The sequence below is a fragment of the Amycolatopsis acididurans genome (assembly GCF_012328925.1).
GTDB lineage: Bacteria > Actinomycetota > Actinomycetes > Mycobacteriales > Pseudonocardiaceae > Amycolatopsis_E > Amycolatopsis_E acididurans.
Genome location: NZ_JAAXLS010000005.1, coordinates 224832 through 280351, shown reverse-complemented (window position 1 = coordinate 280351; position 55520 = coordinate 224832). Strand labels below are relative to the sequence as shown.

63 protein-coding genes (2 of these 63 cut by a window edge) are annotated in these 55520 nt (G+C 69.1%); 22 read left to right on the top strand and 41 right to left on the bottom strand.

Translation table 11 applies throughout. The features are described 5' to 3' along the window. Positions 1-212, bottom strand: partial view of a GtrA family protein gene (locus tag HFP15_RS11525; protein ID WP_210717124.1) — the 5' portion only. It extends 211 nt beyond the left edge of the window; the window shows 212 of its 423 coding nt (coding positions 1-212); its start codon is at positions 210-212; its stop codon lies beyond the left edge, outside the window. Positions 213-345: 133 nt separating this feature from the next. Between HFP15_RS11525 and dprE1 the strand changes: the two genes are divergently transcribed. Both dprE1 and dprE2 read left to right on the top strand, forming a co-directional pair. After that, positions 346-1728 (top strand): decaprenylphosphoryl-beta-D-ribose oxidase, encoded by a 1383-nt coding sequence (gene dprE1, locus HFP15_RS11520; protein ID WP_312871544.1) that lies wholly within the window; start codon positions 346-348, stop codon positions 1726-1728. Next, positions 1725-2480 (top strand): decaprenylphospho-beta-D-erythro-pentofuranosid-2-ulose 2-reductase, encoded by a 756-nt coding sequence (gene dprE2, locus HFP15_RS11515; RefSeq protein WP_168514465.1) that lies wholly within the window; start codon positions 1725-1727, stop codon positions 2478-2480. Before dprE1 ends, dprE2 begins: the two co-directional genes overlap by 4 nt. A 74-nt stretch (positions 2481-2554) precedes the next feature. Here dprE2 and HFP15_RS11510 read toward each other — a convergent pair whose 3' ends face one another. The 9 genes from HFP15_RS11510 to HFP15_RS11470 form a co-directional block, all read right to left on the bottom strand. Continuing rightward, on the bottom strand, positions 2555-3319 hold the full coding sequence (locus HFP15_RS11510; RefSeq protein WP_168514463.1) for a hypothetical protein: 765 nt from the start codon (positions 3317-3319) through the stop codon (positions 2555-2557). Positions 3320-3432: 113 nt separating this feature from the next. Then, a complete protein-coding gene (locus tag HFP15_RS11505) occupies positions 3433-3843 on the bottom strand; it encodes a GtrA family protein (protein ID WP_312871543.1) in 411 nt (136 codons plus the stop codon). Continuing rightward, positions 3840-4823 carry a glycosyltransferase family 2 protein gene (locus HFP15_RS11500; protein ID WP_168514461.1) on the bottom strand — a complete coding sequence of 328 codons (984 nt, stop codon included), beginning with the start codon at positions 4821-4823 and terminating at the stop codon, positions 3840-3842. Before HFP15_RS11500 ends, HFP15_RS11505 begins: the two co-directional genes overlap by 4 nt. Positions 4824-4925: 102 nt before the next feature. Next, positions 4926-7169, bottom strand: a complete 2244-nt coding sequence (locus HFP15_RS11495) for a putative glycosyltransferase family protein (protein ID WP_168514459.1) — start codon at positions 7167-7169, stop codon at positions 4926-4928. A gap of 47 nt (positions 7170-7216) precedes the next feature. After that, positions 7217-9154, bottom strand: coding sequence for an arabinofuranosyltransferase (locus tag HFP15_RS11490; protein WP_168514457.1), 1938 nt, complete (start codon positions 9152-9154; stop codon positions 7217-7219). Then, entirely contained in the window at positions 9151-10128 is a 978-nt protein-coding gene (locus HFP15_RS11485; protein ID WP_376768865.1) for a decaprenyl-phosphate phosphoribosyltransferase, read from the bottom strand. The genes HFP15_RS11490 and HFP15_RS11485 overlap by 4 nt, the downstream gene beginning before the upstream one ends. Before the next feature lie 12 nt (positions 10129-10140). Then, positions 10141-10662 (bottom strand): phosphatase PAP2 family protein, encoded by a 522-nt coding sequence (locus HFP15_RS11480; protein ID WP_168514455.1) that lies wholly within the window; start codon positions 10660-10662, stop codon positions 10141-10143. Continuing rightward, positions 10655-11878 carry a UDP-galactopyranose mutase gene (gene glf / locus HFP15_RS11475; protein WP_168514453.1) on the bottom strand — a complete coding sequence of 408 codons (1224 nt, stop codon included), beginning with the start codon at positions 11876-11878 and terminating at the stop codon, positions 10655-10657. Before glf ends, HFP15_RS11480 begins: the two co-directional genes overlap by 8 nt. 49 nt (positions 11879-11927) lie before the next feature. Then, a complete protein-coding gene (locus HFP15_RS11470; protein ID WP_168514451.1) occupies positions 11928-12830 on the bottom strand; it encodes an LLM class flavin-dependent oxidoreductase in 903 nt (300 codons plus the stop codon). 37 nt (positions 12831-12867) lie between these two features. Here HFP15_RS11470 and HFP15_RS11465 point away from each other — a divergent pair, with 37 nt between their 5' ends. Then, positions 12868-13692, top strand: a complete 825-nt coding sequence (locus HFP15_RS11465; protein WP_210717041.1) for a Cof-type HAD-IIB family hydrolase — start codon at positions 12868-12870, stop codon at positions 13690-13692. Here the strand turns inward: HFP15_RS11465 and HFP15_RS11460 are convergent. The 8 genes from HFP15_RS11460 to HFP15_RS11425 are packed head-to-tail and all read right to left on the bottom strand — an operon-like array spanning position 13689 to position 20420. Next, positions 13689-14369, bottom strand: coding sequence for a lysophospholipid acyltransferase family protein (locus HFP15_RS11460; RefSeq protein WP_168514447.1), 681 nt, complete (start codon positions 14367-14369; stop codon positions 13689-13691). The genes HFP15_RS11465 and HFP15_RS11460 overlap by 4 nt on opposite strands. A gap of 24 nt (positions 14370-14393) precedes the next feature. After that, a complete protein-coding gene (locus tag HFP15_RS11455) occupies positions 14394-15299 on the bottom strand; it encodes a lysylphosphatidylglycerol synthase domain-containing protein (protein ID WP_312871542.1) in 906 nt (301 codons plus the stop codon). A 5-nt stretch (positions 15300-15304) separates the two neighbouring features. Next, positions 15305-16420 (bottom strand): acyl-CoA reductase, encoded by a 1116-nt coding sequence (locus tag HFP15_RS11450; RefSeq protein ID WP_312871541.1) that lies wholly within the window; start codon positions 16418-16420, stop codon positions 15305-15307. After that, positions 16417-17409, bottom strand: a complete 993-nt coding sequence (locus HFP15_RS11445) for a LuxE/PaaK family acyltransferase (RefSeq protein WP_168514445.1) — start codon at positions 17407-17409, stop codon at positions 16417-16419. The genes HFP15_RS11450 and HFP15_RS11445 overlap by 4 nt, the downstream gene beginning before the upstream one ends. Then, a complete protein-coding gene (locus HFP15_RS11440; protein ID WP_168514443.1) occupies positions 17406-18803 on the bottom strand; it encodes an AMP-binding protein in 1398 nt (465 codons plus the stop codon). The genes HFP15_RS11445 and HFP15_RS11440 overlap by 4 nt, the downstream gene beginning before the upstream one ends. Next, positions 18800-19501, bottom strand: a complete 702-nt coding sequence (locus HFP15_RS11435; RefSeq protein ID WP_168514441.1) for an SDR family NAD(P)-dependent oxidoreductase — start codon at positions 19499-19501, stop codon at positions 18800-18802. Before HFP15_RS11435 ends, HFP15_RS11440 begins: the two co-directional genes overlap by 4 nt. Next, the gene (locus HFP15_RS11430) at positions 19498-19725 is read right to left on the bottom strand and encodes an acyl carrier protein (protein ID WP_210717040.1); all 228 of its coding nucleotides are present in this window, start codon (positions 19723-19725) and stop codon (positions 19498-19500) included. Before HFP15_RS11430 ends, HFP15_RS11435 begins: the two co-directional genes overlap by 4 nt. Then, entirely contained in the window at positions 19722-20420 is a 699-nt protein-coding gene (locus HFP15_RS11425) for an acyl-ACP--UDP-N-acetylglucosamine O-acyltransferase family protein (protein WP_168514437.1), read from the bottom strand. The genes HFP15_RS11430 and HFP15_RS11425 overlap by 4 nt, the downstream gene beginning before the upstream one ends. 41 nt (positions 20421-20461) lie before the next feature. Between HFP15_RS11425 and HFP15_RS11420 the strand changes: the two genes are divergently transcribed. Genes HFP15_RS11420 through HFP15_RS11410 form a run of 3 tightly spaced genes read left to right on the top strand, consistent with a single transcriptional unit; the run spans position 20462 to position 23280 of the window. Continuing rightward, on the top strand, positions 20462-21568 hold the full coding sequence (locus tag HFP15_RS11420) for a DegT/DnrJ/EryC1/StrS family aminotransferase (RefSeq protein ID WP_168514435.1): 1107 nt from the start codon (positions 20462-20464) through the stop codon (positions 21566-21568). Continuing rightward, entirely contained in the window at positions 21565-22551 is a 987-nt protein-coding gene (locus tag HFP15_RS11415) for a Gfo/Idh/MocA family protein (RefSeq protein ID WP_168514433.1), read from the top strand. The genes HFP15_RS11420 and HFP15_RS11415 overlap by 4 nt, the downstream gene beginning before the upstream one ends. A gap of 27 nt (positions 22552-22578) precedes the next feature. Further along, entirely contained in the window at positions 22579-23280 is a 702-nt protein-coding gene (locus HFP15_RS11410; RefSeq protein ID WP_168514431.1) for a helix-turn-helix domain-containing protein, read from the top strand. A 1-nt stretch (position 23281) separates the two neighbouring features. Here HFP15_RS11410 and HFP15_RS11405 read toward each other — a convergent pair whose 3' ends face one another. The 5 genes from HFP15_RS11405 to HFP15_RS11385 form a co-directional block, all read right to left on the bottom strand. Further along, positions 23282-23917 (bottom strand): cupredoxin domain-containing protein, encoded by a 636-nt coding sequence (locus HFP15_RS11405; protein WP_168514429.1) that lies wholly within the window; start codon positions 23915-23917, stop codon positions 23282-23284. Then, the gene (locus tag HFP15_RS11400) at positions 23914-24480 is read right to left on the bottom strand and encodes a YceI family protein (protein ID WP_168514427.1); all 567 of its coding nucleotides are present in this window, start codon (positions 24478-24480) and stop codon (positions 23914-23916) included. The genes HFP15_RS11405 and HFP15_RS11400 overlap by 4 nt, the downstream gene beginning before the upstream one ends. Positions 24481-24555: 75 nt before the next feature. Beyond that, positions 24556-25512, bottom strand: a complete 957-nt coding sequence (locus HFP15_RS11395) for a cupredoxin domain-containing protein (protein WP_168514425.1) — start codon at positions 25510-25512, stop codon at positions 24556-24558. A 135-nt stretch (positions 25513-25647) separates the two neighbouring features. Then, positions 25648-26562 carry a CopD family protein gene (locus tag HFP15_RS11390; protein ID WP_210717039.1) on the bottom strand — a complete coding sequence of 305 codons (915 nt, stop codon included), beginning with the start codon at positions 26560-26562 and terminating at the stop codon, positions 25648-25650. Then, positions 26562-27218 carry a hypothetical protein gene (locus HFP15_RS11385; RefSeq protein WP_168514423.1) on the bottom strand — a complete coding sequence of 219 codons (657 nt, stop codon included), beginning with the start codon at positions 27216-27218 and terminating at the stop codon, positions 26562-26564. The genes HFP15_RS11390 and HFP15_RS11385 overlap by 1 nt, the downstream gene beginning before the upstream one ends. Positions 27219-27594: 376 nt before the next feature. Between HFP15_RS11385 and HFP15_RS11380 the strand changes: the two genes are divergently transcribed. Beyond that, on the top strand, positions 27595-28131 hold the full coding sequence (locus HFP15_RS11380; protein ID WP_168514421.1) for a copper resistance CopC family protein: 537 nt from the start codon (positions 27595-27597) through the stop codon (positions 28129-28131). Here the strand turns inward: HFP15_RS11380 and HFP15_RS11375 are convergent. From HFP15_RS11375 to HFP15_RS11360, 4 genes are read right to left on the bottom strand one after another with little or no spacing between them, the layout of a single operon-like run. Beyond that, on the bottom strand, positions 28128-28685 hold the full coding sequence (locus tag HFP15_RS11375; RefSeq protein ID WP_168514419.1) for an acyltransferase: 558 nt from the start codon (positions 28683-28685) through the stop codon (positions 28128-28130). The genes HFP15_RS11380 and HFP15_RS11375 overlap by 4 nt on opposite strands. Beyond that, on the bottom strand, positions 28637-29854 hold the full coding sequence (locus tag HFP15_RS11370) for a glycosyltransferase family 4 protein (RefSeq protein ID WP_168514417.1): 1218 nt from the start codon (positions 29852-29854) through the stop codon (positions 28637-28639). Before HFP15_RS11370 ends, HFP15_RS11375 begins: the two co-directional genes overlap by 49 nt. A 3-nt stretch (positions 29855-29857) precedes the next feature. Then, entirely contained in the window at positions 29858-30787 is a 930-nt protein-coding gene (locus tag HFP15_RS11365; protein ID WP_168514415.1) for an NAD-dependent epimerase/dehydratase family protein, read from the bottom strand. Further along, positions 30780-31880, bottom strand: a complete 1101-nt coding sequence (locus tag HFP15_RS11360) for a DegT/DnrJ/EryC1/StrS family aminotransferase (RefSeq protein ID WP_168514413.1) — start codon at positions 31878-31880, stop codon at positions 30780-30782. Before HFP15_RS11360 ends, HFP15_RS11365 begins: the two co-directional genes overlap by 8 nt. A 94-nt stretch (positions 31881-31974) precedes the next feature. Here HFP15_RS11360 and lhgD point away from each other — a divergent pair, with 94 nt between their 5' ends. Further along, entirely contained in the window at positions 31975-33162 is a 1188-nt protein-coding gene (gene lhgD / locus HFP15_RS11355; protein ID WP_312871540.1) for an L-2-hydroxyglutarate dehydrogenase, read from the top strand. On the opposite strand, the gene HFP15_RS11350 is transcribed toward lhgD, so the two are convergent. Beyond that, on the bottom strand, positions 33143-33664 hold the full coding sequence (locus HFP15_RS11350; RefSeq protein WP_312871539.1) for a DUF3558 family protein: 522 nt from the start codon (positions 33662-33664) through the stop codon (positions 33143-33145). The two genes, lhgD and HFP15_RS11350, sit on opposite strands and share 20 nt — an antisense overlap. 107 nt (positions 33665-33771) lie before the next feature. Between HFP15_RS11350 and HFP15_RS11345 the strand changes: the two genes are divergently transcribed. The 5 genes from HFP15_RS11345 (at position 33772) to HFP15_RS11325 (ending at position 37646) form a co-directional block, all read left to right on the top strand. Continuing rightward, the gene (locus HFP15_RS11345) at positions 33772-34521 is read left to right on the top strand and encodes a maleate cis-trans isomerase family protein (RefSeq protein ID WP_168514409.1); all 750 of its coding nucleotides are present in this window, start codon (positions 33772-33774) and stop codon (positions 34519-34521) included. A 61-nt stretch (positions 34522-34582) separates the two neighbouring features. After that, positions 34583-35872, top strand: coding sequence for a serine--tRNA ligase (gene serS / locus HFP15_RS11340; protein ID WP_168514407.1), 1290 nt, complete (start codon positions 34583-34585; stop codon positions 35870-35872). Between the two features lie 87 nt (positions 35873-35959). Next, positions 35960-36709 carry a DUF2382 domain-containing protein gene (locus HFP15_RS11335; RefSeq protein WP_168514405.1) on the top strand — a complete coding sequence of 250 codons (750 nt, stop codon included), beginning with the start codon at positions 35960-35962 and terminating at the stop codon, positions 36707-36709. A 92-nt stretch (positions 36710-36801) separates the two neighbouring features. Next, positions 36802-37155 (top strand): ArsR/SmtB family transcription factor, encoded by a 354-nt coding sequence (locus tag HFP15_RS11330; RefSeq protein ID WP_168514403.1) that lies wholly within the window; start codon positions 36802-36804, stop codon positions 37153-37155. Beyond that, positions 37152-37646, top strand: coding sequence for an SRPBCC family protein (locus HFP15_RS11325; protein ID WP_168514401.1), 495 nt, complete (start codon positions 37152-37154; stop codon positions 37644-37646). The genes HFP15_RS11330 and HFP15_RS11325 overlap by 4 nt, the downstream gene beginning before the upstream one ends. Here the strand turns inward: HFP15_RS11325 and HFP15_RS11320 are convergent. The 4 genes from HFP15_RS11320 to HFP15_RS11305 are packed head-to-tail and all read right to left on the bottom strand — an operon-like array spanning position 37643 to position 40841. Continuing rightward, positions 37643-38551, bottom strand: a complete 909-nt coding sequence (locus HFP15_RS11320; protein WP_168514399.1) for a haloalkane dehalogenase — start codon at positions 38549-38551, stop codon at positions 37643-37645. The genes HFP15_RS11325 and HFP15_RS11320 overlap by 4 nt on opposite strands. Positions 38552-38561: 10 nt before the next feature. Next, positions 38562-39014: a DUF350 domain-containing protein gene (locus tag HFP15_RS11315; protein WP_168514397.1), complete on the bottom strand. Its 453-nt coding sequence runs from the start codon at positions 39012-39014 to the stop codon at positions 38562-38564. A gap of 43 nt (positions 39015-39057) precedes the next feature. Beyond that, complete coding sequence (locus HFP15_RS11310) at positions 39058-40224, bottom strand: glutathionylspermidine synthase family protein (RefSeq protein WP_168514395.1); 1167 nt, start codon at positions 40222-40224, stop codon at positions 39058-39060. Continuing rightward, positions 40224-40841, bottom strand: coding sequence for a hypothetical protein (locus HFP15_RS11305; protein WP_210717038.1), 618 nt, complete (start codon positions 40839-40841; stop codon positions 40224-40226). Before HFP15_RS11305 ends, HFP15_RS11310 begins: the two co-directional genes overlap by 1 nt. Positions 40842-40951: 110 nt before the next feature. On the opposite strand from HFP15_RS11305, the gene HFP15_RS11300 reads away from it, so the two are divergent. The 3 genes from HFP15_RS11300 to HFP15_RS11290 all read left to right on the top strand — a co-directional run bounded on the left by HFP15_RS11300 (position 40952) and on the right by HFP15_RS11290 (position 42725). After that, positions 40952-41860: a septum formation family protein gene (locus tag HFP15_RS11300; RefSeq protein ID WP_246271591.1), complete on the top strand. Its 909-nt coding sequence runs from the start codon at positions 40952-40954 to the stop codon at positions 41858-41860. Positions 41861-41863: 3 nt separating this feature from the next. Beyond that, entirely contained in the window at positions 41864-42214 is a 351-nt protein-coding gene (locus HFP15_RS11295; protein ID WP_168514391.1) for a metallopeptidase family protein, read from the top strand. Positions 42215-42284: 70 nt separating this feature from the next. Further along, positions 42285-42725 (top strand): hypothetical protein, encoded by a 441-nt coding sequence (locus tag HFP15_RS11290; protein ID WP_168514389.1) that lies wholly within the window; start codon positions 42285-42287, stop codon positions 42723-42725. A 3-nt stretch (positions 42726-42728) separates the two neighbouring features. On the opposite strand, the gene HFP15_RS11285 is transcribed toward HFP15_RS11290, so the two are convergent. From HFP15_RS11285 to pheA, 3 genes are all read right to left on the bottom strand, one after another. Next, positions 42729-43373 (bottom strand): DUF4232 domain-containing protein, encoded by a 645-nt coding sequence (locus tag HFP15_RS11285; protein WP_210717037.1) that lies wholly within the window; start codon positions 43371-43373, stop codon positions 42729-42731. Positions 43374-43511: 138 nt separating this feature from the next. Continuing rightward, positions 43512-44120, bottom strand: coding sequence for a histidine phosphatase family protein (locus HFP15_RS11280; protein ID WP_168514387.1), 609 nt, complete (start codon positions 44118-44120; stop codon positions 43512-43514). Next, positions 44117-45028, bottom strand: a complete 912-nt coding sequence (gene pheA / locus HFP15_RS11275) for a prephenate dehydratase (RefSeq protein WP_168514385.1) — start codon at positions 45026-45028, stop codon at positions 44117-44119. Before pheA ends, HFP15_RS11280 begins: the two co-directional genes overlap by 4 nt. Positions 45029-45125: 97 nt before the next feature. On the opposite strand from pheA, the gene HFP15_RS11270 reads away from it, so the two are divergent. The 3 genes from HFP15_RS11270 to HFP15_RS11260 all read left to right on the top strand — a co-directional run bounded on the left by HFP15_RS11270 (position 45126) and on the right by HFP15_RS11260 (position 47174). After that, entirely contained in the window at positions 45126-45740 is a 615-nt protein-coding gene (locus tag HFP15_RS11270) for a macro domain-containing protein (RefSeq protein WP_312871538.1), read from the top strand. A 130-nt stretch (positions 45741-45870) separates the two neighbouring features. After that, positions 45871-46803: a type I pantothenate kinase gene (coaA, locus tag HFP15_RS11265; RefSeq protein ID WP_168514381.1), complete on the top strand. Its 933-nt coding sequence runs from the start codon at positions 45871-45873 to the stop codon at positions 46801-46803. Positions 46804-47009: 206 nt separating this feature from the next. Next, positions 47010-47174 carry a hypothetical protein gene (locus HFP15_RS11260; protein WP_168514379.1) on the top strand — a complete coding sequence of 55 codons (165 nt, stop codon included), beginning with the start codon at positions 47010-47012 and terminating at the stop codon, positions 47172-47174. Here the strand turns inward: HFP15_RS11260 and HFP15_RS11255 are convergent. The 5 genes from HFP15_RS11255 to HFP15_RS11235 form a co-directional block, all read right to left on the bottom strand. Then, positions 47144-48667: a hypothetical protein gene (locus tag HFP15_RS11255; RefSeq protein WP_168514377.1), complete on the bottom strand. Its 1524-nt coding sequence runs from the start codon at positions 48665-48667 to the stop codon at positions 47144-47146. The genes HFP15_RS11260 and HFP15_RS11255 overlap by 31 nt on opposite strands. Positions 48668-48714: 47 nt before the next feature. Next, positions 48715-49596, bottom strand: a complete 882-nt coding sequence (locus HFP15_RS11250; RefSeq protein WP_168514375.1) for a hypothetical protein — start codon at positions 49594-49596, stop codon at positions 48715-48717. Positions 49597-49610: 14 nt separating this feature from the next. Continuing rightward, on the bottom strand, positions 49611-50675 hold the full coding sequence (locus HFP15_RS11245) for a hypothetical protein (protein ID WP_168514373.1): 1065 nt from the start codon (positions 50673-50675) through the stop codon (positions 49611-49613). An 87-nt stretch (positions 50676-50762) separates the two neighbouring features. Beyond that, the gene (locus HFP15_RS11240) at positions 50763-51125 is read right to left on the bottom strand and encodes a DUF3024 domain-containing protein (RefSeq protein ID WP_168514371.1); all 363 of its coding nucleotides are present in this window, start codon (positions 51123-51125) and stop codon (positions 50763-50765) included. A 55-nt stretch (positions 51126-51180) separates the two neighbouring features. After that, complete coding sequence (locus HFP15_RS11235; protein ID WP_168514369.1) at positions 51181-52593, bottom strand: 3'-5' exonuclease; 1413 nt, start codon at positions 52591-52593, stop codon at positions 51181-51183. A 94-nt stretch (positions 52594-52687) separates the two neighbouring features. Here HFP15_RS11235 and HFP15_RS11230 point away from each other — a divergent pair, with 94 nt between their 5' ends. From HFP15_RS11230 to HFP15_RS11220, 3 genes are read left to right on the top strand one after another with little or no spacing between them, the layout of a single operon-like run. Next, positions 52688-53470 carry an excalibur calcium-binding domain-containing protein gene (locus tag HFP15_RS11230; RefSeq protein ID WP_210717036.1) on the top strand — a complete coding sequence of 261 codons (783 nt, stop codon included), beginning with the start codon at positions 52688-52690 and terminating at the stop codon, positions 53468-53470. A gap of 36 nt (positions 53471-53506) precedes the next feature. After that, positions 53507-54874, top strand: a complete 1368-nt coding sequence (locus HFP15_RS11225; protein WP_168514367.1) for a carboxylesterase/lipase family protein — start codon at positions 53507-53509, stop codon at positions 54872-54874. 9 nt (positions 54875-54883) lie between these two features. Continuing rightward, positions 54884-55513 (top strand): response regulator, encoded by a 630-nt coding sequence (locus HFP15_RS11220; RefSeq protein WP_168514365.1) that lies wholly within the window; start codon positions 54884-54886, stop codon positions 55511-55513. 1 nt (position 55514) lies between these two features. Here HFP15_RS11220 and HFP15_RS11215 read toward each other — a convergent pair whose 3' ends face one another. Next, positions 55515-55520, bottom strand: partial view of an FUSC family protein gene (locus tag HFP15_RS11215; RefSeq protein WP_312871537.1) — the 3' portion only. 1059 nt of this gene lie beyond the right edge of the window; the window shows 6 of its 1065 coding nt (coding positions 1060-1065); its start codon lies off the right edge, out of view — the gene reads right to left on this strand; its stop codon occupies positions 55515-55517.

Genomic DNA, 55520 nt, shown 5'->3' with positions numbered 1-55520 from the left:
CGTCCGGCCGAGAACGTGAATTTCCGGTTAAGGAAATACGCCGTTGTGGTTCCCACGATAAAACTGACTGCCCTGGCGACGGTGTCCCAGGGCGCGAAATCCATCCCCAGGTGCCGCTCCAGGGTGTACGTGCCGAGATCGAGCAGGGCACAGAACCCGCCGATGAGGGCAAAACGCATCAGCTGGCCGATAAGACCGGGCGAGGCCTTCATCGGCGTCTCCACCTGCTCCTGCGGTTCCGTAGACACCACTGCACTACCTCGCCAGCATGGGATTTCAGGGACCCGTGAAGTGTAGAAGCGACGCGGCGCAAGCCTCCGATCGGGGATCGTTACCCTGGTCCGGGTGAACGCAGCGACTCCCGAGCCGCGGACCGAGCGGCGGACACTGACCGGGTGGGGCCGCACAGCGCCCACCACGGCAGACGTACTGAGCACCCCGGACCCGGAGGTCATCGCACGCGCGGTGACGCGGGCCGGTGAGCGCGGCGTTATCGCGCGCGGGCTGGGCCGCTCCTACGGCGACCCGGCCCAGAATGCCGGCGGTCTCGTCATCGACATGACCGCCCTGAACCGGATTCACTCGATCGACCCCGACAGCGGAGTGGTCGACGTCGACGGCGGCGTGAGCCTGGACCAGCTGATGAAGGCAGCGCTGCCGCACGGCCTGTGGGTGCCGGTGCTGCCGGGCACCCGCCAGGTCACCATCGGCGGGGCGATCGCCAACGACATCCACGGCAAGAACCACCACAGCGCGGGCAGCTTCGGCAACCACGTGCTGTCGATGGACCTGATCACGGCGGACGGCCAGGTGCGGACGCTGACTCCGGAGGGCCCGGAGTCGGAGCTGTTCTGGGCGACCGTCGCCGGGATCGGGCTGACCGGGATCATCGTGCGCGCCAAGGTCAAGATGAAAAAGACCGAGAGCGCCTACTTCTATGTCGACGCCGACCGCACGTCGAACCTCGACGAGACGCTGGAGCTGTTCACCAACGGTTCGGACCGGGGCTACGACTACTCGATGTCGGTGCCGGACCTGATCAACTCCGACTCCCGCCTCGGCCGCGCCACGTTCTCCCGCGGTTCGCTGGCGACGCTCGACCAGTTGCCGCCGAAGCTGCGGGCCGACCCGCTGAAGTTCGACGCACCGCAGTTGATGACGCTGCCGGACGTCTTCCCGAACGGGCTGGGCAACAAGCTCACCTTCGGCCTGGTCAACAACCTCTGGCAGCAGACGGTGCCGAAGAAGGGCGCACGCGGCAAGATCCAGAACCTGACGCAGTTCTATCACCCGCTGGACATGCTCAGCGAATGGAACCGCGCCTACGGTTCGAAGGGTTTCCTGCAGTACCAGTTCTCGGTGCCGTTCGGTCGCGAGGACGAACTCAAGCGGATGTGCCGCAAGATCGCGACCTCGGGGCACTACTCGTTCCTGAACGTGTTCAAGCGGATGGGCGAAGGCAACCAGGCGCCGCTGTCCTGGCCGTCGCCGGGCTGGATGCTCTCGGTCGACTTCCCGATCAAGAACGGGCTCGGCCGGTTCTGCAACGAGCTGGACGAAGACGTGCTCGCCGCGGGCGGTCGCCTTTACACCGCCAAGGATTCGCGCACTTCGGCGGAGACGTTCGCGAAGATGTACCCGCGCTTGGACGAATGGCGCAAGGTCCGTCATTCCGTTGACCCCGAAGGCGTTTTCGCCTCAGACATGAGCCGGAGGCTTGAGCTGTGATCGACGCGGTAGGCAATCCCCAGTCGCTGTTGTTGCTCGGCGGCACCTCGGACATCGCGCTCGCGATCGCCGGGAAGTACCTCGCCGAGCAGCCGCTGAAGGTGGTGCTCGCGGCGCGGGCTTCCGAGCGCCGCAAGCTGGCCGCCGAGAAGCTGCGTGGTCTCGGCGCCGAGGTGTCCGAAGTGGACTTCGACGCGAAGGACATGGCCTCGCACCCCGCGGTCATCGACCAGGCGTTCGCCGGTGGCGACATCGACGTGGCAGTCGTCGCGTTCGGACTTCTCGGCGACGCCGAGGAGGCCTGGCAGAACCACGCCGCGGCGGTCGACCTCGCCACGGTCAACTACACCGCGGCCGTCTCCGTCGGAGTCGCGCTGGCGGACAAGCTCAAGCAGCAGGGCCACGGTTCGGTCATCGCGCTGTCCTCGGTCGCCGGTGAGCGCGTACGCCGCTCGAACTTCGTCTACGGCTCCACCAAGGCCGGTTTCGACGGGTTCTACCTCGGTCTCGGCGAGGCGCTGCGCCCGCACGGCGTGACCGTCACGGTGGTGCGGCCGGGCCAGGTCAAGACGAAGATGACCGAGGGCATGGGCAAGGCTCCACTGGAGCAGACCGCCGAGCAGGTCGCCGAGATCGCGGTGGACGCGGCGCGCAAGGGCAAGGAACTGGTGTGGGCGCCGGCGCAGTTCCGCGCCGTGATGTCCGTGCTGCGGCACGTGCCGCGGCCCATTTTCCGCAAACTGCCGATCTGATCACGAAACGCCCGTTACTTGGGCCGGCCGCGAAAGCGGTCGGCCCAAGGACGATGTGGTGTCCTTTGTAGACGCTAGGTGCCCGGCGTGAGTTGCGAGGACTCGCGCCAGCGGTCGAACAGCAGATCCGCGTGGTGCTCGTGGTAGCGGGCCAAATCGTAGATATGTACGGTTTTCGCCCAATGACCGTCTCTCCTGGCGAAACCGTCGGCCTCGGCGCGTTCGGAGTCCCCGCCGAGAAAGCGCAATCCCACCGCCCCGTCCCCCGAGATTCCCATGACCTCACAAGGATGTCCGAGGTACTCGGCGCGCGTGGTCACCTTCGCGACCCGGCCGTCCTCGTTCTCCAGGATCCCCGAGCGCGGGCGACCCTGCACGATCGCGGGCTCGCCGTTGGCCCAACCGCCGATCACCGCGTGTCCCTCGATCGGCCGCGCGAAATGCGCCGCACGCCAACGAGGAAACAGCAGATCCGTCTGCTTTTCGTAGTAGTCGCGCAGATCGCGCAGGTCGGCGGTCCTGTAGTACTCGTACTTGTTCTCCTGCAGGAAACCGTTGACGGTGGCCCATTCCCCGTCCCATTCGGCTTCCATGATGCGCGCCATGCCCGACTCGTCGACGGCGTCCACGAGCACACCGTGCCCCCGGTAGCGCGCGTAGACCTGCACGGAGAACACGCGCTCGCACATCTCGACCGGTGTCGGAGCGGATCTGGGATAGGGCGTCGGCTTGCCGTTGTCGCGAAAATGCACGTAGTTGTCACCGTAGGCGTAGGTCACCGGATACGATGCGCCGTCAAGGACGGCGAATGTGCCACGCCGGTACAGGGGGTAACTCATGACCACCCTTTGCTTTCCCCGACTCCTCATTGCGCTGGGAGTTTACGAGGACCTTACAGGTTCAGCGAATTGACGCGAGCGTGGAGTGCCCAACGCCTTTCACCGACCGGAAGCTACCGCGACGGCTGCGAACTCGTCGCAGGTGGGGCGGCCTCGCGTTCCGGTCCCACGAGCACCAGCTTCGCGATCACGAAGGTGATCGGGATGGCCACGGCGGCGGCGAGCAGCGGCGCGATGACGTGGTTGACGTGGAATACGCCGACCAGAACGTACAACCCGATCGATGTGACGGCGAAGTTCGTCGCGTTCGACAGGGGGAACAACAGGAACTTCTTCAGCGTGGGGCGCGTGCGGAAGGTGAAGAAGCAGTTGAGGAAGTACGAACCGACCATGGCCAGCAGGAACGCGCAGACGTGCGCGGCCAGGTACGGCAGGAACATGTTGAACAGCAGATAAAGCAGGTAGTAGGTGCCGGTGTTGACCACACCGACGAGGCCGAACCGGATCATTCGGTGCAGCGTCACTTGACCGTCCTCTGCACGGCACGCTGGGGCGCGCGCTCGAAGGCCGGGGCTGTGGCCGGTCTCAACCCGCTCGCCTCCTTGACCAGGTAGTGCGGCCGCCGTTTGGTTTCGAAGTAGATGCGCCCGAGATACTCCCCGATCACGCCCATCACGAGCAGCTGCAGACCGCCGAACCCGACCACACCACAGATGATGGTGACGTAACCCGGCACCGGGTTCGCCTGCACCAGCGCCGAGATCAGCACCCAGCCTGCGTAACCGAACGCCAGCAGCGCGCACACCGCGCCGACGTAGATCGCAAGGCGCAGCGGCTTGTTGTTGAACGACACCACGCCGTCGATGCCGTAGTCGAGCAGCTTGCGGAACGTCCAACTGCTCGCCCCTCCTTCGCGCTGCACGTTCTCGTAGTCCACGACCGCGGTGTCGAACCCGATCCAGGAGAACAAGCCCTTGGAGAACCGGTTGTACTCGCGAAGGTTGAGCAGCGCGTCCACCGCAGGGCGCGACAGCAGCCGGAAGTCGCCGAACCCGTCCGGCACGTCGACCTCGACCAGACGGTTGATCAGGCGGTAGAACATCCGGGTGCCGAAGGTCCGCAGCCGGGGCTCGCCCGTCCGCGTCCGCCGCGCGACCACCTGCTGGTAGCCCTGCTTGAGCAGTTCGGCCATGCTGCCCAGCAGTTCGGGCGGGTGCTGCATGTCGGCGTCGAGGATCGCGACGGCGTCGCCCTCGGCGGCGCTCAGGCCGGCGAGCATCGCAGATTCCTTGCCGAAGTTCCGGCTCAGCGAAAGATAGCGGAACCGCGGATCGCTCTCGGTGAGCTCACGCAGGATCGCCAATGTCCGGTCGGTGCTCCCGTCGTCGACGAGCAGGACCTCGAACTCGTCGGCTATACCGGGCAGGACTTCCGACAGGCGTTCATGCAGCCGCCACAAGTTCCGCTCTTCGTTGAAACACGGTATAACGACCGCGAGACGCATAATTCTCCTATCGACCGTCTCCGAATGGCTGTTACACGTCGTTCAACACTTGAGCGATTGAATCACAGCATTCGTAACGTCGTGAAATCCGGGTTAATTATCCTACGCACTGGCCTGTCGGCGACGGCGGCCCAGCAGCTCGGCCAGCTCACGATCTTCGGCTGCGTGCCGGCGCCGCCGTCGCCAGTACCAGAAGCCGGTGTGCACCAGTGCGATCACGGCCGCCCCGCCCAGCGCCCACGCACCGGTACGCAACCCCGGTTCGGTGAACGACAGGCGGAGCACATGCTGACCCGGAGGAACGTTCACGACGATCAGACCGGCGTCGGTCTCCCCGACCGGCACCGGCCTTCCATCCAGCGTGGCGGTGTAGCCGGGCCAGCGCAACCGGGCGAACAGCAGCCGGCCGCCCTCCGCGGGCGCCCGGTAGCTGACGGCCTCGGACTCGGGCTGGTTGTCCGAGGACAGGACCTGCGTGCCCGGTGACGCCCAGGAGACGCGACCGGGATACGGCGGGGCCGAACGCACCCACACCGTCCGCACGTCGTTGCTCGCCATCATCTGCCAGCCCGGCGGGGGCGGCTGGCTGACGACGCCCGGCAGCAATGCCCGCTGCAGGATGAGCGTCTGCACGCGCAGGGCGTCCACCAGCGGCACCCCGGTGTCGCCGACGGGCCGCCAGAGGCGGTTGTAGGCGTCGGGACACACCTGGCCCTTGTAGGTCATGCACAGGGCGACGTTCAGCTTCTCGTAGCTGATTCCGCTGTAGTGGTTGATCGTCTCGGTGCCGCGCAACACGTTCTCGTTGCCGAACAGCAGATCCCCGTGGACGTAGTCCTCTCCCTTGACCAGGGTCTGGTCGGCCAGTTGCAGCACGTTTCCGCGGACGAACGAGTTGCTCTGCCGCACCAGCTGGACCGAGATCGGCGCGCCCGCGATGACGGAGGTCGGCGCGTTGGACGTCGCCGAGCCCGGTGGAAGCTGCGCCGCCTGGAACGTCATGATCGCGACGGTGCCGCCGAGAAGCACCGCGCCGAACGGCCGCGGCCCGTACCTGCGCCACGCCACCACGGAGCCCGCGAGCAGCGCGAGCACGATGACGGTGACGAGCAGGTGCATCCCGAGGATCTGCGGGTTGAGCGCCCAGGAGAAGTACCCGGCCACGACGGCGAGCACGGCCGTCGCCAGCGCGCGTTGACGCACCCGGTCACGGGCGAGGCCGGCCGACAGCAGCACCGCGACGAAGACCGACAGGCCGACGTAAAGATGCTCCACCAGCCGGATCGGCCACCGGAACAACCACAGGTTCGACGGCCCGAGCACCAGCAGGAAGTAGATCCCGCAGATCACCGCGAGGCTGGTCAGCGGCCTGGCGGCGCGGCGCAGCGCGCTGAAGCGCAGCCAGGGCAGCAGCGGGACGATGAACCACGCGAAGTACGTCGAGGGCAGCGTCTCCTGCACCGCGCCGTTCCAGTTCACGATGCCCGGCAGGTACGTCGGCGCGCTGGAGGCGAGCAGATCGCCGAGGTGCGGGACCATGAACATGTCGTTGCTGACCATCGCGAGGCTCTGCCGGTTCGTCACCGGCAGCACCAGCTGCAGCGGCAGGAACGCGAGCAGGCAGGACGCCGCGACACACACGCCGAGCAGCACGTAGCCGCCGATCGCCCGGTAGTTCCGCCGCCGGGCGAGTTCGACGCAGATGCCGACGCTCACGATCGCGATGCCGAGTATCGCGTACGGATTGCCCGTCGTGATCGCGAGAACGCCCAGGACGAACGGCACGAACGGGTTGAGCGCGCCGCGGACATGGCGTCGCGCCGCCCACCAGAACCAGACCAGCCACGTGAGCGCCATCAGCTCGGCCGGCCAGCCCGCTGCCGCGTAGAAGAGCGTGAAGCCCCCGGCCGGCATCGCGAACGCCATCACGACCGAAGGCACCCGTGCCGCGCCGTACTCGCGGCACAGCAGGTAAACCCCCATGCTCAGCAGGGCCAGGAACTCGATGTTCACCAGCGCCGAGGCGGCCGCGAGGCTGTTGAACAGCGACACGACGACGTAGTTGAGCAGCTCGACGGGGTTCCACATCGGGTACTCGCCCTCGGCCGCGTAGTTGCCGCCGTACCACGAAGCCGGATCCATCATCGGCCAGTGCCCGGCGCGCAGTTGCTCGCCGAAGTGGTACCAGATCGTCACGAACGACTCGGGATTGTCGCCCGAGTAGTAGAACAGGTGCTTCAACCAGAACGGGATCGAGAAGACGAGCACGGCCGCCACCCCGATCGCCAGCACGAGCAACGGCTCAGGGAGCCGACGTGACGCCTTTTCCGGCGTTCTGTCGCTCACCTCTGTCACAACGGACCCCCTTGTCCGGCGCAGCCCGCGCCGCCTCGTCAACCCAGTCTGATGATCACTGTGAACGGCCCGACATCGCGCCGGGTGAACCGCGCGGAGTCGAAAAGCACCGGATCGAAGGACACCTCGTCGACGTGCAACGGCACCTCGCGCGGGAACGCGTCGGAGGCGGCGTAGGCGACCAGCTTGCCCTCGACGCGGCGGAACACGAAGACGTTCGGCGCCTCGTACGGGCCCGTGTCGAGCCGCTGGATCAGCTGCGCCGCGTCCGCCGATGCCGCCCAGCCGCGCAACTCGGCGTTGCGCTTGTCGTACTCGCCGAGCGGGTTCGCGTACTGCGGCGTGGTCTGCTGGAAACCCCAGTACGGCGCGAACGACAGCAGCCGGTCATACGCCGAGAGCACGATGTTTCCGGTCCGCGGGCGGCCGGACAGCTGGTCGATGGTGCTGATCAGCGCACCGGTCCAGGCACCGTCCTGACTCGTGTCGTGCTCGCCCTTGGCGTTGTGGCCGTCGGCGTAGTAGTCCGACTCCGCGTTCTGCACCTGTGGCTTCAGCGAGGACGTCACGGCGGTCTGGGTCAGCGACACCGCGCCGGCCAACGCGAGCACGACCCCGGCGATCAACACGGGCCTGGCGTTGCGCACCAGCTTCGGCACCGCGCGCAGAAGTTCGACGGCCGCGAACACCCCGGCGACGGCGAGCACCGTCTGCAGCGTCCCGACGAAGCGGAACGCCAGCAGCGTGGTGCGCACCAGCAACGCGAGCGTGCTCACCACGAACCACGCGTAGACCAACGCGACGACGGTCAGCAGTGAGAACGCGATCGGTTCGCGGCGGGCGCGCACGATCAGCCACACGAGCCCGGCAAGGCACAGCACACCGGACACGCTCGTCGACTCGAACGGCGTCGGGAAGACCGCGCTGGATTCCGGCAGGAAGTGCGCGGCGACGTTCGGTTCGCCCAGACCACCGGCGAGGATGAACGGGGCCCAGGTGACCAGCGCGAGCAGCAGCGTCAGCACGCCCATCCCGGCCAGCCGCAGGAACAACCGCTTGACCGTCGGCCCCACCGCCTCGCCGCGCCGGGCCTGCACAACACCCGCCACGATCGCGAGCAGCACCACGACGGCGACGCCGAACGCGGCGTGCAGGGTGTAGGTCATCGCCGCGATGCCCAGGTACACGCCGATCAGCACGATCGGCCACTTCGGCACCTGGCGGCGGCGGAACACCGACCACGCGAGCACGGCGATCGGCGGCAGCCATGCGGTGGTCGGCCACGCGTAGGGCTCGTCGACGACCACCGTGATCACCGCGACCAGCACGGTCGCGACCGTGGCCAGCAGCGCGAGCCGGCGGCCGACCACCAGGCTCCACAGCACGAAGGCCACCACCGCGGCGAACGCGACCCACAGGATCGAGTACGGCTTGTAGGCGGCCCAGCCGTCCCAGCCGAGCAGGTTCGCGAACCGGCCGCCCAGCCAGAACCAGGCGCCGGGGTAGTACGGCGCGAGGCCGTGGTAGTTCATGTCCGCGAGGCCGCCGCCCGCGGTCATCCGCTCCATGTACTGGAGGCGGAAGGTGTTGTCGACCGAGGACCCGCCCAGGTAGAAGCGGGTGGCCTGCAGCGGGATCGCGAGCAGCAGGGTGGCGAAGGCGCTCAGCGCCGCCCACGCGCCCACGACCTTGACCCACGACGGCCAGCGCCGCGCCCAGCCGAAGGCGATCAGCCCGAAGCACACCGCCAGGATCACCGCGCAGGCCAGGCTGACCAGCGCGGTCGGCACGTTGGTGCCCGGGTCGGTTCCGATCCGGCTCGCCGCGAACGTCAGCGCGAGGCTCAACACGACCGCCAGCAGCCCGCCCAGCACGAGTTCGGCGAGCGTGCGGCCCAGGGTGAGCCGCGTGATCGGTGGTTCTCCGGGCGCGGGTGCGGCCTGACCGGCCGACGCGCGCGCCAACGTCCTCGTCACAGGTAGAAGGTCACCGCGAGCGTCACGACCCACATCACGCCGAGGACCTGCAGCACCCGGTCCTTCAGCACGATCTCCTCGGGCTCACCCGCGGTACCGCCGTCGACGTCGACCGCGTACCGCAGCACCGCGATCACGAACGGAACCATCGAGATCATCGGCCAGATCGACCCGTGCGCGCCCTCGCGCAGGGTGAACGCCCACAGCGAGTAGGACATGATCAGGATCGCGGCGGCGGTGGCCCACACGAACCGCAGGTAGCTGGCCGAGTACTTCTTCAGCGACGAGCGGATCTTCGCGCCGGTGCGCTCGAACAGCATGATCTCGGCGTAGCGCTTGCCCGCCACCATGAAGAGCGAGCCGAAGGCCGTGACCAGCAGGAACCACTGCGACAGGGTGATGCTCGCGGCGACACCACCGGCGATCGCCCGCATCAGGAACCCCGAACCCACGATGGCGAGGTCCACCACCGGCTGGTGCTTGAGACCGAAGCAGTAGCCCAGCTGCACCGCCTCGTACACGCCGAGCACGATCGCCAGCTGCGGGCTCGCCAGGAACGAGACCCCGAGACCCGCCGCGAAGAACACGACGGCGGCCACGTACGCGACCGGGACGGGGACGATACCGGCCGCGATCGGACGGTTGCGCTTCGTCGGATGCGCCCGGTCGGCCTCGACGTCGATCGCGTCGTTGATCAGGTACACGGAGGAGGCGACCAGGGAGAAGGCCACGAACGCGACCACCGCGTCGAGCAGCACGCTGCCGTTGGTGATCTGCGCCGCGGTGAACGGCGCGACGAAGACGAGCACGTTCTTCGCCCACTGGCGCGGGCGTGCGGTCTTCAGCACACCCATCGCCGACCGGATCGGCCCACCCTTGACCGGAGCCTGCTGCTCGGGCTCGGCGGCCTCCGGCTGAGTCTCTACGCTCTCGACCGCGCTGTCCACGTCGGTCTCGTTCACTGATTTGGTCACGAGTGGATTTCCCTACCCCTTTTTGTGGATTTTCCTGCGCAGCAGACCACCGACCACGCCACCGAGCGCCGCACCGGCGAGCACGTCGGTCGGGTAGTGCACCCCGAGCACGAGCCTGGAGGCCAGCATCGGCGGCACCAGAGCGGGAACCAGGTTACGCCCGGTCAGACCGGAGTACAGCACCGCCGCCGCCGTCGTGGACGTCGCGTGCGACGACGGGAAGCTCAGCCTGCTGGGTGTGCCGACCAGAACCTCCACGCTGGGGTCCTCCGGCCGCGGGCGGCGAACCACCCGCTTCACCGCGATCGACGCGGCGTGCGCTCCGACCACGCCGGCCGCCGCGACCAGCCAGTCCTTGCGCCGCGGCTTGTCCACCGCCGCGCCGAGGACACCGGCCGCGAACCATCCGGCGCTGTGCTCACCGAAGAACGACATGCCACGGGCGATCTTGACCGTCGCGGGCCGCTTGAGTGTGCGCTGCACCGATGACAACACGCCGATCTCCGCCGAGCGGGTTGCCTTCTTCTCAAGCATCGATGCTCCCGTCCAGGGGTGCGCCCTCGGTGAGGTGCGGGGCGATCTTGTTGTCGAACACCGACAGCGCCGAACCGATGGCCATGTGCATGTCGAGGTACTTGTAGGTGCCCAGCCGTCCGCCGAAGAGCACGTTGCGCTCGGCGGCTTCCTTCTTGGCCAGCTCGCGGTAGGCCTCGAGCTTCTGCCGGTTCTCCGGCGTGTTGATCGGGTAGTACGGCTCGTCGTCGTCCTTGGCGAACCGCGAGAACTCCCGGACGATGACCGTCTTGTCCTTCGGGTACTCGCGCTCGGGGTGGAAGTGCCGGAACTCGTGGATCCGGGTGTAGGGCACGTCCTCGTCGTTGTAGTTCATGACCGAGGTGCCCTGGTAGTCGCCCACCGGCACGACTTCCTGCTCGAGGTCCAGCGTGCGCCAGCCCAGCCGCCCGGCCGAGTAGTCGAAGTAGCGGTCGAGCGGACCGGTGTAGACGGTCGGGGTGCCGGCCGGGATCAGCTGCCGGACACCGAAGTAGTCGACGTTGAGCCGGACCTCGATGTTGTCGTGCTCGGCCATCTTGTTCAGCCACGCGGTGTAGCCGTCGACGGGAAGGCCCTCGTAGGTGTCGTTGAAGTACCGGTTGTCGAAGGTGTAGCGCACCGGCAGCCGGGTGATGTTGGACGCCGGCAGTTCCTTCGGGTCGGTCTCCCACTGCTTGGCCGTGTAGCCGCGGAAGAACGCCTCGTACAGCGGGCGGCCGATCAGCGAGATCGCCTTCTCCTCGAAGTTCTGCGCGTCCGCGGTCTCGATCTCGCTGGCCTGCTCGGCGATCAGCTTCCTGGCCTCGTCCGGCGTGTGGGACTTGCCGAAGAACTGGTTGATCAGGCCGAGGTTCATCGGCAGCGGGTAGACCTGGCCCTGGTACTTGCCGAACACCCGGTGCTGGTAGCCGGTGAACTCGGTGAACTGGTTCACGTAGTCCCACACCCGCTTGTTCGAGGTGTGGAACAGGTGCGCGCCGTAGCGGTGCACCTCGATCCCGGTCTCGGGCTCGGGCTCGGAGTAGGCGTTGCCCCCGATGTGGGCGCGCCTTTCCAGGACGAGCACGCGCTTGTTCAGCTGCGTGGCGGCGCGCTCGGCCACGGTCAGCCCGAAGAAGCCGGAGCCGACCACGATGAGGTCGTACCCGGTGAAATCGGCTTCCGAAAAGTCAGTCTGGTTCGTGTGCTCGCTCACGGGCGTCGAGGGTACCGGCGTGACGCAGTGCGATTGCGGGCCCCTTGTGCTAATGGCGCTCTTGTAGTCCTGGCAGCACGTCGGCAACCACTTGTTCAAGCACCGTTTCCCGTCCCGCGTAGGGCTCGCTGGAGCGGGGCCAGTGCACGACGATGTCGGTGAACCCCAACTCGCCTGCCCGGCCGGCGGCGTCGGTGAACGCCTGCGCGCTGGAGAGGGAGAACACCGGGGCGGCGTCCAGGCTCAGGTAGCGGGCCACGCCGTCGCGGTCCCGGCCCTCCTCGTCCAGGACCTTGTCGAACCGGGCCGACAGCTCCGCGATCTTGTCCCACCAGCGGTCGAGCGCGCCCGTGCGGTCCGCGTCCTCGGGCGCGGCTCCGGTGGTGACCCACCCGGCCCCGAACCGGGCGGCGAGGCGCATCGCGCGCGGGCCGTTCGCCGCGACGAGGAACGGCGGGCGCGGCCGCTGCACCGGACCGGGCAGGTTCCGCGCGCCCTCGGCCCGGTAGAACTCGCCGGTGAAGTCGGAGTTGTCGGTCATCAACAGCCCGTCGAGGGCCGTGACGAACTCGGCGAACCGGTCCGAGCGCTGCCGTGGCGTCAGTTCTGACTCGCCCATGACCTTGGTGTCGTAGCCGAGGCCGCCCGCGCCGACGCCGAGGATGATACGGCCGTCGGCGATGTCGTCCAGGGTGATCAACTCGCGCGCGAACGGCACCGGGTGCCGGAAGTTCGGGGAGGCGACGAAGGTGCCGAGGCTGATCGTCGATGTCACGGTCGCGGCGGCGGTGAGCGTGGGCACGGCGGAGAACCAGGGGCCGTCGACCAGTGATCTCCAACCGAGGTGGTCATAGGTCCAGGCGTGGTCGAAGCCGTATTCCTCGGCCGCACGCCACTTGGGCTCGGCTGCCCACCACCGGTCCTCGGGCAGAATCACAATGCCTACGCGCACCCGGGCAACGCTATCGGTCAGCCGGGCAACAGGGACAATGGGCGGTGTGGAGAAACCCCAGCTGATCGCTTCCGACGTCGACGGCACCCTGCTCGACGCCTACGAGCGACTGTCCCCCCGGACGCGCGCCGTGGTGCGGCGCGCGACCGACGCCGGCGTGCCGATCGTGCTCGCCAGCGGCCGTCCGCCCCGGTGGATCCCGGCGGTGGCGAACGAGGCGGGCCTGACCGGTTACGCCGTGTGCGCCAACGGTGCCGTGCTGTACGACATCGGCGCGGACCGCGTGGTCGAGGTGCACGGCCTGCTACGGCCCGAACTGCTGATCGAGGTGGTCGCCGAGGTCGAGAAGGCACTGCCGGGCTGCGGATTCGCCGCCGAGCGGATCGGCAACCGCGCCATCGACCCGGACGTGCGCAACCTCGTGATCGAGCACAACTACCGCAATCCGTGGGGCGACGGCGAGGGGATGCGCTCCTCACGGGCCGAGATCACCGGGCATCCGGCGATGAAACTGCTGGTCAGCCGCCCCGGCATGAGTTCGGACGAGATGGCCGCGGCCGTACGCGCGGTGCTGGACCAGTCGGTGGACGTCACGTTCTCCGCCGGGATGGGCCTGGTCGAGATCGCGGCGCACGGCATCACGAAGGCGACCGGGCTGGCGGCGGTGGCCGAGCGGTTCGACGTGCCCGCCGAGCGGGTCATCGCCTTCGGGGACATGCCCAACGACGTGGCGATGCTGCGCTGGGCGGGGCACGGCGTGGCGATGGCCAACGCGCATCCCGCCGCGCGCGAGGTGGCGGACGAGATAACCGGACCCAACACCGAGGACGGCGTCGCGCAGATCCTCGAACGCTGGTTTTAGGCGGGCGGCTTCGGCGCGGTGCCGCCGAGGTGGGCGGGCAGCCACCAGCGGTCGGCGTCGGTGGCGGGGGTCTGCGGGTACTCCGCCTGCGCCTTGTCCAGCAGCAGCGACATGCGCTTGCGCAGGTCGTCGCCGGGGCCCAGCGGCTCCCCCACGAGTATGGAGATCGGCACGTGCCGCTGCGTGAGGTGGCGCGGATGGCCCTTCGTCCACAGCCGCTGCGTGCCCCAGACCGCCATCGGGATCAGCGGCACCCCGGCCTCCTCCGCCATCCGCAGCGCGCCCGACTTGATCGGCTCGATCGTGAACGACGGGCTGATGGTGGCCTCCGGGAACACCCCGACCACCTCGCCGGAACGCAGCCGCGCGACCGCCTCGTCGTAGGAGCCCTTGCCCGCGGCGCGGTCCACCGGGATGTGCCGCATGCCGCGCATCAGCGGGCCCGCGACCGGGTGCTCGAACACCGACTTCTTGGCCATGAACCGGACCAGCCGTCCGGCGGGCTGGGCGCCGAGGCCGCAGAAGATGAAGTCGAGGTAGCTGACGTGGTTGCAGGCGATGACCGCACCGCCGGTCCGTGGGATGTGCTCGCCGCCCTCCACCCGCAGCTTCAGGTCCAGGACCCGGAACATGGTCTTGGCGAACGCGATGACGGGCGGATACACGAGCTCTGGCATGACACCAGGCTACGGGACCGTAGGTTACTCGCTGGTAATCAGGTGGGCCCCGTCGTGCTCGCGGCCCGATTGGGCCGCCCATTTCGACGTACCGGCCGCGGCCAGTGCGGTGAACAGGTCCGCCACCGTGAACATCACGCGCGAGGCGAGCGCGAACGCCAGCGCCTGACCCGCGGGAATGCCCGCGCTGCTGAGCACCGCGACGAGCACGGCCTCACGCACACCGGCGCCGCTGGGCAGCAGGAAGGCGAAGGTGCCCGAGGTCATCGCGAGCGCCATCGCGCCGATGCAGGTCAGCAGCGGCGCGTTGGTACCCGCGAGCAGCCACAGGTGCACGCCCTGCATCGTCCACGCGGCGACCGCGGCGGCGAAGGCCTTCGCGATCGCCCAGCCGCTGACCTTGACCTCGATCGGCGGCCGCCGCAGGAGTTTGCGGGCCAGCGCCGCGGACCAGTTGACGACCTTCGGGTGCAGCAGGACGACGGCGGGCAGTGCCGCCAGCACCCAGCCGTTCGGCGCGGCGAGCAGCGCGAGCGGGAGCGCGGCGACCAGGCCGATGCAGAACTGGATGAGCGAACCGCTCGCGACCCGCGCCCTGGACAGTCCGGCCTTGCGGCCCAGCTCCATCTGCAGCAGGTAAGCCCACAGCGATCCGGGCACGTACTTCCCGAGCTGACCGACCAGGCAGATCCGCGCGCCGCGCAGGAACCCGAGCCGGGTGCCCAGCCCGTCGACCACGACCACCCAGCCCAGCGTCGACACGCCCATGGCGACGACGAGGGCGAGCATGCTCAGCGCGGAGGTCTCCCAGGGGATGCCGCGCAGCGTGCGCCAGAACTCGCTCCAGTTCTGCGTGAGCACCCGTACCGCGAACCCGATGACCACCACGATGGCGACCCAGCGGGCCACATCGAGGATCTTGTTGGTCACAATCGTCAGACGGTAACAGTGGTGAGCTTCGTGAATTCGGCCAGCAGGTTGAATCCGTCCCACACCGGGGAAAACGTCAGTGCCGAGCCGAACGGGACCACGCGGTCCACACCGGACCGAACGCCGAAATCGAGCAGTTCGTCGCGGGAGAACCCGAAATGCGTGACGGTCTGATCCTTGCGCACCACTCTGGGTATGACTTCCTCCAGAGTGGACACCCTCGAATGTGTGAAAACCCCGGCGCCGAGCCACTCGCGGAGCACGGTCGTGGTGTCGAGGCTCGTCACGGCGTCACTGTCGAGGTGGATGCGGCTGACGTGGCCGTCGGCGGCGGCGCCGTAGGCCGAGACCCGCTTGCGCACCGCCATCGCGGGCTCGGTGACGTGCTTCTTCTCCGCCGCGACGGCCACCAGCAGCGCACGGAACTCCGCCGAGACGTCCTCGTCCCCGACCCAGAACACGCCACGCGGTGACGAGCACGCGGCCTGATCGAACCAGTACGCGTCGTTGAAGAAGCCCTCCACCGCCGCGCGCCGCTCGGCCTCGGTGGCGCGCCGCCAGCCCTCGACCGAGACGATCGCGAACGAGGACCGGTCCGGAAAGGTCAGGTCCCGCGCGTGCGGCGCGAGCGGGAACCGGCGCAGTGCTCGCACCGAATTGTCGCCGCCCCACAGCACCCGCAGGTCCGCGGCCTCCGACAGCGCGGCGGTCAGCTCGTCGTCGCGGTCGTAGGTGACGAAGTGCTGGGTCCGGGCGAGGACGGCGTCCTCGATCGAGTGCCAGACGTCGAGGATCGCCCGCGCGGCCGCGCCCGCCCTTGGTGAGATCCGCACGACGTTGGTGTTGCCGGCGAGCGCGGACAGCGCCCACGAGTACACGAACACGGTGTCGACGTTGGCGGGCGGCACGTGGAACACGACGCCACACGGCCTGCGCAAACCGTCCAATTGGGACAGTTGTCGTTCGATCTCCGCGCGGCGCAGGAAAAAGCCCAGCGAGGCCAGCTCCGGGTATCGCCGTCCGAGCGCGAGCAGCTTGCGGGACAACGTCGTCAGGAACGCGACCACACGCTCGTCGCCGACCCGGAGGCCCGAAGGTGCGAGCTCGAAGGGGAGGTTCACGCCGCCGCCAAGGTGTCGGAGCAGCCGCGGGCCTCCGCCTTCGGCAGGCGACCCAGCACGGAGAACCGTTTGCCCGGCCAGTCGCCGTCGTCGATGCCGTGACACACGCCGAGATCCTCGGTCAGCAGCACATGCCCCGGATAGGACCTCGGCAACGTGCTGAGCACCTCGATCACCCCCGGTTCGCCGACCGGCTGCTCCCGCCACGTGCGCGGATCGCGGATCACCACGTCGGCGAAGTCCGGGCAGTACAACCCGTCGCCGGACGGTCCCTCCAGGAACACCGTGCCGATCTGCTCGACCATCCCGTAGTAGTTGTGGATCCGCCGCAGTCCGGTGTCCTCGCGGAACCGGCGGCGGAACTCGGCATTGTCCACCGCGATGTCGGTGAGCTTCTTCCAGCCGCCGGAGTGCACGAGAATCCCGTTGGACAGGTCGAGCCGGTGCTCGCGTGCCACCTCGTAGAGGTACTGCCACACCAGGAAGGTGAACCCGAAGATCAGGAACGGCTCGCCGCCGAACGTGCCGAGAAAGCGCTTCACCGCGTCGAGGTCGGGCTTTTCGGAGTCGTCGAGCACGTAGGTGTGCTTGCGCCCGAAGTTCGCCATGCCCAGCACACCGGCGCCGCGCGCCGACGGGGAACGCACGATGCTCTTGCGGTCCACCAGCAACATCGGCAACCGCGCCGGGCCCAGCACGGTTTGCAGGGTGGCCGCGAGGTGCCGGGTCTGCGCGGCCGCCGCGGCCTTGTCGAGGTGGATCCGCGAAGGCGCGCCTGTGGTGCCCGACGAGGTCAGCACCCGGAACACCTCGTCGTCCGGGATGCTTTTCAGCTCATGCGTCTTGAACAGCCCGACCGGCAGCCACGGCAGGTCCGCGACCTCGGCGAACGGGCCGGAAACGCCGAGCGCGGTGAGGATCCGGTCGTAGGGTGGGCAGTGCGCGCGGTGGTGCTCGGTCAGCGCGGACAGCTCGGCGGCGAGGCTCACACCAGCCCCGCCAGTGTCTGGTAGTCGACTTTTCCGCTGGCCAGCAACGGAATCTCCTCGATCGGGCGGACGTCGAAACCGGACGCGTGCAGGTGCAGCCGCTCCCCCAGCGCCCGTGACGCCTGTTTGCACACGTCCTTGGCGATGCCTTCGGCGAACAACACGACCTTGTCGTCCGCCGGGACCGCCGCGACGATCTCGATGCCCAGCTCGGTGGCGCGCGCGGCCTGCTCCAGATCGTCCAGGCTGACCCGGTTGCCGAACACCTTGCCGATCCGCTTGAGCCGCCCGGTGACGAACAGGAAGCCCTCTTCGTCCAGGTAACCGAGATCGCCGGTGTCGAGCACGCCGTCGAGTTCGTCGCCGAGCGCGAGACCCGCCGCGTCCTCGGCGTAGCCCATCATCACGTTCGGGCCGCGGTAGACGATCTCTCCGGTGATCTTCGGATGTGTGGTCTCCGAACCGTCGCCATGGCGGATGCTGAACTCCCCGCCGGGCAAGGCGGGCCCGACGGAACCGGGCTTTTCCGCGAGCCGGTCGGCCGGCATCGTCGCCATCCGCGGCGCCGCCTCGGTCTGCCCGTACATGACGTACAGACCGCCGTGCGCAGCCCGCATCTTCGCGTCGAACTCGGCGACCAGTTCCGCCCGCAGCCTGCCGCCCGCCTGGGTCAGCGTGCGCAGCCGGGGATGCTCGGCCGGGTCGAACTTCAGCCGCCGCAACATCTCGTAGTGGTAGGGCACCGCGGCCAGCGACGTGCACCCGTGCTCGCTCACCGCCGTCCAGAACTCGCGGCCGAGGATCCCGGACGGTTCCACCACGACGGCCGCACCTGCCGCGAGATGGGAGTTCAGCACCGAAAGCCCGTAGCTGTAGTGCGGCGGCAGGCTGGTCGGCGCGACGTCGTCCGGCCCGATGCCGAGCACCTCGGCGATGGCGTGCGCGTTGGACAGCACCGCACCGCGGGACAGCCTCGCGAAATGCGGTTTGCCGGTGGAACCGCTGGTCGCCATGAGCAACGCGAGATCCGGATGCGGGCGCACACCGACGGAGTCGGTGCGCACCCAGTGCCCGTCCTTCGCGACGTAGCCCAGCGGCGGCTCCTCCTCCGGCGCGGCCAGCACCGCACCCGGCCGGAACCGGTCCATCATCGCGACGAGCGCGCCGGTCTCCAGCGCCGGATCGAGCAGCGCGAGCGCGCGGCCGCCTTCGAACGCGGCCAGGTAGCGCAACACGCTGGGCACGTCGATCGAGGTGCGCGCGAACAGCACGCCCTGCGGCAACGCCGCGAGCGACTCCGCCTCGCGCAGCACGGCGGCCGTGAGCCGTTCTCCCGCAAGCGTTTGCCCGCTGGTCGCGTCAATGATCCGGGCGCCGTCGCCGATGAGTCTCACAGCACCAGGCCTCCGTCGACGCCGAGCACCTGGCCCGTCACGAACGACGCCTCGTCGCTGACCAGGAACCGGATCACGTTCGCGACCTCCTCCGGACGGCCGACTCGCCCGAGCGAGGACGGCACGTCCTTGTCGATGCCTTCGGTCAGCTCCGTGTCGATCAGGCCCGGCGCGACCGCGTTCACCCGGATGCCGAAGCGGCCGAGTTCCTTGGACGCGGACTTCGCGATGTTCGCCACGGCCGCCTTCGACGCGGCGTACACCGTCTGCCCCGCCGCGCCGCGCTCGCCGACCATCGAGGCCAGCACCACGATCGCCCCGCCGCGGCGGCGGGTCATCGCCCGCGCGGCGGCCTGAACGGTGTGCACTGTGCCCGCGACGTTGGTGGCCAGCACCGTTTCGGTGTCGCGGAGCATGCCGAGCACACCGTCGGCGTAGACCCCGGCGTTGGCGACCACGGCGTCCAGCCGACCGTGTTCCTTCGCGACCGCGCGCACCGTCGCGGCCACCGCCTCGGCATCGGTGACGTCCAGCGCGCGACCCTCCGCCCCGAGCGCGGCCGCGACCTCCTTCGCCCGCGTCTCGTCGCGGCCGGTGAGCACGACACGTGCGCCCGCCTCGGTCAGCGCGCGCACGGTGGCCAGTCCGATGCCCCGGGTGCCCCCGGTGACCAGCGCGACCCTGCCATCGAGGCTCACCCCTTGAGCTCCCGCAGCATGTCGAGCGCGACCTTGAACGAGCTCATGTCGATGACCTGGTCGGTTTCCAGCGCAACGTCGAACTCGTCCTCGATGGCGGCCACCAAAGCCATGTGGCCCACCGAGTCCCACGCCTCGATGCCCCGGTACTCGAGCTTTTCGACGTCGACGGTCTCATCGAGGTCCAGTGCCTCGATGAACACGGCACGCAGCTGTTCGTTCAACGGTCTCGTCCTTCCCACGCCCGAACCAAAGTAGAGACGCCGGCGGGCAGCTGGTCCATCAGCCCATCGGGTGGAACTGGCGCCTTGCCCTTGAGCCAGGGTTCGAGCTGGTCAATCGTGTCTTCGGCAAGGCCAAGTCTGGTCAGGCCGACCACGTTGAGACCGGCGACCCGCGCGGGGTTCCCGACCGAAACCGTGAAGGCGCCGACCTCGCGGCGGACGGCTGCGCCCATGCCGATCATGGCGCCGGGCCCGATGCGCACCCGCTGGTGGACGATCGCGCCCATCCCGAGGTTGGCCAGCGACCAGATGTGCACATGCCCGCCGAGCACGACATTGGAGGCCAGGGTGACCGAGTCACCGATCAGGCAGTCGTGCGCGACATGACTGCCCCGCAGGTAGTAGCCCTCGTCGCCGACCGTGGTCTCGCGGTGGGTGCCCTGGTGCACGCTGACGTACTCGCGAATGCGGTTGCGGCTGCCGATCCGCACGCCCGCGCCCGCCGGCTCGTCGTCCCAGGCCGGGTGGGGACCGTCGCGGTCCTCGGCCGGGGTGCCGATCGTGACGTGTGGACCGATCCAGTTGTCGTCGCCGAGCACCGCGGGGCCACGGATGATCGTGTAGGGCCCGATGACGTTGCCGTCCCCGAGCTCGACTCCCGCCCCCAGCACCGCGGTCGGGTGGATTCGGTTCACGGGCGGACACCTTACAGTCAGACCGAAGGAGTACTCGCCGCATGATTCCCATCACCGCTGTGGACGTCCGGGACGCCGAAGCCCTCGTGATCGAGGTGCTGCGCTCGGGCGTGCTCGCGCAGGGGCCGATGGTCGCGCGGCTGGAGGAAGGCTTCGCGCGCCTCACGGGAACGGCGCACGCCGTGGCGGTCAACAGCGGGACGGCCGCGCTGAGCGCGGCACTGGAGGTGCTCGACCTCCAGCCCGGCGACGAGGTGGTGACGTCGCCGTTCACGTTCGTGGCCACGCTGAACGCGATCCTGGAGCGCGGCGCCACGGTGCGCTTCGCCGACGTCACGCGTGAGGACTTCGCGCTCGACCCGGACGCCGTGGCCACCGTGCTCGGGCCGCGCACCAAGGTGCTGATGCCGGTGCACCTGTACGGACAGACCGCGGACATGGGCAAGCTCGTACCGCTTGCCGAGGAGCACGGGCTGGCCCTGGTCGAGGACGCGGCGCAGGCACTGGGCGCGTCCTTTCTCGGCAAACCGGCCGGCTCGTTCGGTTTGGGCTGTTTCTCCTTGTACGCCACCAAGAACGTGACCACCGGCGAAGGTGGCGTGATCACCTGCGACGACGCGGAGGTGGCCGACCGGCTGCGCGTGCTGCGCAACCAGGGCATGCGGGACCGCTACCGCTACGAGGTGGCCGGGCACAACTACCGGATGTCCGAACTGCACGCCGCGGTCGGTATTCCGCAGCTGGCCCGGTTCGACGAACTCGTCGCCGCGCGTCGCCGCAACGCGCGCCAGCTCACCACCGGGCTCACCGGCACGCCGGGACTGGCCGTACCGCAGGTGCTGCCGGGGCGGGCGCACATGTGGCACCAGTACACCGTGCTGATCGGGCCGCACGCGATGCTCTCGCGCGAGGAACTGGCCGCCGAACTCGCCGACCGCGGGATCGCGACCGGGATCTACTATCCGAAGCTGGTGTTCGATCACGACTGTTTCCGCGGTCATCCGCTGATCCCCGCGGTGTCCCCGTCGGACTTTCCCGTCGCGAAGAAGCTCAGCGAGCAAGCCATTTCGCTGCCGGTACATCCCGCGCTGTCGGAGTCCGATGTGGACACCATCGTGCGCGAGGTGCGAGAGGCGCTGGGCGCGTGAGACACCGGATCGCGCTCGTCGGCACCGGCGCCATGGGTTCGTTGCACGCGCGGGTGCTCGCCCAGAGCGAGCGCGCCGATCTGGTCCGGGTGATCGAGCCGAGGGAAGAGGCCGGGCGTGCCTGCGCGGACCGGTTCGGCACCGCATGGAGCCCGGTCCTCGACTCACTGTCCGATGTAGACGCGGTCGTGCTGGCCGCGCCGACCGAATCGCATCACGAACTCGCGACGGAAATCCTCGAGCAGGGCAAGCCGTTGCTGGTGGAGAAGCCGGTCGCGAACGACGTGACCGCCGCGCGGGAGATCCTCACCCTGTCCTCGGCGCTGGACGTGCCGCTGATGTGCGGGTTCGTCGAGCGGTTCAACCCGGCGGTGCGCACCGCGCTGGCGCTGGCTTGCGAGCCGGTGCACCTGATGGCCCGGCGGCACGGGCCGTACGCGCCGAGGATCCGCACCGGGGTCGCCTGGGATCTGCTCGTGCACGACGTGGACTTCGCGCTGCGCCTGTTCGGTGCCGCGCCGACCCGGATCACCTCCGGCGCCGGGTACTTCCATCCCGAGTCCGCGGCCGGCGCCGAGGACGCGGTGGAGACCGTGCTGTCCTTTCCCACCGGCATGGCCTCGGTGTCGGCTTCCCGCGTCGGGCAACGGAAAGTGCGGTCGCTGGTGATCTCCGAACTGGACCGGCTGATCGAGCTGGACCTGATCCGCCGCGACGTCACGATCTACCGGCACGTGTCACACGACGCGGCGACACCCGACGGTCGCGGATACCGGCAACAGGCCGTGGTCGAGATTCCGGAGCTGGTGTCGGTGAGCGAACCGCTGGCCGCACAGCTCGACCATTTCCTCGACCTGCTGGAGGGCCGGGTGGACGCGGCCGAAGAACGTGCGTCGATCCTGCCCGCACACGAGGTGGTGGCCGCCGCGCTGGCCGACGCCGTTTCTTGTAATGGTGGCTTAACGATGCGCTCATCACCCTGAAATGGGCGCACCCGCTAATTACTTTCGATGACGAGGCAGGACGCGCGAAGCCTCTCGCCGGAAGCGCTGGAAGTACTGCGCAGGCGAGCGGTCGCGGCGGTCGAATCCGGTGTGTCGCGATCCGAGGTCGCGCGTGTCTTCGGCGTGTCCCGCAAAGCGGTCGGCTCCTGGGTGCTGGCCTACAAACGCGGTGGGGACAACGCTTTCACGCCGCGCACCCGCGGCCGCCGGCCGGGCGAGCAGCTCGCGCTCACGCCGATGCAGCAGGCGTGGACGGTGAAGAAGATCATCGCCGGAACCCCGGACGACCATGGCCTGCCGCACCAGCTGTGGACCCGCCAGGCGGTCGCCGAACTGGTGTTGCGCGAGTACGACATCCTGCTCGCGCACGGCACCATCGCGCACTATCTGATGCGCTGGGGGCTGCTCGACGAACCGCGGCTCACCGAGATGACCCGCCGCCGCGCCGATCCCGAGGCGATCTGCCTCGCCTCGACGCGTCCTCGCGCCCGGCTCGATCTCAGCCGCCCGGTCGGCCCTCGGCGCAATCTGCTGTCCGGCTTCGGGAACTACTACGGCGACGTCAACGTGCTGCTGGCGATGTCGAACCGGGGCGCGGTGTACTTCGCCGCCTCCAACGCCCCGTTCGACAACGCGGGCACCGCGGACTTCCTGCGGCGCCTGACGAACCAGCTGGGCCGCACGCCGAACGTGGTCGTCTGCCGCTGACCTACGTCTGGCGTCGCGAACCCAGTACCAGCAGGCACAGCACCGCGATCCCGGCCGCCACCCCGGCCACGATCAGCATCGGGTCGAGACTGGTCGTCGCGGTGGGCGCGACGCCGGCGGCGACGGCGGGCTGTTCCGGTGTCGCGGCCGGCACCTGCGCGGCCGGGGCCTCGCTCTGCGCGGGCATCGACATCGACGGCGTCGGTTGTTGCGCGACCGGAGCCTGCGCCACGGCCGACGTCTTCGGTGCCGCCGTGGTCGGCTTCGGGGTGCTCTTCGGAGCCGTCGTCGCCGGTGCCGCGGCGGCCGGCGCCGGTTGCACGATCACCTGCGCCCGCATGTCCGGATGGATCGAGCAGTAGTAGGAGTAGGTGCCCGGCGTGGTGAACGTGTAGGAGAAGCTCTGCCCGGTGGACAGCATCGGACTCTTGATCGCGACCGGCGCACTCGTCGTCGTCACGTCGTGCGGGGCCTGGTCGTGGTTGGTCCAGGTGACCGTGTCCCCGACCCGAACGGTCAAAGTGGACGGTGAGTAGGAGTAGTTCTCCATCGTCACCGCCTGGCTCGCGGCCTGCGCGGGCGGTGCGACGAACACGGCGCCCATCGTCGCGAGCAGCGCGGCCAGCAGCAGTCTCATCGTACGAACTCCGCGGCCAGCTCGATGTGAATCGGCCGCTCGCCCAGCACCTGCGCGATCCAGTGACCGGTCTCGAACTGCCGGCGCGGCGCGGGCAGTACCCCGGTCAGCCACACCACCACGGCGCGGTCGTCGGCGTAGGCCAGCTTGCCGTCCAGCCTCAGGTACAGGCTCGTGTCCAGCACGTCCAGCTTGCCGACCACCTCGAGAGTCCGGTCGGGCGCGATCAGCATGTCGGTGCTGCGGAAGCGGATGGTGGGGTTGTCCGCCGCGCATAGTCCTCCTTCGTCGGTGAGCGTGCGTGCGAGCCCGAAGATGTTCGTCCGCAGCGACCGTGTGACCAGCTCGAGCGCCAGTTCGCTCGTCTCGCCGAGCACGAGATGCCCGCCACGGCAGGCGAACCGGCCGCGGACCGGCGGCCGGCGCAGTACCCGGATCGACGGCTCGACCACGACTCGCGTGGGGTTCAGCTCGTAGCGGCCCGGCAGCTGCCGCTCCACGGGCCACTCGTATTCGACGGTGTCCGGCTCGATTTCCACGGTGGCATCGATGTCACCCGGCATCGGCGTCCTCCTCGGTGTGACAATGGGACGCGGTGGCCCGGCCGACCGCTTCTCGGCCGGGCCACCGCTTCCCGATCAGCAGGTCAGCTGGCTCATCAGCGGGGTGAGCACCTGCTCCAGCCAGACCGTGTGGGTCTTGATGTACTGGTCCAGGTTCAGCAGGTCGGTCACCTGCTGACCGAGCGAGGTCTCCAGGTGGGCCGACTGCACGTGCTGCAGGATCGGCGCCAGGGTGTCCTTGGCCACCTGGTCGGCGTCACCGTTGAACACCGGGCTCAGCACCTGCTCCAGCCACACCGTGTGGGTCTTGACGTACTGGTCCAGGTTCAGCAGGTCGGTCACCTGCTGACCGGGCGAGGTCTCCAGGTGCGCGGACTTGACGTGGTCGAGGATCGGCTGCAGCACCTCGTGCGAGACACAGCCGGTGCCGCTGCTGGGCGTCGACGACGGCATCGAGTGCGACGACGACTCCGAGCTCGACGGCATCGGCATCGACGACGAGGACGACGGCGCGGGCGCGCTGGTCGGCGCGCCGGTGGTCGGCTGCGTCGTGGCACCGCCGCCGGTCACCGTGATGGTGGCCTTCATGTCCGGGTGCACGCTGCAGTAGTAGGAGTACGTTCCGGCCTGGGTGAAGGTGTGGCTGAACGTCTGGCCCTGCTGGATCAACGGCGACGAGAACTTCTCCGGGCCGTCGGTCACCACCACGTTGTGCGGGGCGCTGTCGTTGTTGGTCCAGGTCACCGTGTCGCCCACGGAGATCTGCAGCGTCGAGGGCGAGAACGCGTAGCCCTTCATCTCGACGGCCTTGCTGGTGGCCTGTGCATCGGCGAGCTTTTCGTACAGCTGCGTCGCCACCGGGTTCGACTGCAGGCTGGCGGGCAGCGCCGAGTTCTCGGTCTTGCTCGAGGACAGGCTGGCGAAGCTGAACAGCACTCCCGCCAGCGCGACGATCGCCAACCCGACCAGCCACGTGGGCCGCTTCTGGGACGCCTTCGGGGCGTCCTCGACGGGAGTTTGGGACTTGTCCATTCAGGTTTTCCTTTCGGGGTTTCTCAACAAGTGAGCTGGGTGGCCGGCGGGGCCAGCAGGTGCGCGGACTTCACGTGGTCGAGGCTCGGGTTTCGGGCTCGTCCATGCAGCGGACTCCTTTCTCGGATTGACCGGTCATCGGCCGGGACTGGCCGTGACGAGCAGACTCGCCGCGACGACGACCACGATCACGAGCGCGGTCTCGGCGGCGACGGAATAGACGAAGGGGCGCACGGCGGAGGCCTGGCCGCGCAGCACCACGGCGAAGTCGAGCCTGCGGTTGACCCAGCTGCGACTTCCTTGTGCGGCGAGCAGGATCACCGCGAGCACGACGATCTTGAACAGCAGCGTGCGGCCGTAGTCGGTGCTGAACAGCTTTCCGGCCGAGCCGAGCGTCTGCCAGGTCAGCACCACACCGCCGGCGATGATCAGCAGCACCGAGCCCATGGCGAGTTTCGAGTAGCGGGGGACCACGGCGGCGAGTTCGTCCGGATCCCGTCGGGCGAGCAGGCCGAACAGCAGCATCGCGAGCCCGCCGAGCCAGGCGCAGATGCCCAGCACGTGCAGGAAGTCCGCGATCTGCGCGAGCGTCGGGCGAACGCTTTCCGAGGCGTGGCCGGTCATCCCGGTGGTGCGCAGCAGTCCGAAGCCGATGGCCATCAGCCCGACCCGCCATCCCAGCGACGTCGCCGCGACGCGGCCGCGCTGCAGCACCTGGGCGAGCACGACGCCGCCGAGCAGCCACAGCAACGTCCTGGCGAACCACACCTTTCCGAAGTGGACGTCGAGCACCTGCGTGATCAGGTCCCAGTTCAGGAAATCCGCCGGGGAGCGCTGCGAGATCCACGCGCCTTCGAGTCCGATCGCGCTGACCGTGCCCACCACGCCGAGGATCCAGCCGGTGACGACGACGCCACGGGCACGCCCGTGGTCGCCGCCGCGCGGCCACAGGAACGCGATGAACAACAGCCCGCCGAGGAACAGTGTCATGCCGAAGTAGTCCACCGCGCGGGCTGCGATGTAGAGCGCCTTGGTGACGGTGATGTCCATCAGCCGCCCACCTTCGGCAGCGCGGGCAGCAGTCCCGCGACGGGAGCCGTGGCCGCCGCCACGGGTGCCGTCGCCGGGGCCGCGGGATCCGTTGGCGCGCAATAACCCGTGACCTGGTACAGCAGCGTGTTGAGCATTCCCGGGGCGCTGCCGTCGGGGGCCTGCGTCAACCCGAGCGTGCCGGTGAGGCCGCCGACCGCGGGCACCGAGGCGACGACGTTGTTGGCCGCGTCGGCAACCTGTTGCGCCACCCCGGGCAGGCACGCCGCCGGCGCCGCCGGCTGGCCTGGCGTGGCGGGCAGGCCCGGCGTGGTCGGTGCGCCGGGGGTCGTGATCGGCAGCGGTGGCACGGTGCCGGCGTCGGCGGGCGGCTGGTCCACACCAACCGCCACACCGCTCGCGTCGGCGGGTGGCACGTCCGTGCCGTGTAGTTCGGTACCGGGCATGGTCATCGCGGGCGGCTGGATCGCCTGCGGCAGCCCGCCTTCCGGCAGTCCCGTGCCCGCGTCGGGCTGCGGCTGCGTCACCGCGGGAGCGGCGGCCTGCTGGTTCGAGGTGGTGGTGCGCAGGCCGAGCCCGGAGGCGAAGCCGACGATCACCACGACACCCGTCACCAGCATCGCCGCGATGACGTTTTCCCGACTCAGTGTCGCCACCAGCTGGTTCCTCGCAATCTCGGCTCGGGACGTAACGATCGGCTCGCCTCTCTCGACAGATGAGGGGAAGAGACGAATTTGCCCGAGCGATAGTCCGTTCGGTCTATTGGCTCTGCTGGGCCACGATCAGACCAGTTCCCATGTTTCGTGGGATATCCCTCGTGTGAATGCACCGTAAAACGACTCCCACCTTGGTTACGCGATCGAGGTGAGAGGGCTCGTGGCGTCACCCGTAAGAGTGGGAGCGCCGACGAGGTTCGCGCCAAAGTCCCAGGAAACGAGGTCGTCCATTTTGGCCGCGCGGTTCCCGCGGTGAGAACCTATTAATCTCTGATTTACAATTCGCGGTCGGCGCCTGAGCTACTGTTCTCGGACAATGTTGCCGAAAACCAGAAACCTGCTGATCAGGCTGTGCGGCCTCGTCTTCACCGTGGCCGCGCTGCTGCTCGCGGGCACCCACGCCGCGGACGCGCACGACGTGCTGGAATCCGCCACACCCGCCAAGAACTCGTCCGTCGCGAGTGCACCGTCCAGTGTGGAACTCGTCTTCAACGAGCCGGTCGACGACGGCTTCAACGAGATCACCGTCCTCGGGCCGGACAGGACCTCGCACTGGGAAGCGGGCGCGACGACCGTGCGGGCCGAGACCGTGTCGGTGCCGCTGCGCCCGCTTGGCCCGGCCGGGATCTACACGGTCGGCTACCACATCGTCTCCGAGGACGGGCATCCCGTTTCGGGTTCCTACACCTTCACCCTCACTATGCCGGGCGAGGGAACTCCCGCCCCGCAGGTGCAGGCCGCGGCCGCCGCGCCGTCCACAACGGACTCCGCGGTGCCGGTGTGGGTGTGGATCGCGGGTGCGCTGGTGCTGCTGGCCGCCGGTGTGGTCGTGGCGCGGCGGATCGCCCGCTAGTCGCCCGCGTTCTCCGCACGGACGCGGGCGGCCTCGGCCCTGATGTACTCCTCGTCGTAGCGCTGGAACACCCGCGCCGGATTGCCCGCGACCAGGCAGCGCTCCGGCACGTCCTTCGCCACGACGGAATTCGGCTGCACGACGGCGAAATCCCCGATCGTCACGCCGGGCATGATCACGACGAGGCTGCCGATGAAGCAGCCCTTGCCGATGGACACCGGTTTGCGCTCGATGAGATCGCTGCCTGTGTGGTTCTCCAGCATCATGTTCGCCAGCCAGCTGGAGTGCGTGAACACGAGCGTGTTGACGCCGATGCTGGTGTGCTCGCCGACCGTGAGCCCGCCGCTCGCGTCGAGCACCGCGCCCTCGCCGATCCAGCAGTGCTCACCGAGCCGCAATCGCTCCGGGTTGATGATCTTCGCGCGCTCCCGGATGCGGGTGGTCTCCGGCAGTCCGTACAGCCGGGCGCGTTCGGCGTCGTTGAGGTACTGCCCGACGAGTTCGGTCAGGATCTGGGGACGGAGGCGGTTGCTGCGCTCGTCGTCGAAGAACATAGGCCCTCCAGGATACGCAGGTGTTCCTTCGCCACGACGCCCAGCGCGAAGCTGCCGCGCACCAGCCCGCTCTGCCGCCGTGCGATTCCGGCACGCCGCTGCGGATCGTCCAGCAGTCCGACCACAGTGGACGCGACCGCACTGGCGTCATCCGGTGGCACGAGGAGGATGTTCTCGCCGTCACACAGATCGATGCCGGGATAGTTGTCCTCGGCGACCGACGCGATCGTCGCGGTGCCCGAGGCCATCGCCTCCAGTGACGCCGTACCGCAGCCGCCGTTGAGGTCGTGCGTGACGATGTCGGCGGCGGCGAAGTACGACGGCACGTCCTGCCGCGGCACCGCGCCCGTCACCACGAGCGCCTCCCGGACGCCGAGTTCTTCCGCCCGGCGCAGGAAAGCGTCGTGATAGACCCGGCCGACCACGAGCACCTTCGTCCGCGGATGCCGGGCGAGGATCTCGGGAAGCGCTTCCACGAGCGGGATCCGGTCGCGCAGCGGGATGACGTGCCCGAGCGAGACGATCAACGGTCCGTCGCCGATCCCGTTCTCCGCGCGCACGTCGCGGATCGGGGTGTGGTCGAGATGCTCGGTGTCGACCGGGATCGGCAGCCGTTCGGAGTTGCGCGCCGTGACGCCGTACCGCCGCGCGCAGTAGTCCACGCCGAGCTTGTCCAGCAGCACGTAGCGGGGGTTGATCCGCCGCAGGATGGGCCGCACCACCGCGGCGTCGAGCAACCGGAACAACGCGCTGTAGGCCGGATTGTCGCTGACGAGCAGGGTGTGCACGGTGAGCAGCACCGGAATCCGCTGCTTGCGCGCGTACGCGCCCGCGAGCCATGACAGGTCGAAGAACTGGCCGTGCAGGTGCAGCACATCGGGCTGGAACTCGTGCAGCAACCGGTAGAGCCGGCGCCGGTTTCCCGGCACCGGCGCGGTGAAGCTCAGGTCGAAGTCGATCGACCACCCGAGCTTGGGCATCTTCGCCGCGGGCAGCCGCACGATCCGGTAGCCGTCGCGTTCCTCGCTCCGCGGCGCCTGGCCGTAGGCGGCCGTGACGACGAGAACGTCGTGACCCTCGCGCGCGTAGGACTGCGCCAGCGACGCGGCCATGTGCGCGCTTCCCCCCACCCGCGGCGGGAAGAAGTTGTTGACGACAACGATGCGCATCGCTCAGCCGTACGACTCGACGAGTGCGCGCATGCCTTGCTCCACCGGGATTTCCGGCTCCCAGCCGAGGATCTCCCTGGCGCGCGTGATGTCCGCGGCGCGGCGCGAGACGAGCACGTCGCGCGGGTTGAATTCGGGCTCGACGTCCACGCCGACCGCGTCGATCAGCAGCTTCGCCAGCGTCGCGATCGAGGTGTCGATCCCGGTGCCGATGTTGATCGGCACACAGTCCCGCTCGGATTCGAGCGCGCGCACGACGGCCTTCGCGAGGTCGGTGACGTGCACGAAGTCCATCGACTGCTCGCCCTTGCCGTCGATCAGGGGCGGCCGCCCCGCGCGCAGGCGCTGGATGAAGTGGTTGATCACCGAGGTGTAGTACGCCTCGATCCGCTGTCCCGGCCCGTACACGTTGAAGAACCGCAGTGCGATCCACGACAGACCGGATCGGCGCTGGTAGAAGCCGAGCAGGTCCTCGCCCGCGCGTTTGCTGATGCAGTACGGGGTCAGCGGGTTCAGCGGATCGTCCTCGTGCATCGGCAGTTTGCGCGGCTCGCCGTACACCGAGGCCGAAGACGCGAACACCAGCCGCTGCACGCCTTCCGCGGCCGCGGCGGCGAACACGTTGTGGTTGCCGGTCATGTTGATGTCGATCGACTCGTGTGGATCGGCGATCGACTTGTTGATCGAGACGGTGGCGAAGTGGATGACGTGCGTGCAGCCGCGGATCGCCTCGCGCACCGCGCCGCCGTAGCGCACGTCGGCCTCGACCAGTTCGACCTTGCCGGTGGCCACGAACTCGCCGACCCGGTCACGGTCGCCGCGGGTCATGTTGTCGAAGATCCGCACCGAATAGCCGCGCTCGGTCAGCAGCGGAATGGTGTGCGCGGCGATGAATCCGCCGCCACCGGTGAAGAACACCCGTCGGTCAGGCAATTTCCAGCACCTCTCGGACGTTGTCGATGACACGGCCGACCTGGTCGTCCGTGAGATTCGCGTGCATGGGAACGGCGAGGTGCCGCCGGAACAGGTCGGCGGACACCGGCTGCGGCGGCTGTGGACCGTAGACCGGCTGCAGGTGCGAGGCGTAGGTGCCGATCGTGCACTGCACCCCGCGCGTGCGCAGTTCCGTCATCGCCCGGTCCCGGTCGATCTCCGGCGGGAGCAGGAGCAAATAGGACTGCCACGGGTGTTCCCGGTCGGGCAGTTCCGCGGGCGCGAGATCCGCGAACGCCGCCGAGTACCGCTTGGCCACCGACCGGCGCGCGGCGAGCAGGTCCGGCAGCCGGTCGAGCTGCACGCCCAGGATCGCGGCCTGTACCTCCGACAGCCGGAAGTTGTAGCCGAGTTCGTCGAACACCGGCAGCCCGTCGCGGCCGTAGGCGGGTTCGACGCCGTAGGTGTGCAGCTTGCGGGCCCGCTCGATCAGCTCGGCACGGTCGGAGACCAGCGCCCCGCCCTCACCAGCGGTGATGCCCTTGCGGCCGTGGAAGGAAAACGCCGCGAGATCGGCGAGGCTGCCCGCCGGTTCGCTCCGGTAGGTCGCGCCCGCCGCGCAGGCCGCGTCCTCGAACAACCAGAGCCCGTGCCGGTCGGCGATCGCGCGGTAGGCGTCGAAATCCCCGGGCTGGCCCGCGAGGTCCACGACGAGAACGCCGACCGTGCGCGGCGTGATCGCGGCCTCGATCGCCGCCGGATCGGCACAGAACGAGTCCGCGCACACGTCGGCGAAGACCGGGGTCGCGCCCGCCTGCAGCACGGCGTGCCCGGTGGCCGGGAAGGTGTAGTCGGCGACGATCACTTCGTCGCCCGGCCGTACGCCGAGCGCCTTGAGCCCGAGGAACAGCGCCGAACCGCAGTTGCTCGTCGCGAGCGCGTGCGCGGTTCCGGTGGCCGCGGCGAAGCGCTCCTCGAACCGGCGGCAGGCCGGACCCGCCCCCGCGAGCCAGCCGGAGGCGAACACCTCCGCGACCGCGGCGAGTTCCTCTTCGCCCACGGTCGGCTGTCCCAGCGCGATGCTCTCTGACATGCGGCTCCCTCTTCGGCGCGCGAAGTCTAAGCCGAGCACCCCGTCACACGATCAGGCGAACCAGCGGTTACGCGCAGCGCTTACCCTGGGCGACGTGGCACAGCGAGTCGTCGTCATCGGTGGTGGCATCCTCGGGCTGGCCGTGGCGTGGGAACTGACCCGCCGCGGCGCCGAGGCGGTGGTGCTGGAGAAGGAAGACCACTGGGCCGCGCACCAGACCGGGCACAACTCCAACGTCGTGCACGCCGGGCTCTACTACAAACCGGGTTCGGCGAAGGCGCGCATGTCCGTCGCGGGCAACGGGTCCATTGTGGACTTCGCACGGGAGAACGGCGTCGGGGTCGAGGTGTGCGGCAAGCTCGTCGTCGCGACCGACGAGTCCGAACTGCCAGCGCTGCACGTACTCGCCGAACGCGCCGTGGCCAACGGCGTACCGGCGAAGCTGATCAGCCGCGCGCAGGCCCTCGACTACGAACCCGAGGTCTCCTGCGTGCAGGCCCTGCGGGTGGAGTCGACCGGCATCATCGACTTCCCCGGCGTCTGCACCGCGCTGGTCGGGCTGCTCACCGAGAAGGGCGCCGAACTGCGGCTCGGCACACCCGCGCTGGGTATCCGGCCCGGCCGCGGCGGGGGCGTCGAGATCGCCACCGGCCATGAGGTGCTCAAGGCCGACGCGCTGGTCAACTGCGCCGGCCTGCAGTCCGACCGGATCGCCGAACTCGCCGGGCTCACCCCGCGCGCCCGTATCGTGCCCTTCCGCGGCGAGTACTACGAGCTCAAACCCGAGCGGCGGCATCTGGTGCGCGGGCTCATCTACCCGGTGCCCGATCCGACGCTGCCGTTCCTCGGCGTCCACCTGACCCGGATGCTCGACGGCAGCGTGCACGCCGGCCCGAACGCGGTGCTCGCGTTGCGCCGCGAGGGCTACCGCTGGCGCGACATCTCGCCCGCCGACCTGGCCGACGTCGCCCGCTTCCCCGGCGCGTGGCGGCTCGCCCGCAAGTACGCCTACCCGACGGGCCTGGAGGAGGTGCTGCGCTCGCTGTCCACCAGCCGGTTCGCCGCGAGCCTCGCCCGGCTGGTGCCCGCCGTCGGACCCGACGACATCGAGCGGCACGGCTCCGGGGTCCGCGCGCAGGCGCTGTACCCGGACGGTTCGCTGGTGCAGGACTTCCTCATCGAGACCGCGCCGAACCAGGTGCACGTGCTCAACGCGCCCTCACCCGCCGCGACCTGCGCGCTGGAGATCGCCAAGCACGTGGTCAACGAGGTACGTGCGTAGCGATCACCGGCGCCACCTTCCGCACCACGTCGCACGCCTTGCCCGGATCGGTGAAGTTCGATCCGGAGATCGCGATGAACGACGTGGCCGACAACGGCAGCGCGAGGTTGCAGAACGAGTCGCCGATGGCGCTCGGGTAGTTCTGCCACGTCACGCCGCCGATCGGCTCCTCGCCGGTGGGCTGGGTCGAGAAGTATTCGCCGATGGCCAGGTCGGTGGAGTAGAAGACCTCCACCGCGTCGTCCTGTGAGGCCTGCGGATCGGACGACTTCCACAGGCAGCCCGGCGGGACCCGGCTTTCCGGTTTGGCCGCCTCCGGCACGCCGGTGGCGAATCCCAGTCCCGCCGCCTCGTCCGCGGTCATCAGCGAGCAGGCGTCGGTGGACGCCGCCGGCGCCACCGTGACCCGGCCGGGCTGCGGAGTACCGGCGATCTTCGTCGTACAGCCCGTGACGACTCCGGCGGCCGCCAGCACGGCGACGGCCGTCAGCAGACCTCGCACCACACCCCCTGGAAGGTTTAACTGCCCGGTAACACGAGCCGAGCCTCGTTTTCGCACATCAAACCTAGCGTGTCGGCCATGGCCAGATGAGCGGAAGAGGACGGCCCATGGCACAGCACCCCTTCGAGATCGCGCTGCCCGCGCAGACGGGAATCGGCGTGGTCGCCCCGTTCGATTTCGCGCTCGACCGCGAGCTGTGGCGCTGGGTCCCCGACGAGGTCTGCCTGCATACGACACGGCTGCCGTTCCTGCCCGAGCCGGTCACCGTGCAGCTCGCCCGTGCACTGTCCGATTCGCACGGTGTCCGCCGCGCGACCCGTGACGTGCTGGTGCCCGAACCCCGTGTGGTCGCCTACGCCTGCACCTCGGGCAGTTTCGTCGGCGGGGCAGCCGGGGAGGCGGCGCTGGTCCAGAGCATGCTCGAAGCCGGCGCGCCCGCGGCGGTCACCACGTCCGGCGCGTTGATCCGCGCGTGCGAACGGCTGCGGGTGAACCGGCTCGCCGTCATCACCCCCTACGTCGACGACGTCACCGACCGGCTGCTGGCGTTCCTGGCCGAGTACGGCATCAGCACGTGCGCGAGCGTCGGGCTCGGCATGCTCGGCGACATCTGGAAGATGTCCTACTCGGAGGTCGTCGGCGCGGTCGCGGCGCTGGACACCACCGGCGCCGACGCGCTGTTCGTGAGCTGCACCAACGTGCCCACCTACGACCTGGTCGCCCCGCTCGCGCGGCGGCTGGGCATCCCGGTGCTCACCGCGAACCAGGTCACCATGTGGGCCGCGATGGAGGAGGCCGGAGTGGCCGTGCCCGCCGGAACCTTCGCGCCGCCGGTGCCCGTGCCCGAGGTGGCCTGAAACCCGCTGGTCGCTCTGGATACGCTGGTCGTGACAAATCCGGCTCGTTCCTGGAGTACCCATGCACGACCCACGCCTGCTGCTCGACCCCGAGACGGACGCGGCCGCCAAGCTGCGCCGCCGCGGTTACGTGCTCGACACCGACCGGCTCGGCAAGCTGGTGAGCAGGCGTTCCGAGGTCATCAGCGAGGGCGACCAGGCACGCGCGCAGTCGAAGAAGTCCGCGCAGGACGTGCAGGCCGCCGCGCGCCGCGGTGAGGACATCACCGAACTGCGTGAGCAGGCCCGCCAGCTCAAGGTGCGCATCGGCGAGCTGGAGGAGGAGCAGCGCGCGGTCGAGACGGAGCTGAACGAGTTCCTGCTCGCCATCCCGAACCTTCCGCTGGACGAGCTGCCCGACGGCGCCACCGAGGAGTACGCGGAGGAGATCCGCCGCTGGGGCACGCCGCCCGAGTTCGGGTTCGAACCGCTCGACCACGTCGACCTCGGCGAGCGGGCGGGCTGGCTGGACCTCGGCCGCGCCACGAAGCTGTCGGGCCCGCGGTTCGCGGTGTTCCGGAACGCGGGTGCCCGGCTGGAGCGTGCGCTGGCCGCGTTCTTCCTCGACCTGCACACCCGCGAGCACGGATACACCGAGTTCTCGCTGCCCGCGCTCGTGACGCGGCAGACCATGACCGGCACCGGCCAGCTGCCCAAGTTCGAGGAGGACCTGTTCCGCACCGGAGTCGCCGACCGGGAGCTGTTCCTCATCCCGACGGCCGAGGTGCCGCTGGTCAACCTGCACGCGGGCGAGATGCTGCCGCTGGAGGAGCTGCCGCTGCGCTACACCGCGTTCACGCCGTGCTTCCGTTCGGAGGCGGGCTCGTACGGGCGGGACACGCGCGGCCTGATCCGGCAGCACGAGTTCTCGAAGGTCGAGCTGGTCCAGTTCGTGGAGGCGGAGAAGTCGCGCGAGGCGCTGGAGGAGATCCTCCGCCACGCCGAGGACGTACTGCAGCGGCTCGGGCTCGCCTACCGCGTGATCAAGCTGCCGGCCGGGGACATCGGGTTCAGCGCGCAGATCACCTACGACATCGAGGTCTGGATGCCCAGCCAGCAGACCTACCGGGAGATCTCCAGCGCCTCGGACACCGGCCAGTTCCAGACCCGGCGCGCCGGCATCCGCGGCAAGGCCAAGGACGGCAAGCGAGGCGCGGTCGCGGCGCTCAACGCCTCGGGCCTGCCGATCGGGCGCACCCTCGTCGCGCTGGTCGAGCAGAACCAGCAGGAGGACGGCTCCATCCGCATCCCGGACGCCTTGGTCCCCTACACGGGTTTTTCCGTCATCCAAAAAGATGGCACCCCCGCCTGACTGACCCGAAAGGGTTGTTTCGCCTCCCGGGAGAACCGTCAACGCCATGAGCGACGGTCCACAAAGAACCGGAAAGGGGAAACGATCATGACCACGACCATGCGTCCCGAGGAACTGACCGAGAACGCGGTCGTCGATCCGCACGGCAAGAAGATCGGCAAGGTGGGCACGGTCTACCTCGCCGACGACACGCGCCGGCCGGAATGGGTCACCGTCCAGACGGGCATGTTCGGTCACAAGGAGAGTTTCGTTCCGCTGCGCGGCGCGCACCTGGAAAGCGACGGCCTGCACGTCGACGTCACCAAGGAACGCGTCAGCGACGCGCCCCGGATCGAAAACGACCGGCACCTGTCCGAAAAGGAGAGCGCGGAGCTTTACCGCTTCTACGACATGCCGATGCCGCGTGCCACCGGTGAGGACCGCGCCCAGGGGCACGACCAGCGCGCCAAGGGCGACGGTCGGCGGCGCGACGACGAGCGTTCCATGACCCGTTCCGAGGAGCAGATGAAGGTCGGCACGGAACGCGTGGAGAGCGGAAAGGTCAAGCTGCGCAAGTACACCGTGACCGAGAACGAGCAGGTGACGGTGCCGGTGACGCACGAGGAGGTCCGCGTGGAGCGCGAGCCGATTCGTGACGGGGACCGCCGCGGTGCCGCCATCGGTGACGACGAGCAGGAGGTCACCCTGCACTCGGAGCGTCCGAAGGTGGAGAAGGAAACCGTGCCGCGGGAGCGGGTGCGGCTGACCACCGAGGACGTCACCGAGGAGCAGACGGTGTCCGACGAGGTCCGCAAGGAGCGGATCGAGGTCGACGACGGCCGCCGCCGCGACCGCTGATCCGCACACTTCCGCCCGGCCCCGCGCCGGGCGGATTTTTTCGGCCGAATCGGGCTTGCGCGGGGGGTCCGCACTCACTAACGTACAACCATGTGGTTGTAGATGAGCTCAGTGACGAAGAAGTGGACCGGATCTTCCACGGGCTCGCGGACGCGACCCGGCGGGACATCGTCGTGCGGGTGCTGCGGCAGGAGCAGTCGGTTTCCTCGCTCGCCCGCCGGTACGACATGAGTTTCGCGGCGGTGCAGAAGCACGTCGCGGTGCTCGAACGGGCCGCGCTCGTCATCAAGCACCGGCGCGGAAGGGAGCAGGTCGTGCACGCGAACCCGGAGATCCTGCGCAAAACCACACGACTGCTCGAGGCCTACGAGCAGATCTGGCGTCATCGCGTCCAGGCGATCGACGACCTGTTGTCCGGAGAAGAAGAGAAGGGGACCGAGAAATGACCGTGATCAGCAGTCACAAAGACCCGAAGGCGCTGACCCTGACGCTCGTCGCCGAGTTCGGTGCGCCCGTCGAGCGGGTCTGGCGGGTATGGGAGGACCCGCGCCGGCTGGAGCGCTGGTGGGGCCCACCGACCTGGCCCGCGACCTTCGAGCAACACGATTTCAAGGTCGGTGGCAGATCGCGCTACCACATGACCGGTCCCGAGGGCGAAAAAGCCGGCGGCTGGTGGGAAATCCTCGCCCTCGACGCGCCCAACCGCCTCGAGTTCGCCGACGGTTTCGCCGACGACAACGGTGAACCGAACCCGGCCATGCCGACCACGCGATGTGTGGTGACGCTCGAAGCCACCGGCACCGGCACCCGCATGACCACCGTGTCGCACTTCGCCAGCGCCGAAGACCTGGAGCGGCTGATCACGATGGGCATGGAGGAAGGCATGAAGCTGGCCGCGGGCCAGATCGACGCCCTCCTCGCGGAGACCACCGTCTAATTCGACCGGACGAACTCGGCCACGATCCGGCCCAGCTCCTCGCCGGCGTCCTCCTGCAGGAAATGCCCGGCGTTGGTCACCGTGGGATGGTCCCGGTGCTGCGCGCCCTTCATGGCGCGCTTGAGCACCGGGGCCATGCCGCCGGTGATCGGGTCGCCGTCGGAGAACGCGCACAGGAACGGCAGGTCCAACTCGGACAGTGCCGTCCACGCGCGACGGTTGGCCTCGGTGGCCGGATCGTCCGGCCGGGTCGGCACGAGCGTCGGCATGACTCTCGGCCCCGCCTTGTACATCTCGTTGGGAAACGGCGCGTCGTAGGCGGCACGCACGTCCTCGCCCAGTTCGGTCCGGCACCCGGACTGCACGAACCGTCCGATGTCGAGCACCGGCGCCTTTTCCACGGCCTCACGGAACTTCCACCACACCTCGGGCATGTCCCGGTCCCCGGTGGGCAGGCCGGTGTTCGCGGCGACCACACGGGCGAACCGGCCGGGATGCTCGGCCACCAGCCGCAGCCCGATCAGGCCGCCCCAGTCCTGCCCGACGAGCGTGATGTCACGCAGGTCCAGCGCGTCGAACGCGAACGCACGCATCCACTCGACGTGCCTGGCGTAGCTGTGATCGGTCGCGTCGACGGGCTTGTCGGAGCGGCCGAACCCGACCAGATCCGGCGCGATGGCACGCAGTCCGGCGTCCGCGAGAACGGGAAGCACCTTGCGGTAGAGAAACGACCAGCTCGGCTCGCCGTGCAGCAACAGCACGGGCGGCCCGTCCGGTGGGCCCGCCTCGACGTAGGCCACGCGGACGATGCCGTCTCTCGGGTTTTCGATGTCGGCGTACAGCGGGGGGTAGTCGAAGTCGGGCAGGTCGGTGAACCGGTCTTCGGGTGTCCTTAGCAGACGCACACCCCTCACCCTAGGAGATGGCGACCGCCACGACGAGCCCCAGTGCCAGGTGCGCGGCCGCGACGACGACGCTCACCGCCCGGAACTTCTCGTCCTCCATCGTCTTGCCGACGTCGATGCGCGTCGCCCATTCGAGCAGTCGCACCGCGATGACCTGCACGAAGATGCCGAGCAGGCCGTAGACGAGCGACGTGATCAACCCGGCGGTGAGATCGCTCGCCGAGTTGAAGATCGCGACCACGATGATGAACGCCATGGACAGCAGACCGGAGGCGGTCACGATCACCGCGTTGGGCAGGCCACGGTGGACCAGGGCCGACAGCTTGCCCGGCGTCGTCCAGTCGATCGCGTAGAACCCGACGAACATCAGCAGCAGGCCGACGACGCCGTAGAGCAGAATCGCGCCGATGCCTTTGACGAGGTCGGAGCCGAAGTTTTCGGCCAGCGCGAGAGTCGAGGTCACAGGGTCTCCCAGATCGGTTCGCGGAAGTGTCGCGGGGTGTTTATCACGTTTGGGGGATTCGATGGGGGACGAACGCCGCGCCGTCGTCGGTCACCAGGCCGGCGGTCTCGCGGATCCCCAGCCCCGCCGAGGAGTCGCCGACGATCCAGGCACCCAGCGCCGGGCGGAACCCGTCGAACTCGGGCAGCGGATCGAACGCCTGGTAGACGAAGCCTTCCTCGCCGTAGACGCCGGGCGTCTGGGTCTCGTAACCGGGGGCGAGGATCTGCACGTTCGCGCCCTCACGGCCGAGCTTCGGCTTGCGGACGTACTCGGTGAGGATGTTCGGCTCGTCCACGAACGCGGGCAGCAGGTTCGGATGCCCGGGGTAGTTCTCCCACAGCATCGCCAGCAGCGTCTTGTTCGACAGCAGCATCTTCCACAGCGGTTCGACCCACAGCGTGCGCGGCAGGGTCTCCACGGCGTGGTGCCCGAACTCCTCGTCGACCACCCATTCCCACGGGTAGAGCTTGACGATCGTGTTCATCGGGGCCTCTTCGAGGTCGACGAACCGTTTGAGCAGCGGATCCCAGCCGATCTCCTCGATGGCGAGGCCGACGGTGTCCAGCCCGCCCTCCGCGGCGGTCTCCTGCAGGTAGGACGTGGTGATGTGGTCCTCGCCGGTGGGGTCGGCGCTGGACCAGGTGAAGTAGACGTCGCTGTCCGGCAGCAGCCCGCGGATCTCACCCCAGCGCTCGACCAGCCGCTCGTGGATCGAGTTCCACTGGTCGTCGTCGGGGAAGACCTCGGTCTTCCAGTGCCACTGCAGGACCGAGGCCTCCAGCAGCGAGGTCGGGGTGTCCGCGTTGTACTCCAGCAGCTTCGCCGGGCCGTTGCCGTCGTAACGCAGGTCGAACCGGCCGTAGACGTGCGGATCGCGGCGCTTCCAGGACTCCGCGATGTGCGGCCACACCCATTCCGGGATGCCGAACTCGCGATAGCGCTCGGTGAGCACGACGTTGTCGACGGCCTCGAGGCACATCGAGTGCAGCAGTTCGACGTCGGCTTCGAGCGAGAGCACCTCGTCCATCTCCAGGACGTAGTGCACGGACTCGTCCCAGTAGGGCCGGTCCTTGCCGGTGCCGTAGCGCGCCGGGCTGCCGAAAACCAGGCCCTGCTCCTCGACGATGCGCTGCCAGTCCCGCCGCGGGGCACTGGTTCCCCTTCGCACTAGGAGCCCCCGGACTTCCCGCTGCCGCCGCTGCTCTTGCCGCTGATGCCGAACCCGCCGCGCTGCACGGTCTTGCCGGAGCTGGACTTGACCGTGGTGCCGCCGGAGGGCTTGGTGTAGCTGCCACCGGAGACCGGCCTGCCGATCGTGCCGGTGCCGCCGTAGTTGTAGCGGTACTGGCTGTACCCGCCGCCGGGCAGCGGGACGAACCAGAACCCGGTGCTGGAGTTGTAGTAGCCGCCGTGGCTGGTGGCGTAGGAGTCGTCGCAGTACTGGTCGTTCTGCACGATCCCGTTGGAGTCGGTGCACACCGCTGTGACCTCGTTCGGGCTGCCGACCACGTACCAGGCCGCGACCACGCCGACGAGCCCGACGGTGACGCCGCTGCCGATCAGCACCTTGCGGCGGGTGCCCGCCTTGCGTTCGGCTACCTCGCGCGCCTGCGCCTCCTCGGCCTCGCGCCGTTCTTCGTCGGCGAGCGCCTTGCGGCGGGCACGCTGTTCGGCGAGCGTGGGTTCACGCGGTGTCGTCGTGTCCGGATCCTGGAACCGCATGGAGCCACGCTGCGGCTCGTTTTCCTGCGGCTGCCCCTCGCCCGGCGGGTCTTCCTCGGTCATCGAGGACACAGTAACCACCCGAGGGGTGTCGCGTGGACGCAACGCGGGCATTATTGACGGCGATGCTCGGTGACAGTTTGGCAAAGGACACTCTGCGTACCCGGCTGCTCATGACCGGTGTCTTCCTCGGGGCGGTGCTGGCGCTGTCGCTGAGTGTCGCGTTCTCGTGGGGCGGCGCCGCAGCGGGCGGCGGGAAGGTCGAGGAATCTCCCGAGGCCAAGGCGGCTTTTCACGCGGCGGCAGGCAGTTGCCTGAACTGGACGCAGCCGGACGCGGGCGACATCAAGATCGTCCCGTGCGAGCAGCCGCACCTGTACGAGGTGACGGGTGTGGTGAACATCGCCGACAAGTACCCGGCGGGCACCCCCGCGCCGACCGTGGACCAGTGGCGCGACATCGCGATGACCAAGTGCACGGACGGCGCGAGCAAGTACCTCGGCAAGCAGCTCGACCCGTACGGCAGGTTCACGATCAGCGCGCTGCGGCCCGGCACGTCCGAATGGGCGGACGGCGATCGCGACATGCGGTGTGTGCTGCAGTGGGCCGCGCCCGGCGGCGCGTTGCAGCCGATCACCGGGAACGTGGCCAAGCAGTCGGAGTCGGCGGTGTGGGACCCGGGCACCTGTCTCGCGCTGGTGGACAAGTCGGTCGGCAACCCCGTCAACTGTGCCCAGCCGCACGCGTACGAGATCGTCGCGACGGTCGACCTGAAGTCGCATTTCGCCGACGGCTACCCGTCGCAGGAAGATCAGGCGAAGTGGCTGGACACCGAGTGCAACCGGGACGTGCAGGGCTACGCGGGCGGGGTGAACCTCGCCGACCAGAAGCTGATCCTGACCTGGGACCTGCGTGAACAGGAAAGCTGGGACGCCGGGTCGACGCTGGTGAACTGCAAGGTCGGCGCGAAGCTGCCGGACAACAGCGGGCTGGCTCCGGTGACCGGCAGCATCAAGCAGCAGGCCCAGGACGCACCGCCCGCGCAAGGCGGTTCGCAGGCGCCCGCGCCGGGCGGCGGCTAGCGCATGGCGGTGCGGATGTCCGCCGCGCGCTTCGACGAGCTCGTCGGCGACGCGCTCGACGCCGTACCCACGGAGTTCGCCGAGGCGATGGACAACGTGGTCGTGCTGGTCGAGGAGCAGAACGACGAGATGCCGGACATCCTGGGCCTCTACCACGGCGTCGCGCTGACGGAGCGGACCAGCGACTACGGCGGTGTGCTCCCGGACCGCATCTCGATCTACCGGCGCCCGATCCTGTCCATGTGCGAGGACGAGGACCAGGTGGTGGAGGAGGTGCTGATCACGGTGGTGCACGAGATCGCCCACCACTTCGGCATCGACGATTCGCGCCTGCACGAACTGGGCTGGGGCTGACGAGGCCTGCGAAGGTAACGGACCGGCGGCGAAGCTAGCCGCTCGAAGCGCCCCGGTGCTGCAATGTCCTATGCGGATCCGCCGCAACGAAATCCCGCCCGACGAGACCTCACCCGAGGAAACCGCCGACGAACGTTCGCGCCGCCCGTACGTGGTCGGCGCTGTCGCGGGGTTCGTCATCGGGGCGTCGGTCATCGGCCTGCTGTGGGCCGTCTCCGGTGCCGGGGACGGGGCTGCGGAAGACGCCCGCGCTGCGTGTGCGGCGCTGGCCAAGGTGGTGCAGAGCCTGCCGAGCGATCGCACCCAGCAGGCCGCGCTCCCCTCCGGGGTGGTCAGCCACGCGATCGCCGCCCGCGAGCTGTCCGCGGCGGCGGCGGACGGAAGTGCCGTCTACGAGGACCTCGCCGATCACCTCGACGGGGTCAGCCGCATGGTGATCAGCCTCAACCTCGCCGACCCAGCCGGCCGCCACGACCTCACGCTGGCGCTGCAGGACTGCGCCCGCGTCTGACGCCTACTGCGCCCCGGTGCCCTGCTGCAGCGTCTTCACGGTGAGCTGGTTGCCGGGAATCTTGTCGCTGCCGCATCCGGTGCCGGACAGTTCGACGAACATCGACGCGGTCTCCTGCGGCGGATACACGCGCAGGCCGCGCACGGGCTGCGGCTGGCAGGTCACCGGGTCGTAGTTCTGCACGTTGACGAACCCGACGTCGGCGTACGCGCTGGCGCCCTTCGCGAGGGTCACCGGGTCACCCTTGGTGCCCTCCCGGAACGCCGCCGGACCGACCTGGTGGCCGTCCGCACCCCCGACGTAGGAGACGCCCGGGAAGCCCTGGATCACGCATTCGTGGTCGCTCACGTTGGTGAAAATCAGGGGCCGGTACACGGTGCCCGCCGCCGCGTCGCCTCGGCCGATCGAAAGCTTCAAGTCAGCTGCCTTGCAGGTCCCGTTGTCGGCCGGCGCGGCAGGTGCGGTGGTGGTCGGCGCCTGCGTGCCCGACGCCGGGCTCTCCGAGCTGCTCGGCGCCGTCGTGGCGCCGGCGCTCGTACTGGGCTGCGGCTGCGCGTTGTTGGTGCCTTCGCCACAACCGGCCACGGCTGCCGCGACCGCCGCCGCGGTCAACGTCAGCCCGATCTGGGAAATCCTCACTCGCACCATCTCAATGCCTCCCTGTGCTGAGCAAGCGGTACCCGGAGGACGTGTAAAGCACGCGTCTGGTTGTCACGCGCATGCCACTTTGTTACCGAAAACCCCCGCACACGGTGAAACTACAACAATCCCTGGCCATCAGCCTGTTCACATCGGCAGCCCCGCCCAGGACAGGCAACGCCAGCCCTGCACGGTCGTCTCCATCTCGACGATCCCGGTGTTCGGCAGCAGACCCTGATCGGCGAGCTCGGGCCGGACGTTGTCGGCCAGCCACTCGGCGCTCAGCCGGATCGCGCCGCCGTGGCTGACCAGCACGATCGCGCCGTCGGCCTGCTCATGCTTGGCGCGCAGCTCGGCGACGGCCCGGGTGTAGCGCTCGCACACCTGGAAACCGCTCTCGCCGCCGGGCATCGCCACACTCAGATCGCCCTGCGTCCACGGCCGCACCGTCTGCGCGTACACCCGCAGCGCCTCGTGGTCACCGCGCCCTTCGAGGTCCCCGACGCTGACCTCGTGCACGCCGTCGATGACCTGCACCTCCATCGCGAGCGCGTCCGCGAGCGGGGTGGCGGTCTGCTGGGCACGGGTGGCGCGCGAGGCGTAGACGGCCGCGATCGGCTCCTCGGCGAACTTCTCCGCAAACGCTTGCGCCTGCTCTCGGCCCAGCTCGGTCAGCGGCGGTCCGGGCAGCGCGGTGTCGAGGATCTTCCGGACGTTCGCGGTGCTCTGCGCGTGCCTGACCAGATACAGCTTCAAGCCTGCTCTCCTCTGCGAACGGCCGCGAGCCATTCCGCGGCGTCGACGAAATCCGCGTTGCCCGCGGACGGTTCGACGGTCGCGCGCACCCCGTCGGCCCTGGGGTGGGACCCGAGGAACCGGACGTTGCGGCAGCGGCGGCGCAGCGCGGCCACCGCGTCGCCGATCCGCGGCTCGGCGATGTGGCCCTCGAAGTCGATGAAGAACCGGTACTCGCCGAAGTTCGTCTTCGACGGGCGCGCGTCGAGCCGGGTCAGGTTGATGCCCCGGCTCGCGAGCTCGGTCAGCAACTCGGCCAGCGCGCCGGTGCGGTTCGCGGCCGCGGCCACGATCGAGGTGCGGTCGGCACCCGTCGGCTCCGGCAGCTGTCGTGGCTTGCTCACCAGCAGGAACCGGGTGCGCGCGTCCCGCACGTCGGCGACCTCGGTGGCCCTGACCTCGAGCGGGTAGTGCTCCGCGGCGACGGGGGCGCAGACCGCCGCGTCGAACTCACCCGCCTGCACGGCGACCGCGGCCGCCGCCGTCGAGGAGGCCGCGATCGGCCGCGCGCCCGGCAGGTGCGCCTCGATCCACAGCCGCACCTGCGCCAGCGCGTGCGGATGGCTCGCGACCGTGTTGATCTCGGTGGTGCCCGGCCTGGCCAGTATCGAGAAATGCACGGGCAGCAGCGCTTCGGCAACGGCGACGAGCGGTTCGGCCTCGGCGAGGGTGTCGAGCGTCGCGGGCACCGGGCCTTCGACGGAGTTCTCCACCGGAACGCAGGCGGCGTCGGTCTCCCCCTTGCGCACGGCGGCCAGTGCCAGCTGAACGGTCTCGAACGGGATCAGCTCATCGCCGGCGGCCGCGAGGCTGCGGGCTGCCTGTTCGGTGAACGTCCCTTCCGGGCCGAAATACGCGATCCTTGCCACGGAAACAGATTACGCACCCGGACCCGTGCTGCTCTGATCAGGCGTAGCGTCGCGGCGACGGTTACCCCGCGTGGCAAATTTTGGCATGGTGGAAAGCGTGACCGCGGAATCGGGCACGCACGTAAGCCCCAACGGAACCGACGATCAGGTCTCTCCGCACATCCCCGACCTCGTCCTGTGCGCCGTCGAGGAATCCCTCGCCCGCGCCTGGCAGACGGTCGTGGACAGTGTGGACGGTTCCGCACGCGTTCACCGGGGTTCGGTGCTCGATGTGGAGGCCGACGCGGTGGTCAGCCCCACGAACTCCTACGGCTGGATGCGCAACGGCATCGACGCGGTGTACGCACGCGCGTTTCCCGAAGTACAGCAGGAAGTTCGCAGCGCCGTGCTCGCCTATCACGGCGGGGAACTGCCGATCGGGCAAGCTGTGGTGGTGCCCACGGGCGAGATCACGCCCGCGTGGTTGATCAGCACGCCGACGATGCGCGAGCCCGGCGAGGAACTGCCCGAGCACACCGTGCATCCCTACCTCGCGGCGCGGGCGGTGTTCCTGCGCTGGCGGGACGGCAAGCTCGACCACGGTGTCGAACTCCGCCGCGTGGTGCGCACCATCGCGATGCCGGGGCTGGGCACGGGCAGCGGCGGCGTGACGCCGGAGACGTGCGCGCGGCAGGTCGCGGTGGCCTGGACTGAGGTCTTCGGCACTCGTTGAACGCCGTCTGCCCAGCTCACCGGGTGGCGTGTAGTAAGTCACAGCGCGTTCACCGGCGGTAAGACCTACCGTAAGAGCAGCGTTACGCGGATAGCGACGTCCAGCGCAGGCGATGGGCAAGGAGAGTGGGATGCCACGAGTCCTCCAGGTCAGCCCCTACGTCGAGCTGCACCGGGAACAATGGCGAGAACTCCGTCGCAGCACACCGCTCCCACTCACGGCCGAGGAGCTGCTGAAGCTGCGGGGCCTCGGCGAACAGGTCGACCTGAACGAGGTCGCCGAGGTCTACCTGCCGTTGTCACGCCTGATCAATCTTCAGGTGGCCGCGAGGCAGCGACTTTACGAGGCGACCACGACTTTTCTCGGCGAGGACTGCCGGGGCACGAAGGTCCCGTTCATCATCGGCATCGCGGGCAGCGTCGCGGTCGGCAAGTCGACCACGGCCCGGTTGTTGAGCACGCTGCTGGCGCGCTGGCCGGACCACCCGCGCGTCGATCTCGTGACCACGGACGGATTCCTGTACCCGCGTGCCGAACTGGTGCGGCGGGGCATCATGCACCGCAAGGGTTTCCCGGAAAGCTACGACCGCCGCGCGCTACTGCGCTTCGTCACCGAGGTCAAATCGGGTGCGGGAGAGGTCAGCGCGCCGGTCTACTCGCATCTGGCGTACGACATCGTGCCCGGCGAGGAACAGGTCGTGCGCAGGCCGGACATCCTCATCATCGAGGGCCTCAACGTGCTGCAGCCCGGCCCCCGGCTGACCGTGTCGGACCTGTTCGACTTCTCGATCTACGTCGACGCCCACACCGACGACATCGAGCACTGGTACATCGAGCGGTTCCTCAAGCTGCGGCAGACCGCGTTCGCCGACCCGGCCTCGCACTTCCACCACTTCGCGAGCCTGCCCGACGACGAGGCACGCGAAGAGGCCCGGCACCTGTGGCGCACCATCAACGAGCCGAACCTCGTCGAGAACATCCGGCCCACCCGTCCGCGGGCAACGCTGGTACTGCGAAAGGACGCCGACCACTCCATCAACCGCGTGCGCCTGCGCAAGCTGTAGGTCCCGCCCGCCACCACCCTGCGCGGACACGCCTACGCGCGGCAGTCACAAATGGGCCGATCGGCTGATGGACCTCGTGGGGCATTAACCGGTTGGCCGATACCGCCTCCCGCGGCCGGACCGCACCCTGGTGTCAGTACGGAAAACGTACGTTTACCGACCGGTCGGGTGCGGGTGTCCCGCAACAACAGGGAGGAGGCACGCCGATGGTCACGATTGTCTTCACGTGGATCGGGGCGGTTCTCGGTATTGCGGTTCTGCTCGCGATGGCGGTCGGCGCGTTCGTCGTCGATGTCGACGACGCCCTCGCCGACCGCCGCAGCAAGGCCCCCGAGGGACCTCAGCCCAGTTCCGCCAGCGCACTCAGGTAGTCGTCGAGGTCGAACTCCAGTCCGTCCCCTTCACCGGCCCTCAGCTGGGCTTCCAGCGTCCGTGCCAGTTCGGTCATGATCTCCTCGCGTTCGAGGCCCTTTTCGCGCATCCTGCGCACGGCCTGCCACACCTCGGCGGGGTCGTCGTCCCACAGCTGGTCCACGACCGTGGTGTGGGCCGCGACCACGATGAAGGTCTCCTCGTCGAGGTCGTCCTCGGCCAGCGAGTCCTGGAACTCGGGGTGCTCGCCGATGACCAGCAGCCGGCGCTGCTCCGGATCGGTGGGGTCGAGTTCCACCTCCTCGCCGGCGATCTCGGTGTAGACCGACGGGACCGCGAACTGGCGGCGCAGCAGCAGCGCCGCGACGTCCTGCTCCTCGAGGTCCTCCACGCCGTCGAGATAGGCGTCGAGGTTGGTGTCGGTCTCCAGCGCACGCTCGTAAAGCCGGTCCTCGACCGCCTCCAGCAGCGGCTCGACGGCTTCCTCCGGCAGGCCGTCCCGGCTGACGCCCCAGCGCGCCCAGGCGGGCAGCACCTCGTCGAGCACCTCGTCCTGCTCGTCGGTCAGCTCGATCTCACCGTCGTCCACGAAGTCCACAAAGGACGACAGCTTGTCCGGCCCGACCCGCAGCGGACGCCGCGGGTCCTGGTCGATGCCGAACTCGATCAGGCGCAGCGCGCAGACCCGCGCCGCCTCGGTGTCGGCGAGGTCGGGGGACGCGGCGAAGAACTCGTCGATGATCCGCGCCTGGTCCTCCGCGGAGAGCAGCTCCGGCTCGGCCTGCGGTTCCGGGGCGGGCAGGGCACGCAGCCGCGCCAGCGCGAGCGCACGGAAGCGCACGTAATCGTCGGTGACCTCGGGCTCTTCCTGCAGTTCGGTGCCGACGAAGGCGTCCGCGAGCAGCTGATGCGCACGGGCGGGGCTGATCTGCTCGCAGGTGACGAGCTCGCCGCCCTCCGCGGCCTGCGCGCGCATCTCGTCGACGACCTCGGCGGGCGACTCGACGATGACGGCCTCGTCGGTCCAGCCACCGATCACGGCGTAACTGATGGACACGAGCAGGCCGTGTGCGTTCTCGCCCTCGCCGAACACGCACAGCACCGAGGCCTCGTCGCCGTAGACGTCCGAGGTGCGCCAGCATTCACCGACGGTGACCTGGTTGAGCAGGCCCGACCAGTCGGGGTCGGGCAGGCCGAGTTTCTCCAGCGCGATCGCGGCCGCCTCGCGCTGCTCCTCGGTGGTGGCCAGGGTGCGCAGGGCGGCCAGCGGTGCGGCCAGCCGCTCGGGCTCGGTGCTCTCGCTCGCGAACTCGATCAGCTCGGCGGCGAGGTCGTCGCCGGCCTCCCACCATTCGCCGAGGATCTCGGACGTGACGAGCTCGACACGCAGCGGCTCGGTGTCCGGGCCAAGCTCGGCGAACTCGCGCAGGACTTCTTCGAGCAGTTCGTCCACTGTCTCGTCGCTGGATTCCTGCTGTGGCAGCTCGGTCATGAGGCACATGTTCGCACCGCACCCGTGTCGCGTCACGTCCGGCCCCGCTATGACTTCGGCAGCGCGATACGGGCATTTCGGATTTCTGTGAGCAGCCGCGTCTTGCGTTTGTGCGTGGCGAGCAGTCGCGTGAGGTAGTCGGCGAAATCGCCGGGGCTGCCGGCCTGGCGGAACAGCGTGCGCAGCTTGCGCAACCGGCTCGCCGCCTCCGCGTAGTGCGCGGGCCCTTTCCCGATGAGCACGTCGATTTCGGACTTGTGTTCGGCGATGGCGTCACTCTGCCCGGCAGCACGGGGAAACCCGCCGCGCAACAGGCTGATCGCGTCCGCGGTGCGCCCCGCCGCGCGCAGTGCGCGCATGAGCTTGCGGTTGACCTCGATACTCGGCGGGCGGCGGGAAAGGATGTCCAGCAAGGTGTCGATGTCGCCGGAGATCTCGGCGAGCTGTTCGCTCAGCAGATCGGCCACCTGTTCGTGCTCCGGCCGCCGTTCGTCCACTATGGACTTCAACCGCGCGATCCCGGAATCTCCCAGTACCGCACCGAACTCGGCGAGTTCGACGTGGTATCCGGCGAAGACCAGTCCGGACAGCCACTCCGCCAGTTCTGCGGGCTCCGGCGGGTGCACTGCACACGCTCGCGCGTAGAGCCCGATGGCGCGCGGGAACTCGGCGTGGTCCTCGGTCTTGACGACGCGATCCACGGTGCGCCTCGCCAAGGGCGCGAGGTCGGCCTGGCTTCCGGCGTCGAGCAGCCGCCGCACGGCGTCCAGCACGGCGCCGACGCGAGCCGTCTCCGCGGCCTCCCCCGCGCGCAGCGTGAGCCTGCCGTGCAGGTCCGGATCCCGCTCGGCCTGCTCCGCGAGCAGGTCCGCCAGCGTCGTCGCGTCGAGCGAACGCAGGTAGGCGCGAAGATCCAGGGTTTGGTCCACCCGGGTATCTTGGCCTACGCGCTCATCGGCATGGCCCGGCGCTTCGGTATCGCGATGCGCGCGTTGCGCACCTCGATCAGCAGCCGCGTCTTGCGCTTGTGCGTTTCGAGCAGATCCGCCAGGTACAACGCGAAATCCTCGGCGGTGTCAGCGCGCCGGTGCAGCCCGCGCAGTTCCCGCAAGGCGAGCGCGGCCTCGCGATAACACGACGGATCCTTGTGCTCGATGAGTTCCTCGACGTGCATGCGGTACACCGGGATCGCCTCGGCCGGATCGCGTTCGGCGAGCAGCACCAGCGCGCTCGCGCGTTCGGACGGCCAGCGGTCGAGTTGCTCGGCCGCGGTCCGCAGTGCGCGATAGCTCGCGGGATTGGGGTTGCGGCGGAACTCGGCGCGGCGCAACGCCAGCACCCCCTGCCTGGGCCGGTCGGCCTGGACGATCGTGCGGGCCGCGTACGCGATCGCGTCGCCGTGCCTGCCGGCTTCGCGCAGCACCCGGATGATCTTGAGGTGCACGTCCTGGCTCGGCGGTTTGCTCTTGAGGATCGTCAGCAGCCCGTCGACGTCGCCGGTGACCTCGGCGAGCTGTTCGGCGAGGTACCGCGCGGTGTCGCGGCGCGGGCCGGGCCGTTCGGCCAGTACGCTGTCCACTGTGGACTCCAGGTGGGCGAGGCCGTCATCGCCCAGCGCTTCGGCGAATTCGGCCAGCTCGATGCGGGGCCAGGGCTGCTCGCCGAACTGTGTGCGCAGGATCCAGTCCGCGAGCACGCGCGGTTCGGGCGGATGTTTGGCGCAGGCCTGGGCGTACAACCCGAGTGCGCGGCGCCGCTCCGCTGTGGACGCGCCGTCGAGACTGTCCAGCATCCGGCGCGCGAGCGGGGTCAGATCCGCCTGTGTGCCCGCGTCGAGCAGGCGCTGGAGAGTGTCCAGCACCGGCCCCACCTTTTCGTGGACGACCGCGCGAACCTCCAGCTCGTGCCGTAACCGAGAGTCACGCCCGGCCTGCTCCAGCAGGAGTTCAGCCAGCGTCTCCACGTCCAGAGTGCGCAGGTAGGCGCGGAGATCGGGGGCCGGGTTCACCCGCACTATCCTGCCGGACCCCAAGGTGTGAGTCCGTCACCCACCAGCGTTGTCTTTCCGGCGCGGTTCACCACGCTGCGTGCGCGTTCACCAGGGGGTGAGCCAAAAAAAGAAGTACCCGCCGAAGGCACTCCGATCGATGTCCTCGAGCAGCGGAACCGGCGAGTTCTCCGGCACGCTTTGCGGGAATCTTCGCCACCGGCCGAGGTCGTCGGACCAGTAGTACAGCGTCCACAAGCCGTCGGTGCCGTAACGTAACTGCGCGAAGGCACGCTCCGTGACTCCCGCCGGACCGCCGCTATTGGACCATTCCGCCCTTTTCTCCACCAACGTGACCATCCGGCCGCGCCACCGGGAGATGACGCTGAACTCGTCGCGCTTTTCCGCCGGCACGCGTCGTTCACACCAACGATCGATCTGCCGTTGTTGAAGCTCGGGGATCGGCGACATACCCACAGTGATACCGCATGGCGCCAAAAGCCACGGATGGAGTAGTCCAGTCGGGCTAGCCGGTCGCCGGTTCGGTCAGATACCAGCCACCGAGCAGCGCCGCGACGCCGAACGCTGCCATGAACGCCCCGCCGACGAACGGCGCGCCGCCGAAGAGCACGATCACCGACAGCAGCATCACGAGCAGTCCCATCGCCATCAGTGCCCGCGCCGCCCACCTTTGCCACGGCAGCACGGATTCCGGCAGCGACGTGCGGGGTTCGAAGGGGGCGATCAGGCCCAGCGCCGTCCACGCGGACGACACGTCGAGCACGACGATGCCGAGGTCGGCGGCGCGGCCGATACGTGGATCGCGGCGTGGCACGTCGTCGGCGACCACCAACTGCGTGACCGATTCGGTGAGCCGCTTGGCGAGTTGGCTGCCCGCGCCCAGCACCGCGGCGCGTAAGGCGTCGGCGGCGGCGGTTTCGCCGAGCACGAGGACCCGGGTCGGCGGCTGCCGTTGCGCCATCGGCCGCAGGCCGGCGACGACCTCGGGCACGCCGAGCGCGGCCGCGACCCGGCCGAGATCGCGTACCTCGCCCGAGGTGATCACACCGTCCTCCTCGGCGATCTCGCGCATCGCGGCGACGAAACGCTGGTGTGTCTGCCGGATCTCCGGCACCGGAATGCCCGCGTCGAGGGCCAGCGCGCTCAGTTCCCGCGCCTCGTCGGGCGAGACGTACTGGTCGGCGAGCGCGAGCGCGAGAAGGTCGCGGTAGGCCTCGCGGATCGCGTCGCCGTTGCCCGGCAGGGGAACGCGCACGAGCAACCCGGCCAGCCAGCTTTCCACGGGCCGGTTCTCCCTGCGGGGCAACGGATGCACGGCCGTGAAGCGCGGCAGCTCCGGCGGCGCGGGCGGCTCGGCGAGCGCGAAACCGTGCGTGGTGACCAGCGAAGACACCACTGACGCGCAGGTGCGGGCCCTGGCCAGTGCCTGGTGCGCGGGGAAATCGGCGAGGCCGAGCGCGCCGGCGACCGTGGTGAGCTGGTAGTTCGGCAGGCGCAGGGCCCTGCGCGCAGGGTCGAGCGTGCCGATCGCAGGCAACGGCGGGAGGCTGACCCGCGCCCGCGCGAGTTCGGTGCCGAGGAACCAGTCCGCGAGGGGCAGGTTGTGCGCGGCCAGAACGCTGCCCCGGCACAGGTCGAGCAGGGTGCCGAGCAGTTCGCCGAAGCATGGCGCGTCGTCGAGGTCCCGGCGCGTGATGTGGTGCAGGCCCGCCGCGCCGACGCCGATGCCCCAACCCGGGTTGACCAGCGAGGACAGCTCACCGACGACCGTCCCGTCGGAACGGGTGCGCACCGCGCCGATTTCGAGCACGTGGCCCGGCCGCAGGCCGCTGGTGGTGAAATCGAGCGCGGTGAATTCGACCGGGGCCGCCGGGAACCGGCCGTCCTTGGTGAGCGAGAGCGTGTCGAGCGCCGTCATCGCCTGGGCAATCGCGAACGAAAGGAAAAACGTAACAACGGCGGCACCCGGAACGAGAGGCATTTTGCACACCGTGCGCGGGAAGGAATCGTCGATGCCCACTGTGACACCGAGACGCAAACTGCCCACCTGGCTGAAAGTGACGCTGGGTGCCTTCGCCGCACTGTTCACGCTCGCCGCGATTTTCGGCGCCTCGCCGGACAACCCGGCCACCCCGGCGGCCGCGACCACGCCCGCGGTGCCGACTTACACGGTCACGAACGTCATCGACGGCGAACGGGTTTATCTGCGGGATTCCACCGGTGTACCGAAAACGGTGCGCGCCGCCGGAATCGACGCGCCGACAACGACGTACTGCTGGGGCCCGGAAACCGCGAACTGGGCAACGACATTTCTGGCCGGGAAACAAGTAACAATCCGCGCCCTCGATCAGGGAATGGAAACCATGGCCGCACTCACCCTGCCGGACGGCACCGACTATTCGACCGAGGCGCTCAAGCGCGGCTACGCCAAGTACGCGCCGGGTGTCACCGACGGCACCTACGCCACGGCGCTGCAGACGGCCGAAAACACCGCCCGCGCGGCGAACACGGGGCTGTGGGGCGCCCCTTGCCTCGGCACGATCGATGCCCCCACCCCGTCCCCGGCGACAACGCTCCCGGCGACCACGACGGTCACGCCCCCGAAGCCACCCACCTCACCGACGACTCCCCCGGCTCCGACCACACCGGCGTCCACACAGGACAGTGCTCCTGTCGCCGTGTACTTCAAGAACTGCGCGGAAGCCAAGGCGGCCGGCGCCGCTCCCCTGCACCGCGGCGATCCCGGCTACCGTCCCCAGCTCGACCGCGACCACGACGGCACGGCGTGCGAGTAGCCCCAACCGAACGGGATTCTGGTATCACTGGTCCTCGTGGAGGCGATCACACGGACCACGTACGGGGCTGTGCGTGGCAGGACGGACGACGGCATCACCGCCTACAAGGGCATTCCCTACGCGGCGCCGCTCGACGGGCCCCGGCGGTTCGCGGCGCCGCGGCCGCCGGAGAAGTGGGACGGGGTCCGTGACGCCTTCTCCTTCAGTGCGGATCCGCCGCAGGGGACGTTGATGCCCGGAATCCCCTCGCCGTGGCGTGCCGGTGACGGCACCGACTGCCTGAGCGTCAACGTGTGGACTTCCGGCGGCGAGAACCTTCCCGTCATGGTGTGGATCTACGGTGGCGCCTTCCTGATCGGCACCTCGCGAGCGCCCGAGTACGACGGAACGAACCTCGCCCGGGCCGGTGTCGTCGTCGTGACCGTGAACTACCGCGTCGGCATGGAGGGTTTCGGCTGGCTGCCCGACGCGCCGCCGAACCGCGGGTTCCTCGATCAGCTCGCCGCGCTGCGGTGGGTGCAGGACAACATCGCGAACTTCGGCGGCGACCCCGGCAACGTGACGATCTTCGGCGAATCGGCCGGCGGTACGGCCGTCGCGGCACTCACCGCGTGCCCGGCGGCGACCGGCCTGTTCCGCCGCGCCATCGGGCAGAGCATCGCCGGGAGTTTCCTGCGCGAAGACCGGCTCCGCCGCGGCACCGAACGAATCGCCGCCGCGCTCGGCGTGCCCGCGACCGCGCAGGCGCTCGCCGAACTTCCACCCGAGGCGATCCACAAGGTCCAGTCAGCGCCCGGCGAAATCACGCCCTACGCGCCCATGATCGACGGCGACCTCGTCCCCGACGTGCCGTGGCACGGGCTGCGCCCCGAGGTCGACCTCATCGCCGGGTACACCCGCGACGAGTACGAGCTTTTCGCGCTCAACGACAACGCCAAGGACCCCGCGCGGGCCACGAAACAGCTCGCCGAGTACCGCGCCGCCTACCCCGGCCTTTCCGACGAGGCCCTCTACACCGTCATCATGTCGGACCGCATCTTCCGCATCCCCTCGATGTGGTGCGCGCAGGAGCATCCCGGCCGGGCCTTCAGCTACGAGCTGACCTGGCCCTCGCCCGCGCTCGGCGGGGCGCTGCGGGCCTGCCACGGCCTCGACGTCCCGCTCACGTTCGGCAACTTCGACGGGCCGATGGGCGGGCTCGTGCTCGGGTCACCGGTGCCGCCCGAAGCCGAGGCGCTCTCGAAGGAGATCCGCAAGGCGTGGACGTCCTTCGCCGCGACCGGTGATCCCGGCTGGCCCGAGTATCGCGCCGGCGAACGGCTCACCCGCATCTGGGACATCCCCGTCTCCGTGGCCGCCGACCCCGAATCCGCCTCGCGCAAGATCTGGGACCACCTGACGTAACCTCGAGGTATGGCCATCGAGGTGCTGCTCGTCGACGATCACGAGGTCGTCCGCCGCGGGCTGCGCGATCTGCTCACCGACGAGCCGGACATCGAGGTGGTCGCCGAGGCGGGCAGCGCGGACGAGGCGCTCGCCGTCGCGATGCACGTCGAACCCGACGTGGCCGTGGTCGATGTCCGGCTCGGCGACGGGGACGGCGTCGCGCTCTGCCGCGAGCTGCGGTCGAAACCCAACCCGCCGCAGTGCCTGGTGCTCACCGCGTTCGACGACGAGGAGGCCATGGTCGGCGCGATCATGGCCGGGGCCGCGGGCTACCTGCTCAAACAGGTCCGTGGGCAGGACGTGGTCAACGCGGTGCGCGAGGTCGCGGCCGGCCATTCGCTGCTCGACCCGATCACCACGGCACGCGTACTGGACAAGCTGCGCCACCCCGCCGAGGACGACCCGCTGGCGCAGCTCACCGAACGCGAGCGCAGTGTGCTGGAGCTGATCGGCGCCGGACTGTCCAACCGGGAAATCGCCGAACGCCTCTTCCTCGCGGAGAAGACCGTGAAGAACTACGTGACCTCGGTGCTGGCCAAACTCGGGATGCAGCGCCGCACCCAGGCCGCCGCGTGGATCGCGCGGCACGGCAAGTGAGTCACGT

Coding starts and splice junctions, on each gene's coding strand:
- HFP15_RS11510 (WP_168514463.1), bottom strand. CDS start 3,319: ATGAGTTACCCCCTGTACCGGCGTGGCACATTCGCCGTCCTTGACGGC.
- HFP15_RS11500 (WP_168514461.1), bottom strand. CDS start 4,823: ATGCGTCTCGCGGTCGTTATACCGTGTTTCAACGAAGAGCGGAACTTG.
- HFP15_RS11480 (WP_168514455.1), bottom strand. CDS start 10,662: ATGCTTGAGAAGAAGGCAACCCGCTCGGCGGAGATCGGCGTGTTGTCA.
- HFP15_RS11465 (WP_210717041.1), top strand. CDS start 12,868: ATGGGCGGTGTGGAGAAACCCCAGCTGATCGCTTCCGACGTCGACGGC.
- HFP15_RS11460 (WP_168514447.1), bottom strand. CDS start 14,369: ATGCCAGAGCTCGTGTATCCGCCCGTCATCGCGTTCGCCAAGACCATG.
- HFP15_RS11420 (WP_168514435.1), top strand. CDS start 20,462: ATGATTCCCATCACCGCTGTGGACGTCCGGGACGCCGAAGCCCTCGTG.
- HFP15_RS11410 (WP_168514431.1), top strand. CDS start 22,579: ATGACGAGGCAGGACGCGCGAAGCCTCTCGCCGGAAGCGCTGGAAGTA.
- HFP15_RS11405 (WP_168514429.1), bottom strand. CDS start 23,917: ATGAGACTGCTGCTGGCCGCGCTGCTCGCGACGATGGGCGCCGTGTTC.
- HFP15_RS11400 (WP_168514427.1), bottom strand. CDS start 24,480: ATGCCGGGTGACATCGATGCCACCGTGGAAATCGAGCCGGACACCGTC.
- HFP15_RS11395 (WP_168514425.1), bottom strand. CDS start 25,512: ATGGACAAGTCCCAAACTCCCGTCGAGGACGCCCCGAAGGCGTCCCAG.
- HFP15_RS11390 (WP_210717039.1), bottom strand. CDS start 26,562: ATGGACATCACCGTCACCAAGGCGCTCTACATCGCAGCCCGCGCGGTG.
- HFP15_RS11380 (WP_168514421.1), top strand. CDS start 27,595: ATGTTGCCGAAAACCAGAAACCTGCTGATCAGGCTGTGCGGCCTCGTC.
- HFP15_RS11375 (WP_168514419.1), bottom strand. CDS start 28,685: ATGTTCTTCGACGACGAGCGCAGCAACCGCCTCCGTCCCCAGATCCTG.
- HFP15_RS11370 (WP_168514417.1), bottom strand. CDS start 29,854: ATGCGCATCGTTGTCGTCAACAACTTCTTCCCGCCGCGGGTGGGGGGA.
- HFP15_RS11360 (WP_168514413.1), bottom strand. CDS start 31,880: ATGTCAGAGAGCATCGCGCTGGGACAGCCGACCGTGGGCGAAGAGGAA.
- HFP15_RS11345 (WP_168514409.1), top strand. CDS start 33,772: ATGGCACAGCACCCCTTCGAGATCGCGCTGCCCGCGCAGACGGGAATC.
- serS (WP_168514407.1), top strand. CDS start 34,583: ATGCACGACCCACGCCTGCTGCTCGACCCCGAGACGGACGCGGCCGCC.
- HFP15_RS11335 (WP_168514405.1), top strand. CDS start 35,960: ATGACCACGACCATGCGTCCCGAGGAACTGACCGAGAACGCGGTCGTC.
- HFP15_RS11325 (WP_168514401.1), top strand. CDS start 37,152: ATGACCGTGATCAGCAGTCACAAAGACCCGAAGGCGCTGACCCTGACG.
- HFP15_RS11305 (WP_210717038.1), bottom strand. CDS start 40,841: ATGACCGAGGAAGACCCGCCGGGCGAGGGGCAGCCGCAGGAAAACGAG.
- HFP15_RS11300 (WP_246271591.1), top strand. CDS start 40,952: ATGACCGGTGTCTTCCTCGGGGCGGTGCTGGCGCTGTCGCTGAGTGTC.
- HFP15_RS11295 (WP_168514391.1), top strand. CDS start 41,864: ATGGCGGTGCGGATGTCCGCCGCGCGCTTCGACGAGCTCGTCGGCGAC.
- HFP15_RS11290 (WP_168514389.1), top strand. CDS start 42,285: ATGCGGATCCGCCGCAACGAAATCCCGCCCGACGAGACCTCACCCGAG.
- HFP15_RS11285 (WP_210717037.1), bottom strand. CDS start 43,373: ATGGTGCGAGTGAGGATTTCCCAGATCGGGCTGACGTTGACCGCGGCG.
- coaA (WP_168514381.1), top strand. CDS start 45,871: ATGCCACGAGTCCTCCAGGTCAGCCCCTACGTCGAGCTGCACCGGGAA.
- HFP15_RS11260 (WP_168514379.1), top strand. CDS start 47,010: ATGGTCACGATTGTCTTCACGTGGATCGGGGCGGTTCTCGGTATTGCG.
- HFP15_RS11255 (WP_168514377.1), bottom strand. CDS start 48,667: ATGACCGAGCTGCCACAGCAGGAATCCAGCGACGAGACAGTGGACGAA.
- HFP15_RS11240 (WP_168514371.1), bottom strand. CDS start 51,125: ATGTCGCCGATCCCCGAGCTTCAACAACGGCAGATCGATCGTTGGTGT.
- HFP15_RS11235 (WP_168514369.1), bottom strand. CDS start 52,593: ATGACGGCGCTCGACACGCTCTCGCTCACCAAGGACGGCCGGTTCCCG.
- HFP15_RS11230 (WP_210717036.1), top strand. CDS start 52,688: ATGCCCACTGTGACACCGAGACGCAAACTGCCCACCTGGCTGAAAGTG.
- HFP15_RS11220 (WP_168514365.1), top strand. CDS start 54,884: ATGGCCATCGAGGTGCTGCTCGTCGACGATCACGAGGTCGTCCGCCGC.